Source organism: Leuconostoc pseudomesenteroides KCTC 3652 (assembly GCF_014634745.1).
Classification (GTDB): domain Bacteria; phylum Bacillota; class Bacilli; order Lactobacillales; family Lactobacillaceae; genus Leuconostoc; species Leuconostoc pseudomesenteroides.
This window is the reverse complement of sequence record NZ_BMBP01000002.1, coordinates 1-57,671: the sequence shown is the minus strand read 5'-3', so window position 1 is coordinate 57,671 and position 57,671 is coordinate 1. Positions and strand designations below refer to the sequence as shown.

57 protein-coding genes and 1 pseudogene (1 of these 58 running past the window's edge) are annotated in these 57,671 nt (G+C 35.6%); 20 read left to right on the top strand and 38 right to left on the bottom strand.

Annotation, left to right across the window (positions count from 1 at the left end):
• The 9 genes from metE to IEU65_RS02560 all read left to right on the top strand — a co-directional run.
• Positions 1 to 2,040, top strand: the 3' portion of a protein-coding gene (gene metE / locus IEU65_RS02600) for a 5-methyltetrahydropteroyltriglutamate--homocysteine S-methyltransferase (RefSeq protein ID WP_168441476.1). 252 nt of this gene lie to the left of the window's left edge; only the last 2,040 of its 2,292 coding nucleotides appear in the window; its start codon lies beyond the left edge, outside the window; it ends in the stop codon at positions 2,038 to 2,040.
• Positions 2,041 to 2,198: 158 nt separating this feature from the next.
• Positions 2,199 to 2,639: a MarR family winged helix-turn-helix transcriptional regulator gene (locus IEU65_RS02595; RefSeq protein WP_168441475.1), complete on the top strand. Its 441-nt coding sequence runs from the start codon at positions 2,199 to 2,201 to the stop codon at positions 2,637 to 2,639.
• Positions 2,629 to 3,966, top strand: a complete 1,338-nt coding sequence (locus IEU65_RS02590) for an MFS transporter (protein WP_308738171.1) — start codon at positions 2,629 to 2,631, stop codon at positions 3,964 to 3,966. The genes IEU65_RS02595 and IEU65_RS02590 overlap by 11 nt, the downstream gene beginning before the upstream one ends.
• A 343-nt stretch (positions 3,967 to 4,309) precedes the next feature.
• Positions 4,310 to 4,741 carry a universal stress protein gene (locus IEU65_RS02585; RefSeq protein WP_168441473.1) on the top strand — a complete coding sequence of 144 codons (432 nt, stop codon included), beginning with the start codon at positions 4,310 to 4,312 and terminating at the stop codon, positions 4,739 to 4,741.
• 181 nt (positions 4,742 to 4,922) lie between these two features.
• Positions 4,923 to 6,602 carry a D-lactate dehydrogenase gene (dld, locus tag IEU65_RS02580; protein WP_168441472.1) on the top strand — a complete coding sequence of 560 codons (1,680 nt, stop codon included), beginning with the start codon at positions 4,923 to 4,925 and terminating at the stop codon, positions 6,600 to 6,602.
• A 399-nt stretch (positions 6,603 to 7,001) separates the two neighbouring features.
• Positions 7,002 to 8,822 carry a pyruvate oxidase gene (gene spxB, locus IEU65_RS02575; protein WP_188352225.1) on the top strand — a complete coding sequence of 607 codons (1,821 nt, stop codon included), beginning with the start codon at positions 7,002 to 7,004 and terminating at the stop codon, positions 8,820 to 8,822.
• A gap of 151 nt (positions 8,823 to 8,973) precedes the next feature.
• Positions 8,974 to 9,381, top strand: coding sequence for a GNAT family N-acetyltransferase (locus IEU65_RS02570; protein WP_168441555.1), 408 nt, complete (start codon positions 8,974 to 8,976; stop codon positions 9,379 to 9,381).
• Between the two features lie 201 nt (positions 9,382 to 9,582).
• Positions 9,583 to 11,685, top strand: a complete 2,103-nt coding sequence (locus tag IEU65_RS02565) for an ArnT family glycosyltransferase (RefSeq protein ID WP_168441554.1) — start codon at positions 9,583 to 9,585, stop codon at positions 11,683 to 11,685.
• Between the two features lie 18 nt (positions 11,686 to 11,703).
• Complete coding sequence (locus tag IEU65_RS02560; RefSeq protein ID WP_168441553.1) at positions 11,704 to 12,696, top strand: glycosyltransferase family 2 protein; 993 nt, start codon at positions 11,704 to 11,706, stop codon at positions 12,694 to 12,696.
• 98 nt (positions 12,697 to 12,794) lie between these two features.
• On the opposite strand, the gene IEU65_RS02555 is transcribed toward IEU65_RS02560, so the two are convergent.
• Together IEU65_RS02555 and IEU65_RS02550 are read right to left on the bottom strand one after the other, a co-directional pair.
• On the bottom strand, positions 12,795 to 13,310 hold the full coding sequence (locus tag IEU65_RS02555; RefSeq protein ID WP_010295721.1) for a nucleoside 2-deoxyribosyltransferase: 516 nt from the start codon (positions 13,308 to 13,310) through the stop codon (positions 12,795 to 12,797).
• 236 nt (positions 13,311 to 13,546) lie between these two features.
• Positions 13,547 to 13,918 carry a hypothetical protein gene (locus tag IEU65_RS02550; RefSeq protein WP_010295717.1) on the bottom strand — a complete coding sequence of 124 codons (372 nt, stop codon included), beginning with the start codon at positions 13,916 to 13,918 and terminating at the stop codon, positions 13,547 to 13,549.
• 170 nt (positions 13,919 to 14,088) lie between these two features.
• On the opposite strand from IEU65_RS02550, the gene IEU65_RS02545 reads away from it, so the two are divergent.
• The 7 genes from IEU65_RS02545 (at position 14,089) to IEU65_RS02515 (ending at position 20,862) form a co-directional block, all read left to right on the top strand.
• Positions 14,089 to 15,120 carry an acyltransferase gene (locus tag IEU65_RS02545; RefSeq protein WP_010295713.1) on the top strand — a complete coding sequence of 344 codons (1,032 nt, stop codon included), beginning with the start codon at positions 14,089 to 14,091 and terminating at the stop codon, positions 15,118 to 15,120.
• A 4-nt stretch (positions 15,121 to 15,124) separates the two neighbouring features.
• Complete coding sequence (locus IEU65_RS02540; RefSeq protein WP_010295711.1) at positions 15,125 to 16,345, top strand: glycosyltransferase family 2 protein; 1,221 nt, start codon at positions 15,125 to 15,127, stop codon at positions 16,343 to 16,345.
• Positions 16,346 to 16,639: a hypothetical protein gene (locus IEU65_RS02535; protein WP_010295709.1), complete on the top strand. Its 294-nt coding sequence runs from the start codon at positions 16,346 to 16,348 to the stop codon at positions 16,637 to 16,639.
• A complete protein-coding gene (locus IEU65_RS02530) occupies positions 16,623 to 17,528 on the top strand; it encodes a polysaccharide deacetylase family protein (protein WP_031941371.1) in 906 nt (301 codons plus the stop codon). The genes IEU65_RS02535 and IEU65_RS02530 overlap by 17 nt, the downstream gene beginning before the upstream one ends.
• Positions 17,529 to 17,927: 399 nt before the next feature.
• The gene (locus tag IEU65_RS10525) at positions 17,928 to 18,005 is read left to right on the top strand and encodes a putative holin-like toxin (protein WP_210727962.1); all 78 of its coding nucleotides are present in this window, start codon (positions 17,928 to 17,930) and stop codon (positions 18,003 to 18,005) included.
• Positions 18,006 to 18,505: 500 nt separating this feature from the next.
• Positions 18,506 to 19,261 (top strand): enoyl-ACP reductase FabI, encoded by a 756-nt coding sequence (gene fabI / locus IEU65_RS02520; protein ID WP_010295705.1) that lies wholly within the window; start codon positions 18,506 to 18,508, stop codon positions 19,259 to 19,261.
• A 341-nt stretch (positions 19,262 to 19,602) separates the two neighbouring features.
• Positions 19,603 to 20,862 (top strand): IS30 family transposase, encoded by a 1,260-nt coding sequence (locus IEU65_RS02515; protein WP_168441551.1) that lies wholly within the window; start codon positions 19,603 to 19,605, stop codon positions 20,860 to 20,862.
• 635 nt (positions 20,863 to 21,497) lie between these two features.
• Here IEU65_RS02515 and IEU65_RS02510 read toward each other — a convergent pair.
• From IEU65_RS02510 to IEU65_RS02500, 3 genes are all read right to left on the bottom strand, one after another.
• Positions 21,498 to 22,676, bottom strand: coding sequence for an IS30 family transposase (locus tag IEU65_RS02510; protein WP_188352224.1), 1,179 nt, complete (start codon positions 22,674 to 22,676; stop codon positions 21,498 to 21,500).
• Positions 22,677 to 22,867: 191 nt separating this feature from the next.
• Positions 22,868 to 24,400, bottom strand: coding sequence for a ClC family H(+)/Cl(-) exchange transporter (locus tag IEU65_RS02505; protein ID WP_188352223.1), 1,533 nt, complete (start codon positions 24,398 to 24,400; stop codon positions 22,868 to 22,870).
• Between the two features lie 48 nt (positions 24,401 to 24,448).
• Positions 24,449 to 24,856, bottom strand: coding sequence for a hypothetical protein (locus tag IEU65_RS02500; protein WP_188352222.1), 408 nt, complete (start codon positions 24,854 to 24,856; stop codon positions 24,449 to 24,451).
• Between the two features lie 153 nt (positions 24,857 to 25,009).
• Here IEU65_RS02500 and IEU65_RS02495 point away from each other — a divergent pair, with 153 nt between their 5' ends.
• Both IEU65_RS02495 and IEU65_RS02490 read left to right on the top strand, forming a co-directional pair.
• Entirely contained in the window at positions 25,010 to 26,350 is a 1,341-nt protein-coding gene (locus tag IEU65_RS02495) for an FAD-dependent oxidoreductase (protein WP_188352221.1), read from the top strand.
• 48 nt (positions 26,351 to 26,398) lie between these two features.
• Positions 26,399 to 27,196, top strand: a complete 798-nt coding sequence (locus IEU65_RS02490; protein WP_059442557.1) for a LysR family transcriptional regulator — start codon at positions 26,399 to 26,401, stop codon at positions 27,194 to 27,196.
• A gap of 190 nt (positions 27,197 to 27,386) precedes the next feature.
• Here IEU65_RS02490 and IEU65_RS02485 read toward each other — a convergent pair whose 3' ends face one another.
• From IEU65_RS02485 to IEU65_RS02460, 6 genes are all read right to left on the bottom strand, one after another.
• Positions 27,387 to 27,767: a hypothetical protein gene (locus IEU65_RS02485; protein ID WP_188352220.1), complete on the bottom strand. Its 381-nt coding sequence runs from the start codon at positions 27,765 to 27,767 to the stop codon at positions 27,387 to 27,389.
• Positions 27,718 to 29,370 (bottom strand): replication initiation factor domain-containing protein, encoded by a 1,653-nt coding sequence (locus IEU65_RS02480; RefSeq protein ID WP_188352219.1) that lies wholly within the window; start codon positions 29,368 to 29,370, stop codon positions 27,718 to 27,720. The genes IEU65_RS02485 and IEU65_RS02480 overlap by 50 nt, the downstream gene beginning before the upstream one ends.
• 392 nt (positions 29,371 to 29,762) lie before the next feature.
• Positions 29,763 to 30,059 carry a hypothetical protein gene (locus IEU65_RS02475; protein WP_010002619.1) on the bottom strand — a complete coding sequence of 99 codons (297 nt, stop codon included), beginning with the start codon at positions 30,057 to 30,059 and terminating at the stop codon, positions 29,763 to 29,765.
• 278 nt (positions 30,060 to 30,337) lie between these two features.
• Positions 30,338 to 30,649, bottom strand: a complete 312-nt coding sequence (locus tag IEU65_RS02470; RefSeq protein WP_188352218.1) for a hypothetical protein — start codon at positions 30,647 to 30,649, stop codon at positions 30,338 to 30,340.
• A complete protein-coding gene (locus IEU65_RS02465) occupies positions 30,649 to 32,028 on the bottom strand; it encodes a cell division protein FtsK (protein WP_188352217.1) in 1,380 nt (459 codons plus the stop codon). The genes IEU65_RS02470 and IEU65_RS02465 overlap by 1 nt, the downstream gene beginning before the upstream one ends.
• 20 nt (positions 32,029 to 32,048) lie before the next feature.
• Positions 32,049 to 32,543 carry a PASTA domain-containing protein gene (locus tag IEU65_RS02460; protein ID WP_048702230.1) on the bottom strand — a complete coding sequence of 165 codons (495 nt, stop codon included), beginning with the start codon at positions 32,541 to 32,543 and terminating at the stop codon, positions 32,049 to 32,051.
• Positions 32,544 to 32,663: 120 nt separating this feature from the next.
• Here IEU65_RS02460 and IEU65_RS02455 point away from each other — a divergent pair, with 120 nt between their 5' ends.
• A complete protein-coding gene (locus IEU65_RS02455; RefSeq protein ID WP_242455644.1) occupies positions 32,664 to 33,104 on the top strand; it encodes a hypothetical protein in 441 nt (146 codons plus the stop codon).
• Positions 33,105 to 33,178: 74 nt separating this feature from the next.
• On the opposite strand, the gene IEU65_RS02450 is transcribed toward IEU65_RS02455, so the two are convergent.
• Genes IEU65_RS02450 through IEU65_RS02430 form a run of 5 tightly spaced genes read right to left on the bottom strand, consistent with a single transcriptional unit; the run spans position 33,179 to position 37,065 of the window.
• Positions 33,179 to 33,436 carry a hypothetical protein gene (locus IEU65_RS02450; RefSeq protein WP_010295695.1) on the bottom strand — a complete coding sequence of 86 codons (258 nt, stop codon included), beginning with the start codon at positions 33,434 to 33,436 and terminating at the stop codon, positions 33,179 to 33,181.
• Positions 33,429 to 33,773, bottom strand: a complete 345-nt coding sequence (locus IEU65_RS02445) for a hypothetical protein (protein ID WP_010295690.1) — start codon at positions 33,771 to 33,773, stop codon at positions 33,429 to 33,431. The genes IEU65_RS02450 and IEU65_RS02445 overlap by 8 nt, the downstream gene beginning before the upstream one ends.
• Positions 33,766 to 34,092 carry a hypothetical protein gene (locus IEU65_RS02440; RefSeq protein ID WP_010295688.1) on the bottom strand — a complete coding sequence of 109 codons (327 nt, stop codon included), beginning with the start codon at positions 34,090 to 34,092 and terminating at the stop codon, positions 33,766 to 33,768. Before IEU65_RS02440 ends, IEU65_RS02445 begins: the two co-directional genes overlap by 8 nt.
• Before the next feature lie 17 nt (positions 34,093 to 34,109).
• On the bottom strand, positions 34,110 to 36,614 hold the full coding sequence (locus IEU65_RS02435; protein WP_010295685.1) for an ATP-binding protein: 2,505 nt from the start codon (positions 36,612 to 36,614) through the stop codon (positions 34,110 to 34,112).
• A 7-nt stretch (positions 36,615 to 36,621) separates the two neighbouring features.
• Positions 36,622 to 37,065: a thioredoxin domain-containing protein gene (locus IEU65_RS02430; RefSeq protein WP_010295683.1), complete on the bottom strand. Its 444-nt coding sequence runs from the start codon at positions 37,063 to 37,065 to the stop codon at positions 36,622 to 36,624.
• Between the two features lie 121 nt (positions 37,066 to 37,186).
• Here IEU65_RS02430 and IEU65_RS02425 point away from each other — a divergent pair, with 121 nt between their 5' ends.
• Positions 37,187 to 37,729: an NADPH-dependent FMN reductase gene (locus IEU65_RS02425; protein WP_010295678.1), complete on the top strand. Its 543-nt coding sequence runs from the start codon at positions 37,187 to 37,189 to the stop codon at positions 37,727 to 37,729.
• A 32-nt stretch (positions 37,730 to 37,761) separates the two neighbouring features.
• On the opposite strand, the gene IEU65_RS02420 is transcribed toward IEU65_RS02425, so the two are convergent.
• The 22 genes and pseudogenes from IEU65_RS02420 to IEU65_RS10495 all read right to left on the bottom strand — a co-directional run.
• The gene (locus tag IEU65_RS02420) at positions 37,762 to 38,334 is read right to left on the bottom strand and encodes a hypothetical protein (protein WP_010295675.1); all 573 of its coding nucleotides are present in this window, start codon (positions 38,332 to 38,334) and stop codon (positions 37,762 to 37,764) included.
• Positions 38,324 to 38,848: a hypothetical protein gene (locus IEU65_RS02415; protein ID WP_168441545.1), complete on the bottom strand. Its 525-nt coding sequence runs from the start codon at positions 38,846 to 38,848 to the stop codon at positions 38,324 to 38,326. Before IEU65_RS02415 ends, IEU65_RS02420 begins: the two co-directional genes overlap by 11 nt.
• A gap of 15 nt (positions 38,849 to 38,863) precedes the next feature.
• Positions 38,864 to 40,006 carry a phage tail tip lysozyme gene (locus IEU65_RS02410; protein WP_168441544.1) on the bottom strand — a complete coding sequence of 381 codons (1,143 nt, stop codon included), beginning with the start codon at positions 40,004 to 40,006 and terminating at the stop codon, positions 38,864 to 38,866.
• Entirely contained in the window at positions 40,003 to 42,039 is a 2,037-nt protein-coding gene (locus tag IEU65_RS02405) for a CD3337/EF1877 family mobilome membrane protein (protein ID WP_031941260.1), read from the bottom strand. Before IEU65_RS02405 ends, IEU65_RS02410 begins: the two co-directional genes overlap by 4 nt.
• Before the next feature lie 54 nt (positions 42,040 to 42,093).
• Complete coding sequence (locus IEU65_RS02400; RefSeq protein ID WP_010291582.1) at positions 42,094 to 42,621, bottom strand: hypothetical protein; 528 nt, start codon at positions 42,619 to 42,621, stop codon at positions 42,094 to 42,096.
• A gap of 122 nt (positions 42,622 to 42,743) precedes the next feature.
• Complete coding sequence (locus IEU65_RS02395; protein WP_010291583.1) at positions 42,744 to 43,028, bottom strand: hypothetical protein; 285 nt, start codon at positions 43,026 to 43,028, stop codon at positions 42,744 to 42,746.
• Entirely contained in the window at positions 43,021 to 43,299 is a 279-nt protein-coding gene (locus IEU65_RS02390) for a DUF2089 family protein (protein ID WP_004906393.1), read from the bottom strand. The genes IEU65_RS02395 and IEU65_RS02390 overlap by 8 nt, the downstream gene beginning before the upstream one ends.
• A gap of 169 nt (positions 43,300 to 43,468) precedes the next feature.
• Positions 43,469 to 43,843, bottom strand: a complete 375-nt coding sequence (locus tag IEU65_RS02385; protein WP_004906402.1) for a hypothetical protein — start codon at positions 43,841 to 43,843, stop codon at positions 43,469 to 43,471.
• A gap of 5 nt (positions 43,844 to 43,848) precedes the next feature.
• Entirely contained in the window at positions 43,849 to 44,076 is a 228-nt protein-coding gene (locus tag IEU65_RS02380) for a TcpD family membrane protein (RefSeq protein WP_010291586.1), read from the bottom strand.
• Positions 44,077 to 44,087: 11 nt separating this feature from the next.
• Complete coding sequence (locus IEU65_RS02375; RefSeq protein WP_010291587.1) at positions 44,088 to 45,035, bottom strand: conjugal transfer protein; 948 nt, start codon at positions 45,033 to 45,035, stop codon at positions 44,088 to 44,090.
• A gap of 58 nt (positions 45,036 to 45,093) precedes the next feature.
• Complete coding sequence (locus IEU65_RS02370; protein ID WP_010291588.1) at positions 45,094 to 45,684, bottom strand: ATP-binding cassette domain-containing protein; 591 nt, start codon at positions 45,682 to 45,684, stop codon at positions 45,094 to 45,096.
• Between the two features lie 11 nt (positions 45,685 to 45,695).
• Positions 45,696 to 46,451: a hypothetical protein gene (locus IEU65_RS02365; protein WP_031941261.1), complete on the bottom strand. Its 756-nt coding sequence runs from the start codon at positions 46,449 to 46,451 to the stop codon at positions 45,696 to 45,698.
• A 446-nt stretch (positions 46,452 to 46,897) separates the two neighbouring features.
• Positions 46,898 to 47,740, bottom strand: a complete 843-nt coding sequence (gene uasX / locus IEU65_RS02360; RefSeq protein ID WP_010291591.1) for a serine-rich aggregation substance UasX — start codon at positions 47,738 to 47,740, stop codon at positions 46,898 to 46,900.
• Positions 47,741 to 47,828: 88 nt separating this feature from the next.
• Positions 47,829 to 49,598, bottom strand: a complete 1,770-nt coding sequence (locus IEU65_RS02355) for a KxYKxGKxW signal peptide domain-containing protein (protein ID WP_168441542.1) — start codon at positions 49,596 to 49,598, stop codon at positions 47,829 to 47,831.
• Between the two features lie 46 nt (positions 49,599 to 49,644).
• On the bottom strand, positions 49,645 to 49,857 hold the full coding sequence (locus IEU65_RS10500; protein WP_010291498.1) for a hypothetical protein: 213 nt from the start codon (positions 49,855 to 49,857) through the stop codon (positions 49,645 to 49,647).
• A gap of 235 nt (positions 49,858 to 50,092) precedes the next feature.
• Positions 50,093 to 51,691: a DUF6119 family protein gene (locus tag IEU65_RS02350; RefSeq protein WP_168441541.1), complete on the bottom strand. Its 1,599-nt coding sequence runs from the start codon at positions 51,689 to 51,691 to the stop codon at positions 50,093 to 50,095.
• Positions 51,692 to 51,930: 239 nt separating this feature from the next.
• Complete coding sequence (locus tag IEU65_RS02345; RefSeq protein ID WP_010291496.1) at positions 51,931 to 52,713, bottom strand: hypothetical protein; 783 nt, start codon at positions 52,711 to 52,713, stop codon at positions 51,931 to 51,933.
• Positions 52,714 to 52,876: 163 nt separating this feature from the next.
• Positions 52,877 to 53,719 carry a hypothetical protein gene (locus IEU65_RS02340; RefSeq protein ID WP_010291495.1) on the bottom strand — a complete coding sequence of 281 codons (843 nt, stop codon included), beginning with the start codon at positions 53,717 to 53,719 and terminating at the stop codon, positions 52,877 to 52,879.
• A 915-nt stretch (positions 53,720 to 54,634) separates the two neighbouring features.
• Positions 54,635 to 55,813: an IS30 family transposase gene (locus IEU65_RS02335; RefSeq protein WP_010291493.1), complete on the bottom strand. Its 1,179-nt coding sequence runs from the start codon at positions 55,811 to 55,813 to the stop codon at positions 54,635 to 54,637.
• Between the two features lie 245 nt (positions 55,814 to 56,058).
• Positions 56,059 to 57,027 (bottom strand): S66 family peptidase, encoded by a 969-nt coding sequence (locus IEU65_RS02330; protein ID WP_010291492.1) that lies wholly within the window; start codon positions 57,025 to 57,027, stop codon positions 56,059 to 56,061.
• Positions 57,028 to 57,162: 135 nt separating this feature from the next.
• Positions 57,163 to 57,384, bottom strand: a pseudogene (locus IEU65_RS02325) (hypothetical protein); the annotation flags it as partial.
• Between the two features lie 39 nt (positions 57,385 to 57,423).
• A partial coding sequence (locus tag IEU65_RS10495) for an integrase core domain-containing protein (RefSeq protein ID WP_188352216.1) occupies positions 57,424 to 57,671 on the bottom strand: 248 nt, incomplete at its 5' end.

Here is a 57,671-nt window from a genome sequence, read left to right as displayed (position 1 = left end):
CGTTTTGGTAGTTATGACCGTCCGCTAACGCTATCAGAATATTATGCTGTTGCTCGTGGTAATAAGGAAAATGTGGCGGCGGATATGACAAAATGGTTTAATATTAACTACCATTACACTGTTCCCGAATTTGACAATACTAAACCACGCCTTTTAGATAATCGTTGGTTACGCTATTGGCAAGAGGCAAAAGAAGAATTAAATATCAACGGTAAACCAGTTATTCTGGGGCCAGTCACGCTAATAAAGCTTGGTAAACTTAACGGTGAATATGTATCATCACCAGAAGATATCAATCGACTTTTGGATCAAATATTACCACTTTATGGTCAGGTTTTTCAAGAACTACAGGAAGCAGGTGTTCAGTGGGTTCAATTGGACGAACCGAGTTTGGTCAAAATTGACGACGATTCAGCTATTGCGCCTTATCAGCGTGTGACAGCTTATTTACACGAGATTGCACCCAAGCTAAATATTGAATTACAAACGTACTTTGATTCACTCGACACTTATCAAGCTGTGGTGGATTTGCCAGTACAGGCGATTGGTCTGGACTTTGTGCATGGCAATGACGAGAATTTAAAAAGCATTCAACAGTATGGTTTCCCTGAGAATAAGATATTAGCCGCAGGTATAGTCGATGGTCACAATATATGGACAGCTAATTTGCAAGAAAAACTTGACTTAGCGAAAACATTGCAATCTTTGGCGCCAAATTTGTGGTTACAACCCAGCAATTCTTTGCTCCACGTCCCAATCACAAAAAAATACGAAACAGCAGCAAGCGCCGCGTTATTTGGCGGTTTAGCATTTGCTGATGAAAAGCTTCAGGAATTAGTCACACTTACAAATGCTTTAAATGGCAACCAAGATGTTGATACTTTTGAGGACAACAAACGTGCTTTGAAAGTGCTAAAAGATTCAGAGGCTCGTAACAATGTCAATGTTCAAGCGGCAATAAAGAATTTATCCAAACAACGATTTGAACGTCAATCACAATATGCTATCCGTTCAAAAAAACAAGATGATATTTTAAATTTGCCGCTTTTACCCACGACAACTATTGGCTCATTTCCCCAAACTGCCGTTGTGCGGGCAAAGCGTGCCGCATGGCGTAAAAAGGAAATATCTGATTTGGAGTATCAAGACTTTGTTAAAGCAGAAACAAAACGTTGGATCGAACTACAAGAAAAACTTGGGCTAGATGTCTTGGTGCATGGTGAATTTGAACGGACCGATATGGTGGAATACTTTGGTCAAAAGTTAGCTGGCTTTTTTGCCACGCAAAACGGATGGGTGCAGTCTTATGGCTCACGAGGTGTTAGACCACCAGTTATTTATGGGGATGTTGATTATTTAGAACCAATTACGGTTGCTGAATCGACTTTTGCACAAGAACAAACAGATAAACCGGTGAAGGGCATGATTACTGCACCCTTGACCATTGTTAATTGGTCATTTGTAAGAGATGATGTGCCACGCGCGACAGTTCAGAATCAAATTGCTTTGGCGTTGAGACAGGAAGTCATTAATTTGGAAAGGGCTGGCATTAAGATTATTCAAGTCGATGAACCCGCATTACGTGAGGGATTACCGCTAAAAAAACGTCATTGGCAAGATTATTTGAATGAAGCTGTTTATTCATTTAAAATTACGACAACAGGTGTTCAAGATGAAACACAGATTCATACACACATGTGTTATTCAGACTTTGAAGATATTATCGACACAATATCAAACTTAGATGCTGATGTGATTTCGATTGAAACATCACGTTCACACGGCGAAATCATTGCTGCTTTTGAAAATGCTAAATATGACAAACAGATTGGTTTGGGTGTTTATGATATTCATTCACCAAGGATTCCCACAACGACTGAAATTGAAGAAAACATTCGACGAGGATTAAAAGTAATTGATGCGAAACAATTCTGGGTTAATCCGGACTGTGGCTTGAAGACAAGAACTGAGGAACAAACAGTCGACGCACTACGACATTTGAAAGTAGCGCGAGATGTTGTACTCGCAGAACTGAGTTAATCAATTATTATTTAGTAATGAACAATTAAAAGAAAAACCGTTTACCACACAATTCAAGGTAAACGGTTTTTAAATAACCCCAAATTATAATTTGCAAAATAATATTTCTTTTGCTATATTTAATTAGTTAGCTAACTATCTAAAAAGGAAATCTATTTATGACTGAAAATATGGGAAAACTGTTAAAAGAGGCTTATTATGCTCTGAATAATGCTCTGGATAGCGTGGCGCGGCGGTATGATTTGACTGCAGCACAAATGGCAATGATTGATTTCTTGAGATTATCATCTGGTAAAAAAACAGTTAATCAAAGAGAAATTGAGCAAGAATTTAATATCAAAAGTTCAACTGTTACGCTATTAATTGACCGTATGGTAGCCAAAAATTTTATTGTACGCCGTGAATCAGCAAAAGATAAGCGAGTAAAAGAAATTTTTTTGACGACAAAGGGATTTGATATTAGTGATGTGATTAAAACTATCATCCAAAGTCATGATAGTTATGTACTTAATGGCTATTCAGACGGGGAAAGAGATGTCATTGTGTCATTTTTAAAGCATGTATCAAAAATAAGTTGGGATGGTCATGATGATCAATAACAAAAATAAATTAAGCATTATTGCGGTTGCTATTTTAGCGGCCGGCGGTATTATGGTGGAAACCGCGATGAATGTTACTTTTCCGGAACTAACAGCAATTTTTCACACATCTTTGAATAATATTCAATGGATAACGACTGCCTATTTGTTGGCCGTAACCGTAACAATGACAATAAGCGCCTATTTAACGAAAAGATTTGGCGTGAGGTTGATGTGGATTTTGGCTAATTTGCTTTTTGTTATTGGTTCTTTATTCGCTGGTTTGGCAACTAATTTAGGTATTTTACTATTAGGAAGAGTTTTAGAAGGCATTTCCGCAGGAATTGCGATGCCTTTAATGTTCAACTTAATCCTGATGCTAATACCAAGGCATAAAATAGGTGTTTGGATGGGAATTGGATCGATGGTCATTAGTTTAGCACCCTCATTTGGACCTAGTTATGGTGGTGCTTTAATTAGCAGTTTGGGTTGGCGTTCTATTTTCATCACACTACTAATTATTCCGGTGGTGTCCTTATGCCTTGGATGGTTTACGATACCTAAAAAAACTGCGAATCATCAAACGCCGTCATTCGACCTGATTGCTTTTATCCTACTCAGCATAGCTTTAATCTCAGGTATTTTGACGATTAATCAATTTGAGAGCGGTATGATTAACCCTGTAACGCTAAGCATTACAGCTATCACACTTTTACTCTTTATTTATCGTTCTCTGAGAAGTGAAAAAACATTTTTAAACATCAGGTTATTTAAACTAAAATCTTTTACATTATTACTGATTCCTGTGACGTTATATATGTTTGCTAATTTGGGCCTTGGTTTGTTAATTCCAAACTACTTGCAGACAATTCATCATACGTCAAGTCTATTAGCAGGATTTTCGTTACTCCCTGGCACTTTAGTAGGGGCATTTTTGTCGCCATTATTTGGGTCATTATATGATAAAATTGGCCCCAAAAAATTACTTATCACGGGTAATTCTATTTTTACGCTGTCCGTATTGTTTATGTATTTCGTCACGAACAACCTGAATTTATTAATGGTTATTCTTTCCTATACTATTTTCACGATCGGTCGGAGTATGGCTTTTAGTACGGGTATGACAGCTGCAATCGCAGATGTTCAAATTAATGATCAAAACGATGCAAATGCTATTTTGCAAGCCAGCCAAATGTTTATGGGCGCTGCTGGGACCACGGTAGCTGCTTTGTTTGGTTCTTGGAAAATTGAGCAAGGCATGCGAAACTTTTTGCTCATGATAATAATGATTGCTATGATAATATTTATTATGTTTTTCCTACAGCAGAAAAAAAGTAGAACTGCGTAACTCAGAATGTCAATGATTAGTTTATTAATCATATCATTAAAACACTGGCTATGATAGTGTAAACGCTTCCATTATTATATAAATAATTGTATAATGGTGATAGAGAAAGTTAATATCAGAATTTTGTTGATAACTTTCGACTCAATTTCTAATTTAATTAACAACTTGCTCGTTGTTTGTACTGAAAGATTAATCGTCATGCTTCGTGCATAAAGTTAATTGATTGATGACAAAGATGGTACTATTTGACTGTTTTGGTTGGATCATCATCCCCGAGTGGGTTGTTTTAAATTAGTCACAACGACATGAAACCACTGCAAACCAAGGTAGAAAGGAGAAACAAATGATGAAGACAATCGTTGTTGCTACTGATGGTAGTGACGCGGCCATGCGTGCAGTAGCATATAGTGCGAGTTTAGCCAAAAAATATGGTGCAAAAGTAGAAGTAATTAGTGTCATTCAGTATTCTACTGTTGCCTATCACGACGGCAGCCAAGTTTTTTATGCATCGATGACTGACAGTTTGACTAAGTTAGCCAATGAAAATGTTGCGAAGGCAGCCGGTGTTTTGGCAGAAAGTGATGTTTTGTATGATACGCACGTTTTTAAGGGTGATGCGCGATTTATACTTGTTAATGAAGTCATGGAAAAATTCAAACCTGATTTGATTGTAATGGGTAAAACAGGTACGACTTTGTTAACTCGAATGTTTATTGGTTCGACGGCGCGCTATGTTTCAGAACGGGCAGACGCTGATGTATTGTTGGTCAAATAATTTCGTATATCAATAGGTGAGTATCAGAATTTTAAAGGTTTTGATACTTTTTTTATTTGCAAGGATACGCTTTGAAATGAGATTTAATTGTTTTATTAACCAAAATATCAAAAAAAGCGTATCATTAAAAGCGTAATGATTAAAACGTTTTTTACAAACGTTATAGAGGGGAGAAGTTAATATGGACTTAGTCGAAGAACTAGTCAGTGTTGTTGGTAAAAAAAATGTTATTACTAACAAAGCAAAATCTTTACGTTTTAGGAAAGGGTACCGCTCAGGTAAGGGCGATGCAGTTGCAGTAGTATTTCCAACCACTTTAATGGCAATGTGGCGCGTGCTTAATGTTTTGCATGACAACAATATTATCATTATTATGCAAGCAGCCAACACTAGTTTGACTGAGGGTTCCGTACCAGCCCCGGGTTATGACCGTTCTGCTGTTGTTGTGAACGGCATGAAAATTAAAGATTTACAGTTAATCAATAATGGGGAACAGGTACTTGCATTCCCCGGTACGACACTATTTCACTTAGAAAATGAATTGCGACCACTTAAACGTGAACCACATTCAGTCATTGGCTCATCTAATTTGGGCGCATCGGTCATTGGTGGTATTAACAACAATTCTGGTGGTGCTTTGATCAGAAGAGGTCCAGCTTATACAGAGCTATCATTGTATGTTTGGATTGATGAACATGACGAAATGCACTTAGTTAACCATTTAGGTATTGATTTGGGCAAAACGCCCGAAGAGATTATTACTAATTTGCAGAACCGCAATTTTGATTTGAATCAAGTACCAGCTACTGAACATCATGGTTCAATGTTCCATCATGAACAGGTTGTGCGTGACGTTGAATCTGATAAGCCTATTCGATACAATGCAAATCCTAAAGAACTGTATGAAGTATCTGGATCGTCCGGTCACGTTGCGGCATTGGCTGTCCGCTTAGATACATTCCCAATGGATAAAAAAACACAAATGTTTTACATTGGAACGAATAATCCCGATGAGTTGGAAGATATTCGTCGCCATATTATGACGACATTCAAAGAATTGCCTGTTTCTGGTGAATATATGCATAAAAATGCTTATAAATTGGCCAAGAAATATGGTAAAGACTCGCTAATCGTGATTGAGAAAATTGGAACGGGTCATTTGCCCCAGATGTTTGCGCTAAAAGCTTGGGGCGAACGCTTTTTGAAGCACATTCCGTTTTTCAAGCCTTATTTCCCAGATCGCTTGCTTCAAACATTAAGTAATTTATTTCCTAATCAAATGCCAAAACGAATAGATGATTATTACGAAAAGTACGACCATTACCTACAATTGAAAATGGCTGGTAATGGTATTGAAGAAGCGCGAGAATATCTCAAATCTTATTTTGACAAGGCAAGTGGCGACTACTTTGAAGCCGATGCCAATGAGACCAGTAAAGCGGCAACTCACCGCTACGTAACAGCTGGTGTTGCGATTCGTTATCAAGAATTAAAACAGGATAGTATTGACATTTTGCCACTAGATATCGCGTTGGCAAGTAATGATTATAAGTGGTTCGAGCATTTGCCTAAAGAGATTGAAGACAAAATAGAACACAAAATTTATTATGGTCACTTACTTGATCACGTCATGCACCAAGATTATATTCTAAAACCTGGCGTCGATGCGCATGAACTTAAAAAAGAGATGCTTAAAATTTTGGATGAGCGTCACGCTGTTTATCCAGCCGAACACAATGTTGGTCATCTATATTTGGCAGCGCCGGCCTTAATCAAGCACTATAAGAAAAATGATCCAACTAATAGTTTCAACCCAGGCGTTGGTAAACAAACAATGTCTAAATATTGGGGCGAATACTAAAATAAAAAGTTTGTTAAAAAATAACCGTTATCGTCGTTTGTCGATTCATCGGTTATTTTTTTATTAGTGACTATGCAATGTGAATGTTTTACTTTTAGCTAAAACACATTTTAGAATAATTTAGATATTTTTGGTTTGACAATCTGTTCTGTCGTGCTAGCCTATATGAACATATTTGCTTAGACAAATCATTATTAGTAAAATCTATTTAAAAAGCTAATCTGTTAAACTTTGTGAAGCTATAATCATAAAACAAGCTAAATCATTTGATACCAAAGCAATGAGCACAAGTGAATAAATCATGAAAACGCTTGATATTAATTGTAAATTCGTATATAATTTTATTTATCGAAATGAAAGCGCTTACAACACTTTCATGTTTAGGAGGAAAATAGTAGCATGTCAGATAATAAAATTTCGGCCGGATTAGCAGCCTTAAAAGTTATGTCAGGATGGGGCGTTCACACGATGTACGGTATTCCATCAGGTACTTTGAGCGGGTTGATGAATGCGATGGGCGATCCGGAAAATAAAATCAAATTTCTGCAGGTCAAACATGAAGAAGTTGGCGCTATGGCAGCTGTTATGCAATGGAAGTTCGGTGGTAAATTGGGTGTGGCCGTTGGGTCTGGCGGTCCAGGTGCAACGCATTTAATAAATGGTCTTTATGACGCGGCAATGGATAATATCCCAGTGTTGGCTATTTTAGGTTCCAAACCAGTACGTGAGTTAAATATGGATTCGTTTCAAGAATTAAATCAGAATCCAATGTATGACAATATTGCTGTTTATAATCGTCGTGTCGCAACCGCAGAACAGTTGCCACATCTTGTTGATGATGCTATTCGGACGGCAATTGCCAAACGTGGGGTAGCTGTACTAGAAGTACCGGCTGATTTTGGCTTTACCGAAATTGATGCTGATTCACTTTATTCGACGCCACTTTATTCGTCTGGCTTAACTTATAAAGAATATAAGTCCGCACCAGTTGATGAATCCGATATTACTGCTGCTGTCGACATTCTTAACCAAGCTAAGCGTCCAGTGATTTATGCTGGTATTGGTACGATGGGTCATGGGGCAGCAGTCCAAGCGCTATCTCGTAAGATGAAAGCACCAATTATTACAACAGGTAAAAACTTTGAAACATTTGATTGGGATTTTGAAGGTTTCACTGGCTCCACTTTCCGTGTTGGTTGGAAGCCAGCTAACGAAGCTATTCTTGAAGCTGATACTGTCCTGTTTGTTGGTACAAACTTCCCATTCTCCGAAGTTGAAGGCACTTTCCGGAACGTGAATAAGTTCATACAAATTGACAATAACCCAGCAATGTTGGGTAAGCGTCATCAAAATGACGTCGCTATTCTAGGAGATGCGGGTGAAGCGATTGCCGCCATTTTAGCTAAAGTATCACCCATAAACGATTCACCATGGTGGCAGGCGAACGTGGCTAACGTCAAAAATTGGCGTGACTATATGAATAAACTTGAGCAAAAAACTGAAGGTGATTTACAGGCCTATCAAGTTTATAATGCTATCAATAAATACGCAGCAGATGATGCTATTTTCTCAATTGATGTCGGTAATGTTACGCAAATGTCCGTGCGTCATTTGCATATGACAGACAAAAATATGTGGCGGACATCACCGTTGTTTGCCACAATGGGGATTGGGTTGCCAGGTGGGATTGGTGCCAAAAACACTTATCCGGACCGTCAAGTGTGGAATTTGATGGGAGACGGGGCGTTTTCAATGACCTATCCAGATGTTGTTACCAACGTGCGCTATAAGTTACCAGTCATTAACGTTGTATTTACTAATACAGAATACGGATTTATCAAAAATAAGTATGAAGACACGAATACGTATAACTTTGGCGTTGACTTCACGGATGTTGACTATGCCAAAATTGCCGAAGCACAGGGTGCTGTTGGTTTAACCGTTAGCCGAATTGAAGACATTGATCGGGTAATGAAAGAAGCACTTGATTATTACAATCAAGGCCGCGTCGTTGTGGTCGATGCAAAAATCACCAAAGATCGTCCTATTCCTGTTGAAACCCTAAAGTTAGACACTAATTTGTATAGCGAATCAGTTGTTGAGGCCTACAAGGAAAAATATGAAGCACAGGATTTAGTGCCATTCCGTGAGTACTTAGAAGCACAAGGTATGACGTCGAGATATATTAAAGACAATAACGATAATAAGTATAGTTTTTAATCTTAAAAAGTAATTTCGCCCTCGAAGTTGCTTTTTTATTTTGCCAAAGCATCATACTGTGGTAGTATGAAAAGAACAAGAGGATTAAAATGCTACTTTATCAAAAAAAGCGTCTAATTAAATGATTACTATCTTTAATTAGGAGCAAAAAATGATCAATTATCAAATCAATCAAACAATCGCAGAAAATGATTTAACCAAACTGTACAATAGTGTCGGTTGGTTTGCCTATACTAACACTCGTGTAAATCTTTTGGCTGCTGTTGCAAATTCATTAATGGTTGTCAGTGCGTGGGCATATAATCAATTAGTCGGATTAGTTCGCGTTGTGGGGGATGGAGAGACAATTATTTTTATACAAGATATTCTAGTTGACCCAAAATTTCAAAGTCAACAGGTTGGCACAGAATTAATGAATCGTGTTTTGAACATGTATCCAAATGTTAGGCAAAAAGTGTTATTGACGGAAGAGGCGCCTGATGTCAGGCATTTTTATGAAAAGTTTGGTTTTAGGTCTGCTGATCAAGGGACACTTATTGCTTTTTACAAAAATTTTTAACGTAATGCAATAGAAAAGCAACAATGATTAAAAAATCATTGTTGCTTTTTTAGTTGTAAATATATCGCATGCTGTTTAATGAGTTTTTTGTTCTATGATAATGAGATCAGACTAATGCTTTAATGTTCATTTTATTTATATTTAACTTATATCTACTGAAGCGATATTAGAATAATGATATGTCAAAAGGAGGTACGCATTTTGCGATTAAAAAAAGTAAATAAAACAGATTGGTGTTTAGTTGGTATTTTGATACTAAGTGCCTTTCTGTATGGTTGGGGTATATGGAACGCTGGTAGTGCTAATAGCTACTACACAGCAGCGATTACCTCAATGACAAAAAGTTGGTCGAATTTTTGGTACGGCGCGTTTGATCCAGCAGGATTTATTACTGTTGACAAACCACCAGTCGCATTATGGCTAATGGCTATATCAGCTAAAATATTTGGTATACACGGTTGGTCAGTTGTTTTACCAAGTGTCTTGGCGGGTATAGGATCTGTTTACTTAATGTATCAGTTATTAGCACCAAAATTTGGTTTATGGGCCGGACGAGTCGGGGCGTTAATTCTGACACTGACGCCAACGGTGGTTGCTAATAGCCGTACGAATAATATGGATGCTATACTAGTATTTTTCTTGCTTTTAGCTGTATATATTTTACAAAAAGCAGTTGCTAAGAAAAATATTTGGCTAGTCATTGTCAGTTTTGGCTTGATTGGTGTAGGCTTTAACATTAAAATGTTACAAGCTTTCATGATCTTACCAGCAATGCTTGTTTATTATTGGGTAGCAATCAAACTACCATGGAAAAAGAAAATTGCTTGGTTAGTTGTTGGTATGGCTTCCTTATCGATTTTTACAGTAGCTTACCCATTAGCAGTCGATTCGGTTGACCAATCTAGTCGGCCATATATTGGTAGCTCACAAACAAACTCATTAATGGAACTAGCGTTTGGATATAACGGGACCGAAAGATTATTAGGACAATCAACAGGAACCGGCGGTGCTTTCCCTGGTATGGGAAATACTAAAAAATCAAAAGGCACTCAAAAAAGTAACGGTACTCCGAGTGGTAAAAAGCCAAGTGGTTCAGCGCCAACTGGTAAAATGGCTGGTAAAGCGCCGACAGGAAAACCCAGTGGTGGGAAAGCCCCCACTGGTACGCCACCAAATCAATCCGCAAATAAAAATACCAAACAGACTAAAAGCAAGGCACCTAGTCAAGCAGTTAAAATGACTGGAAAGCCACAAGGTGGACAGAGTGGTGGTAACAGTGCATTTGCTATTGGATCAGCTGGACCATTTAGGCTTTTCCAATCAGATTTGGGTTCACAAATTGGTTGGTATCTGCCACTTGCAATTCTCGGACTTATTGCTGGTTGGTTTGGATTTAGAAAGCGTGGGGCTAAGTGGTACTATGTCTCTGAGGAACAATCTGAGGTTCTGCTCTGGGCAGGTTGGTTCGTTCCAGTCTATGGCTTCTTCTCAGTTGCTAGCTTCTTTCATCCATATTACACAATTATGTTGGCCCCTGCGATTGCTGCATTAACAGCAATTGGCGTGGCAGCAGTTGTGAAAATGTCTGCTCAAAGCAATAAAGAATCAATGATTGTACGAATAGTCGTTGGTGTGGCCGTATTAACAACTCTCCTACTGCAAGCGTACTATGTATGGTCGTATTACCAAATTATCAGCATTGCTATGATTATTGTAGCAATTGGCTTGTCTATTTGGTGGCTATTGCCTAGACACATCAATAGCAAAATAAAAATTATTTTATCGGCAATTAGCATTCTACTAATGGCAAGCTGGTGGTCATTAACACCAACATTGTCGCATAATTCTGCAGCAATACCAGCCGCCAGTCCGTCACTTCTAAGCCAAACTGGTGGCAGTGATATGGGTGGAGAAGTCAATAGTCAATTATTGAGTTATACCAAGAAGCACCAAGGTAATGCCAAATATTTGTTTGCCACAACTGATTCTAACTCGGCATCTGGATATATTATCAAGTCCGGTAAAGCAGTCATGGCATTAGGTGGTTATCACGGAACAGATCCAACTATGTCACTTTCTGAATTCAAAAAGCTAGTCAAGTCGGGACAACTGAAATACTTCGTGATGGGCAACAATAGTAAGACCTCGAGTGGTCAAATTAGTAAAATACTAACTTGGGTTAAAAAGAATGGTACTACGGTCACATATAGTTCTAGCACATCAAATCAAAGTTCCTCAGGACAACAAATGGGTGGTCAATCACAAAGTTCAACATTATATGATTTATCAAATATATATCAATAAGAAAGGAGCACTTTGAATATGTTATCACGATCAAAAACACCTCGTTTGGGACTTGTTTTACCAGCCTATAACGAGCAAGAAGTCTTACAAATCACTTTATCTAAACTAAAACAAATAAAATTAGATTTAGTAAGTGAAGATCTAATCAGTCATGATAGTTTTATTCTTGTTGTAGATGATGGTTCTGAAGATGGCACATGGCAAGTTATTCAGGACCAGAAACTGATAAATTCGGATTTGATTGGTGTCAAACTTTCTAGAAACTTTGGTCATCAGTCGGCTTTATTAGCAGGAATGTTTGAAGGAATCAAATTAGCGGACATTCTCATAACACTCGATGCTGATTTGCAGGACAATCCGAATGTCATTAGAGAAATGATTGTTAAATACAATGAGGGTAGTGAAATTGTATATGGTGTCAGGTCAAGTAGAGCAGATGATACTTGGTTCAAAAGAAATTCAGCATTAGCATTTTATAAAATGTGTACTTTCTTAGGCGTCGACATGATTCCTAACCATGCAGATTTTAGATTAATGAGTCAAACTGCTGTTAAAGCACTTCTAAAATTACCAGAACGAAATGTATTTTTACGTGCGATGGTACCTTTGTTAGGATTTCAAACGGACAAAGTCTTTTATGAACGTGGTAAGCGACAAGCGGGAACATCAAAATATCCATTGAAAAAAATGTTGAGTTTTGCAATTGATGGTATTACAAGTTTTAGTGTTCAGCCGATTCGATTACTATTTGGTCTAGGAATGTTTGTTACCAGTGTTGCTGGTATTGAAATTATGTACACAATATTTGAAAAAATGATTGGTAATACAGAAGCAGGTTGGTCATCTTTGATGATTTCAATTTGGCTGTTAGGTGGTATTAACTTGGTAGCTATATCTGTTATCGGCATTTATATTGGTAAAATCTTTACAGAGGTCAAACATCGACCATTATTTGAAATTGAAACCAAAACTGAATCGTCTATTAACAATTATCAACCTGACAAGTTATAAAAATTATGTGATGGTGTTGAATTAAAAAGACAGAACTATCCAAAAATGGATATTTCTGTCTTTTTTTTAAGTAAATTGCCACAAGGAGAATAAAATTTTTAAATCGTCTTACCAACATAAAAACGCTTGTTGATTTCATAGAAATCAAACGTTTCTAAATTATTATTGGCGAGATGATGGATTGCCCCTTGAGCAGGCATAAGATTGATAGGATATTGAAATGTATCACCAACTGCTAATACAACTACAGGCTTATGGCTTGCATAGGCGTAACCCATTTCCCAAATTGTTCCGGTATCTTGATCACTTGCATCGAGTAAAGCAACTACGACATCAGCATTATCAATTGCGCTAACATCATCATCAAAAGTAGCTGTTGCCCATTCTTGGTCGGGATTGAACTCGCCATTGACAATCGGATTGGAACCTTCGTATTGATGTAACAAGGGGACATGGACATGAGCCACTGTTTGATTGTGCAATAGCGCAGCATAAGCTTCTTTTAAAAGTTTTTCTTGAATCGGATTAAACCAACCAGCTGCTAAATAAATTGTTTTCCCACTGTGGGGCGCGCTATCTTTGCCTATTATTTGTAATTCATCAATGAGTGTCATGGGACTTCGTTTCCTTTTTATTTTTGTCTTTAACAAAAGCATAGCATATTATTTTATTGCTGTGACATTGAAGTTTTAATTAATATTTGAATTGACAGTTTATACAGTGTTCAGTTCATATCAATATGTAAGTTTACCTTTATTAGGGGATGTGAGATAAAAAAGTATGCAAATTTTCAAGTGAAAAATTGTGGGGAGAATTAGTTCTTTAATTGACTAGTGAATTGGTTTTGGAATTATAGATTCTCATATAACAAGTATTTGTCTATTTTAACAAAACTACTGATTAATTCATGTTCCACATCCGTTAGCGCTGTTGCTGGAAAATTTGCCACTAGAGAACAAAGGTATTGATAATTTGAACTATTCTTTTCTGAAAAGTATTTATCACCAAATTTACCTTGTATTGTGTCAAACACCTGTTGTATTTCACTCGTTTTTGTGCAACTGAAAAAATTTTTTAAATAAATAAGTTGGGATTTATTTGAATTATCAATGATTGATTTAGCCGTATTTATGGTTACAAAAAGCCATTGCTTTAACTCAATTATATGATGAGGGTGACGTTTTAATTCAATTGTTAGCTTTTCGAAGTAATCGGGTTCCATAGCTAATATTATAACTCTTTTATACTTTGAGTAATCTCAACTAGCAAACTTATACACCAAAAGATTATTATTTTTTTTATTTTGAATCAATAATATGAGAGTGTTTTTGCTACTTTTTATACCTATAATGGGAAGTATTGTTTTTGTGAGCGTAATTTTAGGAGAATAACTTGAGAAAACGGCTATATCAAATTGACGTGATTAAAGTTTTTGCCATATTTTCAGTGGTTTCTGTACATTTTTTGTTGAATTCTGGATTTTATGATATTAGTGTCACAGGATGGATACCAACAATTGATGTGTTTCTGAGGGCCATATTTATTACAGCGGTCCCGTTGTTCATTATGGCTACGGGTTTCTTGATGGGAGACAAGTTTCTTTCTAGCAGTTACATCGTTAAAATTTGGCGAACACTTTTGCTGTATGTCATTGTGTCAATAATTGATTGGATAGGGCATACCTTAATTCTTGGTAGTAAAATATCGTTCTCAGATGCATTGTATGGTATGTTAGATTTTTCAACTGATAGTTATGCGTGGTATGTAGAAATGTATATTGGCTTATACCTGCTGATACCTCTACTAAATGCCGCTTGGCATTATCAATCTAACGAACAGTATCATCTTTATATTTTGATAATTTCTGTAATCTTGTTTTTCTTACCGTCATTATTTAACGTTTTTGGAAAAATCATGCCTGATTGGTGGACCGCGGCTTATCCGATAGGATATTACTATTTTGGTGTCTACTTTAAAACATATTTTTCTAAAATTCAAAAAATACCGCTCAAACAATTATTATTCTGGTCAATAATGATATTTAGTGTTATATCTCTGATTGCTGTAAATAATAATTACGGCAAAATTTTTCAATGGACATCAGAAAATGATTATATGGGGTATCAGCCTTTTATAGTTGCAATTATACTGTTTCTCTTGTTTCTTCGTTTGCCATTTAAGCGAGAAAAACATCGGAAATATAAAATATTAACAAAAATATCTGGCATGACACTCACGATATACTTGTTTTCAGATCTCACAGACAGCATAATTTACCATGATTTCAAATTGATGGTTCCTAGTACTAATAATCGTTTGGTGTGGGGACCGTTAATTGTGATATGTTCATTTATTTCGGCCACAATATTGTCTTTTATTGTAGAAAAAATTTTGTCAAAGTTGTCCAATACTAGGAAAGCATAACATTATGATAATCGTTTCAAACATTTTACAATTCTATACGACTTACTATCCAATCATAATGACTTTAATTTGGATTTTAGGTTCTTGGATATCTGGTAACCAATTTCACACTTATGATTCAAAATATGATTCGTTGCTTAACGCAAGTGTGACAATTTTATTGCCAACCTTTAATGAAGAGCACACTGTCATTGACACATTAAAATCGCTAGTAGCATTAAATTATACGAATTATAACATTATTGTTGTTGATGATAAGAGTAACGATTTTACCGTCTCGGTTGTTAAGAAGTGGTTATTGCATAATACACCCGAAGTGCCAATTAAATTATTAGAATTACCAAATAACATGGGTAAAGCTCAAGCTTTGAATGAAGCAATGAGCTACGTTGAATCAGAATATGTGCTGGTCACAGATGCTGACGCGCTACTGAATCCGAATGCATTGCATCAAATGTTGAAAAAATTTGATAGTGATAATGTTGGAGCTGTGACAGGAAAGCCGGTAGTCCGTAATCGAACAACGATATTAGGCAGATTACAAACGTTAGAATACGTTGGCATTATAGATCGTATAAAGCGTGCACAAGATAGTTTATTTGGTGGCATAATGACCGTCGCAGGTGTTATCGCACTATATCGTAGTGAAGCATTAAGCGATGTTGGCGGATTCGATAAGACGGCCGTTACAGAAGATATTGATATGACATGGCGCTTACGTCGCAAAAAATGGCTGATACATTACACGCCTTTAGCATTAACGTACATTCTTGTACCCGAGACGTTTAGTGGCTACTTTAAACAACGCATCAGATGGTCGGTAGGTGGTCTAGAAGTTTTTTTTAAAAATGCAAAGTGGGTCTATCACAATGAAGATGTTAAACAAAAATTTTTGCTGTTTGATATGTTATTTAGCCACATTTGGGCTTGGTTAGCTTTGATTACTTTTTTTCAATATATTATCATGACCATAGGTACCCAGACTTTTTCGTTGCCAGGCGTGATTATATTAATTTACATTGCGCTATTTTCTATTATGATTTGTCAAGGCATTATTCAAGACAAAAGACATTCTCAATTGTCTCTGCACGATGTTTTTGAAATCCCATTTTATAGCACTTTTTATTGGACGACGGCGCTGATTACTGCCATTGCGTCTCAAATCATTGTATGTACTTTACACAGACGAAAAGGGTCATGGACAAGTCCAGATCGAGGTAAATAAATGAATAAAAAACTAATTATTCGACATAAACATTTTTCAGGTAACATTTTAGCAGGTATTTTAACACTCTTTGCGTGGATTATTGTCCTTACTATCGTTATTTTGGCGTTTGTCGCGCAACTTCATGTCTACTCAGATAGTTTTGTTGTTTTGAATTTATTACTTGGCATAAATACGAATGGGGTTAATCATGGTATGCAAATTATTATGGTTTGTTTAATAATTACTTCGTTTCCAGCGATAGCAGCGTTTTTAAATCAGTATCAGGTGAAAATCAATGATGAAAAGGTATAGATTAATAATTCTGTTATTTATATTGGTAATGTTATTCATTTCTTTTATGATGATATATTTCGGTGTTCAACAGGGTAATAAACAGCAACAAATTGAACGAAAAGTAGATTACAGTTATAAAAATTTCGCTAAAACTAATAGCAACGTTAAGGATGGTGTTCTAGTGTTGGCCTACCATCGAATTCTTAAGAAAAATGCTGCTGTAGAATTTGCACAAGATGTGTCCAAAAACCCTCAGTTACAGCAATATAATGTTGATCAAACAATATTTATGCATCAAATGAAATGGCTGAAATCACATCATATCAGTGTGTGGTCAATGGATGAGTTCATTAAACACAGTCATGAAAATACAATTTCTGGAAAGCATGTCGTATTGACTTTCGATGATATTGATACTACATTACCCCGAAATGCTGCGCCGACATTGTATGATTTAAGATTACCATTTACAATATTTGTGATTACCGGTAGAGTCGGTAGTAATTTGGACGGGGAACAGTTAGCTACATGGCAAGAAATATCTAAGTTGTCTAATCATCCAGAAGTGACTGTTGGATTGCACACAAATGATTTACATTATCAAGAGGATAATAAACCAATTTTATCGACATCTTCTATATCTAAAAAGTCAATCATTTCTGATTATAAAAAGTCATATAACAAGATCAAAAATCAACTCGGCATCACACCGACAGTTTTTGCCTATCCCTATGGGAGTCAGAATGTTACACTAACTCAATATATGTATAGGCATGGTATGCAGGGAATTTTTTTACTGGAACCCGGCATTGTTAGCAATGATTTACCAAACATTTTACAAGGTGTCCCTCGCTTTGTCGTCACAAATACAAATTTTGATGAGTTGCAGTCGTGGTTGAAAAAATAAGTTTTGGCTTTGTCATGTTGATTGATTATTCAAGGATGTCTAGATTGCCAAAATAGAATTACCTTTATATGCAGTATTGCTTATACTAATCAACGAATTTTTAGTACAAGCACAGCGAACATTATCCTAAATAATGTTAGACAATATTTACTGCTCAGAAATAAGCTTTACAAGAGTGTACAAAGTATTTGCAAGACTTATTTCGTTAGTCGATTTTTAAATTTTACCAGCGATTAGGATTCAGACCAATTGTAATTTTCAGGTATGATATACTTGTTACAGCAAACAAGTTAAGATGGTGGCTATCCCGAATGGAGGTGGTGCTTATGGTGTAACAGCTAGAAGCCCAGATTCTAGGAAAGGAGATGCCTAGTGTCCGTATCGGATGCGCTACAACTAATGATTAGCTTTGGGATGTTTATCCTAACACTAATTACTTTAGTTGTTGTGTTGATCAAAAACAGCACAAAAAAATGACCATTCTTAACTTTGACGAGTGAATGGTCATTAACTTGACTATAACTTAGCCACCGTCGAAACGGGTTTGCTAGGAGTCGTAGTTAGCGCTACGGCTCTTTTCTATATCTTTATTATAGCATAGCTTTTGATTTAGTCACAAACTTAATGTTTTGTTTGTATTAATTGATTCAAAAAAAATTAACGCCAGTGTTGCGAACGTTGGACTTGGCTTTAATCGACTTATAGACTATTTAGTCGTTGTCTCTGAATAAGTAAATACCAATAGTGGTTTAGTCTTAGTGGCATTTTCAAAAGCTAAACAGTACTTAGACATTAAGAAAGCAAACAGCGTACATGACAAATAATACAAATCGTTTCATGATGCTCAGAAGTCAATAAGTTGGACTATTTAGATTAGAATATTTTTTATAACCTATTCTTAAAACTTGACAATTCATTTTAAATGATGGATAGTCTATAATTATACTTGAAAAATCTCGTAAAGGAAGAAAATGGTAATGGGAATTTTAGACAACAAGAAAATAATTGTTATGGGTGTGGCAAATAAAAGTAGTCTTGCATTTGGTTGTATGCAAGCTATTCAAAATCAGGGTGGACAGGTCATTTTAACTTATCAAAATGATCGTATGAAACGTAGTTTAGATCGATTTGTAGATGAGTCTGTATTGAAAGTAGAATGTGATGTTTCTACTCCGGAAAATATACAAATCGCATTTGAAAAAATTTATCAAACGGTAGGGAAAGTAGACGGAATTGTACATGCAATTGCCTACGCTGAAAAAAATGATTTAGCTAATAAATTAACTGATTCAACACTAGAAAGTTTTTCAACTGCTCAAAATATTAGTGTATATTCCTTAATTGCGACCGCAAAGTATGGTTATGATATTATGAACGAAAATGGATCGATTGTAACACTTTCGTACATGGGATCTGAAAGAGCTATTCCAAACTATAACATGATGGGGGTAGCTAAAGCTGGGCTAGAATCAGCTGTTCGCTATTTAGCACGTGATTTGGCTGATAAAAAAATTCGAGTTAATGCCATTTCTGCAGGTGCAATTAAAACCCTAGCTGTTACTGGTGTTAAAGATCACAGTAGTTTAATTCAAATGTCAGATGAACGTTCTGTTGATGGAGTAGGTGTCACGATTGATGAGGTTGGCAACACGGCTAGTTTTTTGTTAAGTCCAATCGCAAGTGGTGTCGTTGGAGATATAATATACGTCGACAAGGGTACTCATCTTATGTAATTGTAATGAGTGGTAATAGGGTTAGTTAAAAAGACGCAAAGCATATTTTTAGTGCAATGCGTCTTTTACTATATAATCATGTTCAATATAAGTTTGTAAAAAACAATATATTACCAGAACTTGAACGTATGCGTTTAGACACACGCGGGTTCACTGAATATTATGAAGAACTAGCAGATGTTAATAATTTGCTTGATGATTTCAATTTTTTATAATTAGTCAGCTATTATGTGAAAAGGTTTACATTTTTAAATGCCCATTTAACAACTCACGCGCATAGATAAAGTATGCTAATATTATCTTATTCACATAACTAATTATAGGAGTAAGAATTAAAATATATGACCAAAAAAAAACCAACAGACCAGATAAAATATCCACGTATTCATGAAAATGATAGACATTTGATTGAACACATGTGGAATGATGAAAAACTAACGCAGTCTGAAATTGCTAGAAAACTTAATCGCTCGCAGTCGGCTATTTCTAGAGAATTAAAACAAGGCAATATCTTTGATTTTAGTAATTTAAGTAAACGTCAATTGTATAATCTTGAAATTCATTCACGTATCAAGTATTCTGCCTTACGTGGTCAATTTATCGCCACTCAAAGAAGTGTGAGACGTGGTAATGGTTCAAAATTATTGACAGATGAATTAAAAGAGCTGATTGAGCATTGGGTCAATGTTGAACATTGGACACCCGAACAAATCGCTGAAGCGCATGTATCAGATATTGAAGTCTCGGCATCAACGATTAGAAATTGGGCGAGACAGGGTAAAATCTATTTGCGCCCTTATTACCGAAAACGAGCCAACAATACAGATGCAGAAAAAGTTAAAATTAAAACGCAGTATCAAAAACAGCGTGAGATTGATAGGTTGCGTTCTCAATTAAAGTCACAGGGTATTCTAGTCCGTCATTCAATCTATGAGCGACCACCAAAGATAAATACTCGCCGACAATTCGGTCATTGGGAAATTGATTTAGTTCTTCCAGCAAAGGGTAAGAATGGCGAAATTAACGATAAAAGCGCTATTTTAACATTGGTAGAACGAAAAACACGATTTTATGTACTGGTTAAGATTGATAGTAAACAGTCATTTGATGTCATTAAAGGCTTTAGATACTTCTATAAAAATTATGGCAAATGGGTACGCACAATCACAGCCGATAATGGTATTGAGTTCATGTCATGGGACTTCTTAGAAGTTGTACAACAAGAATATAAGACAAAAATATACTACGCAACACCCTCTTCACCACAGGAAAGGGGGACAAACGAATATAAGAACCGTGAGCTACGTGTCTTTATCCCGAAGAAAACAACCTTTAGAACCATCAAGCAAAAAGATTTAGAAGTGATCGCTGATAAAATCAACCGTAAGCCGATGCGTATTGCACTGCAAGGCTCAACGCCTTATGAGCGTTTTAATAAAGAATATCGTAGTATGGAACGCTATAAAGAACGATACATCAAGCAGAAAATCAAGAAATATGAGCAGAAGTTAGCCGAAGAAATCAATGCCTTAAAAGATGTTAATTTGACAGATATAGATGATGATAAAGATGTCAAGGTTAATATTGATGATATAAGTTAAGAAACGCTTAAAAGTTAAATAGGCTCACACAAAGACTAGTGATTAGTCTTTTTTTTGTGTCATAATAACGACATACAAATCGGAATGACTATGTGAAATAGCGCTAAAAGCCACTGTTTATGGCATGTTCTAGCATTGGAAAATTTCATGTAAGAAGTGTATACTTTCTGAATAGCTATACGCTAAATTCATTTCATTTACATAACAAATTACAGAATGTGACAGACATTTTAACAAACCTTTACAGATAGAGAAATTCTATTGACATCTGCCCTTGATATCCAACTTTCGATAATATATATTATGTTAACTAACGAATGTCTGGCGGATGTCAACCCAAACACCACATGTTTAATGTTCTGGTAATCTACCAGTAACTTCTGTGTAAAATAAACGACGATTATTTTTTAAGTAAGGCACAACTTCATCAAGAATAACATGATTGTGTTTAAAAGTAAACGGACCGTCCACGCTTTTAGAACGTCTATACAAAGGCTTTTAGCAATCTAATTACTCACTATTATATCAAATGTTTCAGCCAATAAAACCGTTTCAAATATTTATATTTTAAGCACAATAAAAAAAGACACATCTAGTGTCTAAAGTTCATTATTTTTATTACCAGCTTTTACGGCTTATTTTTCATCATTTTGGCGTTCTTCAAGCATTCGCTGTTTACGTTTTTCATAAGCTCTACGATAACGTTGCATCGCTTTATATTCTTGTGCAAAGACTACCATTGGTCTTTTTCCATTCAGAGCTTGTCTAAGTGGCATCGCATTCATTTTTGAAGCCACTTCATCTAATTGTCGTTGCTTCACGTCTTTAAAAGAAGTGCCTTTAGGATACCAATCACGTAACTTACGATTTCGATTTTCATTGGATCCACGTTGCTGTGGTGATGACGGTGTCGCATAATATAACTTGATTTTTAGTTGTTTCTGGACGTACTCTAAAAAGTCCCATGAAATAAATTCAGAACCATTATCGGCTGTGATAGTCCGTACGGCTTTGCCATATCGTTCATAAAACAACTTAAAGGCATTTATCATATCATTGGACTTCTTACTACGGACTAATATTAAGGCAGTAAACCGAGTTTTGCGTTCAGTCAGTGTCATAATTGCTGTGGTATCTTGATAACGCTGATTATTCATTTTAGCTGGCAACACTAAATCAATTTCCCAATGACCAAACTGTTTACGACTTTCCACAACTTGTGAACGATCAAATATTGAATGGCGGACTAATTCTCCGTCATTTTTTAGTTGCTCACGCAAACGTGCAATTTCACGTTCCTTATCACGTTTAGTTTGCGCAACAGCTCTTTCTTTGGGTGTCCCATTTTGACGATGATATTTCTGTTTACGAATATTGATAAGGCCTTGCCGAGACCATAACCTAATAACAGATGCGGACACATCAACATCTTGCACATTACCAGCAATTTGCTCTGGCGTCCAATGCTCAACATTGACCCAGGTTTCAATGATTTCTTTTAATTCTGGTGTCAGTTTGAGACCAGTACCCATTTTACTGCGCTTTTTCAAAGCAATATATTGTCCACGCTGTGCCGAATACTTGATACGTGCGTGTATGTCCATATTCAACAGTGTTCGTCTATCTAAATGTGAGAAATCAAGCGTATTGCCACGGTGCAATTCACGTAATATTGATGACGGTGTATAGCCTAAACGTCTTGCGATATCTGCTTGTGTCATTTTCTCAATATTCCATAAATATTCTATCATGTGACGTTGGTTCTCATTCAACCGTGGTTGTCGTTTGCGTTTTTGTGTTGTTTCATCACTCATAAAACATATTTGCTCCTTAATTATGATTATTTTAGTCTAGGTATTTACCCCTTATAACAAGTTTAACATTTCACAATGTTGCTTATTATTTTATTTTTTAAAACACAATATATTAAAGTATTAAGCATAATGAAGATTTTGTTTTTGAAGTTAAATAAAAACGACTCTGGAAAATTTTTCAGAGTCGTTTTTCAATTCTTGACGTTTATTTGATTTCTTATCAGTCGTGTGTCATTTTGACTCGCTCTAATATAAATAATATCACCAGCTCGTAATACTAAATCGCCCTTTGGAATCAGTACATGTTCAGATCTCTTGACCAGTGTAATCAAACTATTGGAACCCAGTTGCAAATCTCTTATTTGTTGATCTTCTAAGATACCACCAGCAAGAACTGTCACTTCCGTGGTTGTCATGGAAGACATCGTTAGATGCACTGGTTTTCTTTTTAACAAACGTTCTAGTAAAGATTCATATATTGGTGCACCATTTAAAAGATCAACTACTAAGTAGGCTACTAAACTTACAAGTGCTAAAGGTAAAATGTGGGTCACACTCCCCACCATCTCAAAAATAAGAATAATTGCAGTAAATGGTGCTTTACCAATGCATGCGAAATAACCGGCCATACCGATCACAATAAAGTTTAAAGCATAATTTGCACTCATGAGATGTACATAGACAAATATATGAGCCATTAATGCGCCACTTAGTGCACCTAAAGTCAAAATAGGTAAAAAGATGCCTCCTGGCAGACCGGAACCATAACTAATCATTGAGAAAACAAATCGAACTAACAAAATTACGATGATCATTTTCATTGTCATAGGTGTTTCTTTCAGCGACAAAATTAAATTATTGCCCCCACCTAAAAGATTTGGCCATAAGATTCCAATTGGTATCACCAAAGTAAACGGCACCATACCGTATAAATATTTAGGGACCTTAATTTTACTGTAACAATTTAAACTGAATAGTAAAATTTTTTGATATAAAAAGCCAAATAAACCTAATATAATACCAAATACCAACAATAAGCCATATAACTGTACCGGGAAAACACTTAAGTGGCCAACAGATAAAACTGGTGTTTGGCCAAACAAAACCGTAGAGACAAAATCCGAAACGCTTGCGCCTGTCAATGCACCAACCCAGACAAAGGGAGAAATACTGTGATAGACTTCTTCCAATACAAACATAACGCCGGCTAAAGGTGCATTGAATGCAGCTGATAAACCAGCAGCGGCACCACTGGCTATAAGCCCTTTCGATTGATTATGACTAAGATGTTTATATGATGCTACACCCTGACCAATTGATGCACCCAGTTGAATTGAGGGACCTTCCCGCCCCAGCATCAAACCACTACCAATAGCCAAAATTCCTGATATAAATTTTCGCCACAATGTCGACCACCAGTTTATTTTTAGTTCACCTAATAATAGACCTTCAACCTGTGGAATGCCGGAACCGGATATATTAGGTTCTTTGTTTAACATCCATGCAACAATTAAAAAGCCTATAAAATTGGCTATCATCAAAAAAAATATTACCGTTATATTGCCATGTGAGATATCTACATACAACGCTTGCACGAATTGAAGCAATTTTTCAATTGTCCATCGAAAAACGCTAACAACTATTCCTGTTAAAAAACCTATAAGTGCGCCATATAATACTACTGACAACTTTGATGTATTGAGTCTAATTCTTTTTTTAAACATAAAATCAGTGTACAACAAAAACGAGTTTGATTCCAAGCATAAAAACTATTAATGTTTTTCGGCAAGTTGCCTTTTTGCTTGATGCAACTGTTCTTCAATCTTATTCAACCCACTTTCAGTGTTGCGATCAGTTCCCTTAATCAGCAAGTCTAAATCACGATACGCAAAGGTTAACTCAATTGATTTTGAAACCAAATCTTGTACCCTAGATGCTAATTCTTTGTTAAAAAAAAGCACATCTCCGTATGTTTGAGATTGTGCTTGTCTAATTTTAGCTTGTAATTGCATTGATACGCTTAAGGTTGTTTGAAAGTTAGGCGCACCAGCTTTGAATTGAAAGCCTAGTCTATCACTTTCTAGTGTTTGGTCTAGTTGACTATATAAGTCTCTAAACCGTTCTAACTGCTTAATATACAGTTCTAATTGTTCTGAATTTAACCATATTTTTTTTGACATATTTTTTGTCCCTTCTTTTTTTCAATCAATTACTAATAAAATTTTCTCTTCGTTAGTACTTTTAATTAATAGACCTGATAATAAAACTATATTTGATTATTAAAACAAATTTTATAGTATGTTAGACTAATAGTAATCAAAGGAGATTATACAATGTCTATTAAGACTAACATACTGATTATTGGTGGTAGTGATGCAGGAATTTCTGCAGCACTTCGCGCAAAAGAGTTGTCTCATACTGCAGATGTGACATTATTATTAGATGATAACTATCCAAACTTATCTATTTGTGGTTTTCCATATGCATTAAGTGGTGAAGTCACTAGTTGGGAAAAATTACGTCACCGTACATTGTCTGAACTTGAAACAAGCGGGATAAAAATTCATTTATCCACCAGAGCAGAAACAATACGCCCCAAAGAACAACTAGTCATGACCAACAAAGGCGTATTTCAATATGACAAGTTAATTGTTGGTACTGGAGCATTACCATCTGTTAGTCATATTACGGGTAACGAACATGCGCTTGTTTTGCATAATATGTCGGATTTTTTTCACATTGAGAAAAAAATTTTAGATACAAAACCAAGAAAAGTTGCCATTATTGGGGCAGGTTATATTGGAATTGAAGTATCTGAAGCACTGGCAAAACGTGGATTTTTTGTGACAATATTCCAACGAGGAGAAGAAATACTACCAACAATGGAGCCGGAAATGAGTCGTATCTTGCATAGAACGTTAGAAGAAAATGGCATTCAGGTCATGACAAGTTCCGAAGTTACTCAAATTCAAGCAGATAAAACGGTCATCACTAAGCATAAAGAAATATTTGAATTTGACATGGTATTACTCGTCACAGGAGTACATCCAAATAGTGGATTATTAAAAAAAGCTGGTGCGAAAATTGCAGACAATGATGCTGTCATTGTAAATGAATATATGCAAACAAACTTGACCAATATTTACGCTTCAGGAGACCTAGTGATGACAAAACATCGACTACTTGGTACGACATATTTGCCGTTGGGTACAACTTCTCACAAACAAGGACGTGTAGCTGGAGCTCACGCAGTCGGAATATCGGCCCCTTTTAAGGGTGTAGTTGGTAGTCAAGTAATTAAAGCATTTGACCAAGTTGCAGTTCGTACCGGACTATTGCCAACAGAAGCTTTAAAAGCAGGTTATGTCCCCTTCAGTACAACAAGTTTTGTTGACGATCACAAGTCGTATATTCCTGGAGCAACGAAAATAGCAATTCGAATAACTGGAGATTTCAATACTGGCAAACTATTAGGAGCACAATTAATTGGTTCTTTTGGAGCTGAAATTGCAAAGCGTTCAGATATTTTTTCAACAGCTATTTTCAATCAAATGACAGTTAGTGAAATAAGCGACCTAGATTTATCATATTCTCCACCAATTTCAGCACCATGGGATGCTGTACAACAAGCAACCCAAGCGTGGGAAAAAGCTTGGCACGCCCAAATAAATTAGTTTTAAACCAGCCCTTTTATTATATTTTCCATTTAGGAGTCTATTATTATGCTGCAATACATTCGAACTTTTATCGCAGTGTACCAAACACTTAGTTTTACTGATGCAGCAGAAAAGCTATTTATTAGCCAGCCCAGTGTATCTACTCACATCAAAAATCTAGAGCAAGAATTAAAAACTGAGCTTTTTATACGCGGTAAAAAGGCTATTGTTCAGGCGACAGAGGAAGCTGATTTGTTCTATCCTCGAGCTCAAAAAATTTTACTTGAGTGGCAACAAACCCAAGATTTTTTTAGAAACAGTGCTGAACATAATAGTCTGATAGTTGGTGCATCTCATTTTTCAGCATTAACAATACTTCCAAAAATCATTCCTGAGTTTTCAAATCTTTCAGTACGAATGACGTTTGAAATGAGAAATTCTAGTGATTTAATTTCGAAGGTCTCACAAGGTTTGTTTGACTTTGCATTCGTAGAACAACCTGTACTTGATTCGAGTTTGTCAGTTGTTCCAATTGCTATGGATAAATTGGTCTTAGCTGGCAATGGCGATTACTGGTTGCTCCGAGAACCAGGTGCCAGTACATATGAACATTTAAAAAGATACTTCACACAAAATGAATTACCACAAAAATCAATAACAATTACTAATACAGATATGATAATTGCACTCCTCAAACAAGGATTTGGGAAGACAATTATCTCCAAAAAATTAATTGACGGAACAATACCGTACACTAATCTTGACTCGACTTTTCAACGTCCAGTGAATTTAATTTATCGCGAACCAAAAAGTGAATTTCAACAAATAATTTTGAATATAATTCAGTCACTTAAATTTTCATAAGTAAAGTCATATTTCTCACATATAACCCTCTTTTACAATTATAATTCTTAATGGTTCACTATAAATTTGTTGGGTACTCATACCTCTATAAGTACGTCTAGGTGCTGGGTACTCTTTTTGTAACTTGCGCATCACATCTGCTAGCGTATTGCCTACCATGTACTCATTCTGTGAATTCCAGCCTACTGCTTTATACATTGTCATGCCCCTTTCTAAAATATTTAAATAGATACCAAACATTACTAATGAATACTGGTATTAACGGTAGTATCAATAATGACAGCATCAATATATTCATCATATTAAGCCACGATGCCATATAGTTTGCTGGAAGATGCGCAAACGTATTTGGTGCTTCACGAACTAATGAACGATTGAATGATTTATCCATAGATTGTGATAGCATCAGAACTATGAACGTAAAGCATTCTAGACCTAACCAACCTAAATATGGCTTAAACACCCATTTAACTAAACCGTCAAACCAGTTAAACCACTGACTTATTTTTGCCAAACTTTTCTCAAAATGGTAGGTTGGCTTTTTTCTCAAATTCTGCTGTTTCTTCATCATACTTTTCCTTTTCCTTATCGAAATTGATATTACCTTGATGCAAAACACTTTTTGCATTTGTAATTGCGTTGACCAAATTAGCTTCTACCAATTTTTGATGTTCTGCCGACAACTCAACACTATTGATCGCTTCAATAATTTCATGCCAGTGTCCTGTTTTCTTTAACACTGCCAGACTAGGCACAACCGACTGTAAAACCCATTTTTCAATACGTTCCACACTTTGTTTTTTAGGTTGTCTAACAAATTTCATTCGATTTCCTAAAGCTGTCAGCAAAGACCAAGCAGGCATCGGCTCAACTGTTTGCTCAATCACTTCACGCACTTTATCTGATTTTAGCTTTTGTGCATCTATCGGCTCATTAGTAAACCACAAATAGGTATACAAAATATCAAAGGTTATATCCACCAATTTCTTATCATGATTAAGCCACTCATCAAGTACATACTCTGCTTTATCCTGATGTAATTCTAATTCCACACGAGTTTTTACATCAGTGTCATAGCCTTTATTTGCTTGTTCTTTGTGTTTGTCATAAGCACGAATAACAAAAGGTGACTTACCAAAATCAACCGTCCAGCCGTCATCAACGTTGCCATGAACCGCATAAGATTTTGATTTACTCCAAAAACGTTTTTCTTGAACAGCCTTAACAAGGTCATTCATGTTTAGCAGACCCCATTTATCGTTTATCGCAATATCTAATCGAGTGAGATGTCCCCGATATAATCTTGCCTTTTCAAAGAAATCACGCCAATTCATGTTTTGCTCTAGCAAAGCTTTTTCAAATAATCGTGTGCCTTTACCAGTTAAATAAAGCGTTGTCCCAAATTTTTGATCCATAGCTTGTGTTTCTGGGTTTTTCACTGGTGCAAAGTCTTGTATGTAAATATTTTTTTCGCCAGCAAATGCCATTTCACGAGTATAAAAGTTTTGAGATGTAGGACGTTCTAAAAACAGATTTTCCTGCAATCGCAACACATCATCAATCACTTGCTTTGAAGTTAAATCTGGGAACGTTAGAGAAACCCAGTCAAATTGAACCTCAATACTTTCAGCTAATTCTGGATAGACCAACAGCAATTTATCAACAAACTTATCTGATATTTTTTGAGTTCCGTTCTCTATACCCCAAACTGTTCTCTCACTCACACCAATTTTTTTGGCTAGCTCTGATTGTGTTACTTCAAGTAGTTGTCGCATCAATATCAAATTATTGTTTGATAGTTCTGGTACGTTTAATTCTTGTGTCATATCTTTTTGTCCTTTCAATAGTTGGTATTGACCAACGTTTTTTAACTCAATTAAGTTTTCTAGTTCAGTAGAAACAGTGTTTTGTATTTTTTCATCAGACTGCCTAATTTTTGCTTTGAAACCCGATAACTCACTACCAGTAATTTCATCAATCGCAATTTTACTACCGATATTAGGTAATTGACCCAATTCAATAGCTGATACGGTTACGTTATAAGTCTCAATAATTTCATCATTCAACTTCATACCAACCATGATAAGTATTCCCAACGATAACCGTAAGCTATGTTGTGTTGTCCCTAGAAATATAGGTGTATATGCTTTTGGTTCATTGTTAATCGTTATCATGTCGGCTTTCCTTTCTCAAAATTGCGGTTTTAGTGGTTTCAACCCGCAATTTTTGTTCTTTGTTCTAAATGGCTTCATATCGGCGTTTGTTCCCCATATTGGGTTGACGCTTTCAGCGTTTTTACCGGTTTAACCCCCCTGTTAGTAACTGGGGGTTAAAGTTTTTTTGGTGACTTTATTTTTGGCGCATGTGCCAGTCGCTGACACACACTGGTCGTGTGTGCTTAACCGCGACCACGCACCCAGCCCCAATGCTACGCTAGGGCAGGGCGTGGCACTGTCTCTTCGCTGGTCGCTACGAGCCACGCCAATAATAAAGTCACTATGTACATAAAGCCCTGGTCTCTTACAGGACATTTGCTGTAAAAGACTAGAGCTTTAACAATAGTTACTTACTTGATATGTGACAATTGATCGAGCAAACCTTGAATATCTTTTGTACGATTGACACCGTGTGTTTGCAAGGACTTAGCCGTACCAAGCAAGAAACCTAAGTTCTTGCGTAGTTCAGCAAAGTAAGGTGGCAGCATTGGACTAACAGCACGTAGCTGTTCTTCATCTGCCATTGCTTTTTTAAGTTCATCACTTAGTTGAGCAAGGTGTTCAAGTCCACCTATCTTTTCAATTGCCTTCAAATCTTCAATTGATTGAGCGGACAAAGATTGAATTTTTTTAACTTCTAAAGCCATAATTTTTTACCTACTTTTTCTTTTTAAACTACAAATATTTAATTAACAGCAAAGCCAAACACAGATGCTAAGTGTTGGACTTCTGGCGTGGTATTTCATCATTCTTAACTCCTTTTTTGACTAGACCAATCAAAGTTTACATAAGACTGGCTATACAAAGTAACGGTATATCAACGTTTATAGGTACTAAAAAATAGGTCATTTTCAAAACCTTTCACAAAGTCCTTTAAACGCCTATTTCATCACGTAACTTTTTAAATTTCACAAGTAAACTTGCTTTAGACCAATTTTCTAAACTCTTTGATATACGCATCTAACTGTTCTTGTGAACTTTCAATATGCTTCATCAAATCGACAATATCCTGTGTAAAACCAAAAACATCAACATCTCTTATTTCTTCAATAAGCCGTAGTGCCTTTTCATTTTCAATTGCGCCACTCTCAACATCAATATTCTTAACGATATTTCTAATGTTAGCCATTTCGTTGGCATCAACCGAACGCAACTTATCCAGCATCAACGCCATATTTCTTGAACCATTAACTAAACTTAATCTAGTTCGCTCAAGTGCCATAATATCATCTGCCATTATTTTCCCTGACTTTCTCTTATTGCGATATTCTCACACATGTATTCATGTAAATTAAAATCTTTTGGTACTTCTGGTGCAAAAAATGATCTAACCTGACTGTCTCCAATCTTAATAAAGCCCCACCCTTTCAAATGTGATGACAAAGGACGCAATTGTTTTTCATTATCAGGGAATACCATTTTTTCAATTTCTGGTGTTGGCACTCCCATGTTAATACGCATATTCAATTGGTTTCGTACTGCCATTGGCAAAGAACCTGCATCAGGTCTCTGCATACCAATCAAAATATAAAAACCAAGTTCACGTCCCAGCATAGCTATCTCATTCAAATTAGACATTGCTGTATCATAGCTTGCTTTAATTGGGTCGTCATAAGCTAATCGATCATTCATTTCAACAAACGCACCAAACTCATCAAAGATTAAAAAGCAAGGTTCAAAACTAAATTCCTTATAAGTGCCAATGTGACCTGATGCCTTTAATTCTTCCATACGTTCTGCACGCTTCATCATTAACTGATAATACTTAATCACGGCATTGTTAATTTCAGATGCCGTACTATGAACACGTCCCTTTAATTCATCAACATATTTCAAACTAGCCAAATCAGACCGTTTTGGGTCAATAATATCGACATACTTAGTAATTTGTAACAATTGCCCGATAATCGCAAACATGGTATACGACTTGCCAGTACCAACATTACCTGATATTAAAGCATTGTAGAAAGTATCATACTTCCAATCAATACCTTTTGAAATTTGCAATAACCCTTTTTTAGGTTTCAATTCTTTTAACTGTCGTCTAAATTTAATTGGGTCAAAAGCAAAGGTACTAACCATTTTATTCTTACTAAATTCAGTTGTTTGTCTATCAGCAAGTAATGCTGTTTCAACAACATTATCAAACTCATTTTTAGAAAAACTTTCCATATATTTCCGACCGTCTACTGGCTCTTGTAAAATAAGTTGACCTATTTTGTGTAGTACCTTTAATTTCAATTTTGGAAAATAAGCTATAAATGTCCCATTCTCATCACTAGCGGTATCAAAGAACCCTTTAGAGACAATCAACAAGCTTATCATCTGGCGCAATTCAACTGTTTTCAGGTACTTTGAAAAAAAGTCGGAATGTTCTGGTGCATAATTCTTGTAAAACCAAAACACACCCCAACCAAACAAAACAGTCAACACAATACTTAAAACAATAGGCGACAAATACCACCAACTATATTGTTCTTGCATCAGCGATTGAAAAATATTCAAATACCAAGAACCAAAGCAAACTGTGACTAAAGACCAAACAAAAAGCAAAGTCCTTTTAAATAAAGTCTTTGCTAAATACTGATCACTGTATTTAATTGTTTTATATTTCATATACTAACCTCTTCTTATACTTAATCATTATCCTTTTTGTCTTTTTTTAAGTGTAATTTTTTTCCAATATTAGCAGAAACACTTGAAGTGGTTTCTAAAACATTATGAATTTGATCCTGTGTCTTTTGCTTTTTTAATGCTTTTTTACTTTCTGCTTCTTGAGCCAAAAGTTGACTATCAATAAGTGTTTGTTCATCGATGTAATACAATTTCACAAAAGTGTTTGGAGCCACAGAGGTATTTCCCTTTGGTTCCATTTTTACAATAGTATTTGGCAATGCATCAGCATAATGTAAATCTGCCTTCACCGGTACTTCAGAGTGATTAAAGTTATACTTATCTATTACCGCTGTTGCTTTTTCAACATCTAATAATTTTACATCGGGTATTTTAAGATAGTCTTTCCTTTTCTCTAATTGATCATTAACGATTTTAGTTCCTTGCTCCAATACATCTGGTGCTACTGCTCCAAGTGCCATTTTGCCAATCGTACCAAACAATTTTGCTTTTCCCATTTTTATATCTCCTAATCAATCCAATTGTTTTAATTATACATTAAGCCTTGCAAAAACTGTTCAAAAAAAACATGGGCTATGGTGAAAGAATTGGCTTTCATGAACTATAAGGAGCATAAAATGCGCAAAAGAGTTTTCATCATCAGTTTTATTGGCATATTCGTAGTTGTAGCGGGAATAATAGGTATCATCGTTTCTGACAATTCACATAAAATTCCATTTTATAATTCATCTACAAACCACATCATATTATCTGATAAGATAAATAAATTATCAGGTAATCAACAAAAAGAAGAAATGTTTACACTAGCCAGAAATGCTTTGAAAAATGAGACGGACAAAAACCAAAGCATTGACTGGAGCAATTTTGATGATGACAGTTTGTATGTTGAAAAATTAAAAAGACCACATGTTTACCTGCTAGGATATACGATTCAATCTCGAAAACCTTTGATTTTGAATATTAGATATAATCTAGTAGTTAAAATAGGCGTCAACAACAGCCGTGCCAAAAGTGATGAAATACAAGTCACAAGCATGGACATGTCGATTACAAAATAGATATGAAAAATAACACCATAAAATTGTGGTTGTTATTTTTTTCATTGATAAACTTTCTGTTTATTAGCTATTAATTAAATATCATGTTCCAATCTTTGCATCTCATCATTGATAACATTACTATACATTTGATGCGAAAACTCATTTCTAAATTGTTCTAACTTTTCAGGACTGCCCTTAATCTCATTTAAGGTAAGACTGTGCTGGTCTGGATAAGGACTATCACTTGCATAATTTTGCCAAGTAATTTTTCCATGAACATTGATAATCGCTTGAGCTAACAGCAACACATTTTTTCGTGTCATGCGATATTTTTTAAAAACACTAGACATCAATTGACCCCCGACTATTCAAGTAATCTCTTAATTCAGCATAAGTATCGTTATATTCCAAATAAACACTAAACACACCCATACTGTCATAATAATAACCTGACTTAACAACCTGTCTCACTCTACCAACAAAGTCTTCCAGTGAAGCATCATGAAAAATCAAAAGATCTCGCAATTCTTTATCAACACCAGATGCCACTAATTCTAAATACTTATTATGAAAATACTGATAAGCTTTTTCTGCTCTGTGTAGAACTTCTCTGGTTACATCTTGTCCTTCTTGATAACCCAAAGACATAGGCTGTAAATCTGCCATTGTAAAATCAACTTTAGTCATCAAATTTTCCCCTATTCTTAACATCAAACCGCACGACATCTCGCTTTTTATCCAAAATCACTGTGATTGTATAATCACTCGCTTCAATATTCAAAGTAACTTGCTTTTTATCAAAAGCCGTCACTGTGTTTCCAGTAATCACACCAGTTGTTTCTTGAATATCTTTTGACAAATCACTAGCTTGTGGCATGGTAATTGCCAAGTCTTTTGTCTTATAAATATCTTGTGCCAACTGATCTAATTTCTTCAATTCGGCATCATGTTTAAAATACACATATAAAATGCCAACCCCAACAATCACTAAAAATACAATATTCATTATTATTTCCTACTTTCTTATCCATACTTAGCTTCAAGCTCTGCACCAGCATTCTTATCAACTGTCTTAAAGGCTTTCGTCCATTCTTCAAATAGCGAATGAATAACCACCTTACCAACACGACCATAAATATCTCTAAACACACATTGACCTTTTTTTAAGTCTCTTAACATATCCATATTTGATTTATTGACTGGCAAACCAAAGTGTCGCAATATGTTTTCACGTTCACTATCATCAGCGCTATCAAAGGCAAATATTTGTCCGTATTGACCATTACTCTTTTCATCATTGACATCACCAACTCTTTGAGTAGAGTAAATCAACATATTGTTTTCAGAACGACCCAAACGCTTGATGCCGTCCAAGACTTTACGACCAGCAGGCGAAGCGTTAAATATCCACGCTTCATCAATAATTTCAGCACTAAACCGTTTCGTGTCTTCACGTCCAAACTTCTCTAAATACTTACCTAATGCCAACATAATTGATACCGAATATTTTTGCGTTTCAGTATAACTACGTACTTCTTGTTCAGCATGTGGCAAGTCTAAACCAGTCACTTCTAAAATTGTCCGTTGATTATTAAATTCGATACTATCCGTTTGTCCGTCACTAAAAGCAAGTTTTAACATACTATCAGGAATAACACTCTCATAATAATTCGCTAACTGTTGTGACTTCTCATTGCCAGCTTTTAGAATTTCAATAATCGCCATTGTACCAATTTGTTCGCCAGCTAAGCGTTGGTTACAGACTTGTTTAATCGCATTTGTTAGAGCCGTATCAAGTTCCATATCTTGTGAGATTGAGCGAACCTGTACCAACATTTCTTTAACTAACGTCAAGACACTAGGTATTTCATCAACTGTACTCTGACTATTCAACGTGAGCATTGGGTCAAGGACACCACGATTATCACTATCATTGGCATTCAAAGTCACATAATGAAACGAGTTCATGAGCTTAGTGAAAAACGGGTTATCATTATTTTCAAGTGATGCTTTAAACCAACGTCTCACTTCTTGTTTTGGGTCAACATAGAGTAGCTTCACATCAAACATTGCAAGGTAATTCAAAAGAATTTTAACTAAAAAAGACTTTCCTTGTCCTGTATCGCCAGTGATCGCTATATGGGGACTATCGGTTTTTGCTCCAGCAATACCTTTGTTAGCAATCACTGGGTTGATTAACAACAATGTTCTTGAAGATGCCACCGCACTATCAATAGTAAAATAACGGTTGGTATCTAAGACACGTCCGATATAAAAACCTGTTCGAGAACCGAGTTCATGACTAGTGCCAAACATCAACTGGGCAAGTGCTGGCGCATTCGTAAATTGTCGCCAACGTTTAAATACCCCTAAATTAGTCGCTGGTAAATTTTGATATAACAATAACTCTTGATTAAAGCTAGGTTGAAAGACCTCTATGTCACGATTAACAGTTGATAACCTTGTCTTCACTTCACGTATTTTTGTTTTGAGACCCTCAACATTATCATCACGAACCACTAATACAAGTAACCACTGCATAAAGGCATCTTTACTATCCATAACATCAGCCAAATCTTGTGCTAAAGCATAATTAGTACGAGAACGCTTTGAACTATCGTCATCACTAAGTAACGCATCTTCTAGTTCATCTTTATACTTCCCTTTTGAACTTCTGGTCTCTTGCTTCATTCCCTTGAAACCGTCACGTTGTGGAAAGTTGATTTTAAAATGAACTTCAACAGGGAATTTAAACGATTGTAATTCAGGAATAAGCGCTAAATTGTCTAATCTATCAGGCAAATTCAAAACCAAGTGGCTAATGTAGTCTGTTTCTTCCTGTGTTTCACGCTTCACAATGCCCAATTTTGCTAAGTCAAAAGCAGTATCACGCATATTCGAGAAATCTTTTATGCCCTGATGATGATACGTTGACCCCAACATATTGATTAACTTTTCTTCGGACATCTTAGTGGCGTCTAACGGTCGCAAAATACCAAGTACATCATCATTCATGGTTTGATAGCGTTCAAAGAATTTGTCATCAAACTTGACCTGATAACGCATGGTTTCTGCTAAACGTCTTAAAATAAGGTCGGTCGCAAACTGAAATTTGTCTTTTAAGTCGTCGCCAACACTGGTATTTTTCAACTTAACCCCAACATAAAATTCATCACGAATAGCTGGTTTAAATTCACTTTCCAAAATATCGACTTCTTCTTGACCCATATAGTATTGCGCCACATCTGATATATCTTTCGCCCAATCAGGACTAGTGCCTTGAATACGCCCTGCCAAATCCATATCAACTGGAATCAACTTCAAATCAACATCATCATATTTTTGTAACCGCTCAAACACGTCAACAAAGGTTTCTTTAAAATTGTTTTTGTCTTGTGCATTGGCGACATTGATTTGAAAAGGTTTCAACTGATAATAAGCCCACACATCACCAATTGTTGTCAGTAGTAAATTATCTTGATACTGCACAACTGGGTTTTCGTACTTTACATTGACATTCTTTGCCATACCTATCCTACCTTTCTGAAAATTCGTTAATGACTTGTACATCAGTTGAAACGACCCGAATATCTGGGTTATTTGGTTTCATAAATGTTGGTGTTTCTTGAATTGAAAAATCACTAATGTAATGCTTGTTATTAGGGTTTTGAACATTGATTGTTTGAATTTGCTTGTCAGCGTTTTTAAAATTCAAAACATTGTGCCAAAAGATTTTAGGATAGACCTTTCGACAATGTGAACACGTTGAACTGTAAAACATCACTGCTTCATTATTCTTATTGATATGATCCACAGCATTATTTTGAAAATTCATTGATGCGTATGGAATAAATAAAAAACCAGCCACTAGTAACACAATGACTGGTAATACTTTATTGACAATAATTAAAATTGGTTTGGGTAATTGCTTCTTATTTTCTTTTTTAGTGTCATTACCGCCTTTGATATAATGTTTCACTTGTTGTTCTCCTTGTTTAATTTTTCATAGACAACTAATGTCTTTTCATTCAAAAGTACTTGTCAAATCATAAGAAATGAGTTACACTTACTTTTAGTAAATAGAAAGAGGTCTTTTAATCATGACTAAGTTTGGTATTATTGTTGGTTCAATTCGTAAGAATTCATATTCAAAAGGTGTCGCTGACGCTTTAGTTGCTGGTTTGCCAGCTGATGCAGAAGTAACTTATTTAAATATCAGTGAGTTACCATTGTACAATCAAGATTTAGATGAAAATTCTCCTGAATCTTATGTGAAGTTCCGTGAGACAGTTGCGGCTCAAGATGCTTTCATCTTCGTTACACCAGAACATAATCGTAGCATTCCGGCTGCATTGAAAAACGCATTGGACATTGCTTCACGTCCTTGGGGACAAAGTGTTTGGGGTGGTAAGCCTGCATTGGTTGCTTCACAATCAGTTAGTGGTATTGCTGGTGTGTTGGCTCATCACATTTTACGTCAATCTCTTGTTTTCCTTGACATGCCAACAATGCAACAACCAGAGTTATATATCGGTAACGTTGCTAACCTAGCAGATGAGAATGGCCAGATTACCAATGAAGATACAAAAAAGTTCTTGGCTGATAGTGCAAAGCAATTTGTAACTTTCGCTGAAAAGTTTTAATTAAAAAGCTAGCCTTTATGGACTAGCTTTTTCTAATGGATTGAAATTTGATTGATCTTAATTGACGTTAATTTTTGACTTTTAATATCGAACCAGCCATGTATTAGGACTGTTTGATTGATTGCTTTTTGCGCTGTACCACTCGTTTTGACAACGACAGTTGCTAGGCTTTCAATTGTTTGGTTATCTAAATCACTGGTATAGCCTGTGGCTGTCTGATATTGACTGGTTAGCCCTAAATTATCAATTCGTGACCCACCTGTGGCATCAAGTCCGCTATCAAATAATTGATTTTTTTGGTCATTAGATAGACTTAAAATATCTGATACTTGATTAAATCGCTTATCATAATCTGATTGACTACTAAACGTATAATAAGCCTTTGCAAATTCTAGTAGCTTGCTTTTAGCTGTCGCATCATTTGCATTGTAGGTCGTTTGCAAGTTATCATTTTGTGTCGTGACATGCTTTTGTGTTTTAGCCACTTGCGACACTTCCTTTCTAACATCTGCTATTTGTGACCGTTTATGATTTGTGATTGACATTGTGATGCCAAGACCAACCAAAAGCAAACCCATAATGCTAAGTAAGATTTTATTTTTCATTATCGAATGCTCCTTTTAAGGTTAGCCGTGACATATCAGTGACTTGCTTTGCATCAGCATCATAAGTGACTGTATAAGCCACACTTTGCGCATCACTCTTAGCAATAACCAAGTATTCTAAATCAGACCCCCAAGCATTTTTTAACCCTACAAGTGGTACATCATAATGTGCCTTGTCACTAAATGTCACACTAGGCGCAAAAGTTTGCGTGAGTTCGTTAATCACTTTTTGTGAAGCCAACCCTTTCAAACTATCAGGATAAGTTGAAGTCGGTTGGTTACTAAATATTTTGACAAACTTAGTGACTTGATTAGTGCTATCACTCACTGTTGATTGTTGTAATTGTGGACTAGATACGATTGTTTCTGATTTTTTATGACTTAATTTTGCTTGCTTTAAATCAGCTTTAGCTTGTACAAATTGCTTATCTAAGTTTGGTATTTGATTGAATTGTGTCACAAGAATACCAGCTAAAACCAGACTAGCAAAAATGATTAAACGGCTATTTTTCATACTAACTCCTTTCGATTATTTACCTTGAATAAAGGTCACACCTTGACCAGCCGTTAATTCACGGAAACTCACTGTACCAGTCCCTGATGCCACAACATTACATTCACTAACTAAGAAATGTTTACCGTCATCACTGATCGCTTCAACTACGGCGACGTGTCCGTAAGTCGGGTCGGCACCGTCTGCGCCTTGTGAGAAACTAACCGCCCACCCAACATGTGGCTGACTATCAGTTTTGTAACCTTTTGCTTTAGCGTTCTTACCCCAATCAGCGCCATTACCTAAACCATTTTCTACTGGTGTGCCTAATTCTTGCATACGGTTATAGGTATACCAAGTACATTGTCCGAATGGATAAGTATTTGATGATGAAGTAGCGGTAAAGTTCGTGTCCTTGATTTTGCTTTTATAAGCACTAGGAATTTCTTTAACTGGCGCACCACTAGTTCCCATACCTTGTGCCACATTAGTTGAGCAACCACTGGAATTATTAGTTGTGTTATCAGTATTTTGAGTTGTTTCTGCACCAGTTGTGGCAGTATCAACGGCTGTATCTGATGAACCATTGGAAAACTTAGCATACCAAGAACGAGCATAGCTTTGTCTTGTAGCTGTTGTCCCAGCGCCACCACGTTCCCAACTAGCTCTTAAAAATTCTGTGGCATCATCAATGTTAGTCATTTTCAGACCTTTCTTTAATAAGTCAGAGTTTGTGCCATCATGATTAAGCGCAAAATCATACTGCACGCTTGCATCAGTCCACGGCTTATTTTTTGACTTAGCATAATTGATTAACTCAACACGCCTCGAATTGTCCCATTGATTAAGACCAAAAGCGTAACCACTTACTTTAGGGTTCATTGCTTGACTTTCACTGTAAGGCGCATTTGATTGTATCACGCTAGAATTAAAGCCACTCTCATGTTGTGTATTGCCTAAATATCCAGCAATACCAGCTTCGGTCACACCTGATATCTTTTTAAGGTTGTCATGCAAAGACTTAGCAACCGCTTCTTTATCAGCACTAGTTGTGATATTGGCATCACTTGTCGTTGATTGACACTGATCACTGTTACCAGCAAACATACCAATAATGACAATAATTAAAAAAACAAGGGATAGAATAGCTATTAAATAGCCTTTCAGAAGTCTTTTCATCGCAACTCCTTATCTAAATCTTGTTTATTTTGTTTACGCTGTTCATTATCTGCTTGTAAGCGTTGATTAAAATGTGTGGTATCATCTTTTGACTTCAATACCTTTGAACGTGCCTCACGTCTTGTCTGTGCCTCTTTAGAACCAGTTTCATAACTTTTACTTGAAGGACGACCTTTTGGCTCTGTGGCGCTGTCAGGTGTATCAGGTACTTGTTTTAATTCCTTTGACCGTTGATAACGTGGCAAAGTCACTTCATCAGCGATTGCCCTATGCGTCCCTGTATTATCAGGCACACCATCATCTTTTGTCTGCGAAGTATCTGATGTATCTTGGTTTGGCATTGCATTCTTCAAACGACTAGCACGGTCTTTTTTGACTTGTGCTTGATGTTTTGCCATATCTTTTGAAAGGTAGTCTTTACGAGCTTGCTTACGCTTTGCTTGTTCTTCCTGTTCAATTTCATCACGCAGTGCATCATCATCAAACTCATCACTATGCTTGTCTTTATAGTTGTCTTTCATGTCTTTACCACGTTTGATGCCATTACGAGCACCTTGATACATGCGATTAGCACTGTCACGCATTTCGCCTGCTGTACCCAATGCCTTACGCCCTGCTCTTGTCATACTAATTTTGTTCATAGCATTGTTGGCAACACTTGAACCAGTAATCGTTTGTACTAACCAACTTTTGTTTTTCCAAAGTAGAATCATCAAAACAATATAAACAATTGAGTTCAACATTGAACTAGCACTATCAACTGGTGGCACTACTGTATCAGTAACATTGCCAACCCAAGTAATAAACATGATGCCAAATAGTAGCCCGACCTTAGCAAAGAGTAACCCAAGCGCACCCATTGCCGTTTTCAAAGCACTATTCGCAAATTTTGGAAGAAGTGAAATCATAATTGTAAAAGGCGCTAAATAATACAGTAAAATAGCCCCTAATTGAACTAATAGATTAGCCAAACCAACCATTAGTAAAGGTATACCATAGGCAACCGACATCACTGGAGACATAAATGCGATTGCGACTTGATACCATTCTTGTCCGCCTTTCTTCTTAATATAAACATTTTTACCAGCAAATTCTGAAAGCGTCGTATCGTCAACATTACCGCCGATTAAACGATAAGGGTTGCCCATTTTATCGTTGTTTTTTTCTGCATCTGACATAGTGGCAACACCATAATTTCCCAACAAAAATGGTCGTTCAACGGCTTTTGTAAAATATGCGTATCTTAGAGTACGTTGAAAATCATCGCCAGTTGAGGTATAACCGCTATCATCAATATCACTTGTCGCCACAAACACGGCTGTTTGCGCATTAGAAGTCAACGTATTGATTGTTCTTAACACTGTGCTACCACCACTAACCCAAGCCGAACCGATAACCGCAATAACAATTATTGTGAGAATTGATTTTAAACCGCCACCACTTTTAATACTTTTAGCAAACGTCCAAACTAGTCCAGCCCCAAAGGCTAGGTACAACAAACTTTTTATTGCATCACTTTGCCAAGCTTTTTGTGAGTATTGCCCCACACTACCCAAAACATCATTAATTCCATCAGTAATATTCGTTAAATCAAACATCGTTGATAACCCCTTATCAAATAATGGATAAACAATATTTAAGTTAATAGCTGTGAACAGATCAGTTACAATATGTGCCGCACCAGAAGAAACATCTGTTAATGAACTATCTTGATGATAAAACTTATAGTTTTGCAAAATATGACTGTTTACCCAGTCCATTTTTCTCTTTTCTAAATTACTTTTAATCAAGTCGTCTGAATAGTCACTTGCGGAAGATGTGTCACCAGATTTTTTTTCCGCATCATTGGTTACTTCCTCAACAGCTTTTTCGGCTTGCTTTGAAGCATCATCAATTGCCTTAGTAGTATCATCAGACATCACGGAACTACTCGAATTACTAGTATCATCTGCGAATACTTGCGTTTGTGCAAAACCTAGAACAAACAAAAAAGAAGCCAAAATAATTAGCTTCCGACAAAATTTTATTAACATGTGCTTTCCTTTCAAAATAAAAAGTGCTTGCTGTATTTGCAAACACTAAAAAAATTATTGAACAGTATTATTTGTCCATGTATAGACCAATGGCATATTATCATAATAAAGCCTACCGATATGACCCTCTATTTGCTTTTTAGTAGATAAATCATAAGCTATTATCACGGTTGGCTCATTATTCTGATAGCCATTCTCGTACAACTTTTCAACAATCACATTTTTACTTTTATTAAAATAAAGTTCAAATTTGGCATAATTGCCACTATCTTTATCCATATCATCGTCAAAATTATTTAAACCTACATTAGAAAGTGCTTCATCAATACTTGACTTAGCAACAATACCGTCATTTGAGTATTTAACAGTGTAATCTTTACCCTCAACATATTTGCTAGTAGATGAACTCGATGCGCTTGACACACTACTGCTGGTCTTTGTCGGAGCGGTCACAATAGTTGTTGTGCTCCGATTGCGCAAAGTATGAATATAAAAACTCATAATTATGATGACTATGAGTAAGCCTGCAATGACTAGATACAATACATTCTTTTTCTCAATTTTTTTTGGTTTTTCAGACATATCTATTCTCTCATATCGTGTTGTTAATATATCCATTCTATCACACCAACCTTTCCATTTTGATTTGCAACAAAAAAAGCCTGCCAATACAAGACATGCCGTTTTTGATACTTATTATTAAATTAACTCAAATCTTTGGCTTTCATTTTATCCAACTCTTTTTGAGTTTTCTTTTTTCTACTTTCGATACTTTCTATCCAAATACTATTAATGATTGCTTCGCCGACGATTAAAACTGTAAATAACCCTAAAATGTTATGACCATTTTTGTAAATCATTAACCAAATCATAAAAATAAAATAGGCTATACCTGGTAAAGCACCAAACCATTTTGGAAGGAAACGATCCAGTAAATACAAACCACCAGCTACTAAACAGCCATAAAAAACACCCATAAATTCACTCATCTTTTTCCTCCTGATAATCTGCAAGAATCTTTTTGGCTAAATTTAATGGCAATTCATCATTAATCACCATTTCCATTATTTTAGTTTCAAACGAACTTTTGCCCTGTTGTTCAATTAAATCAATATGTTGAATAATTTTATTCAATCGGACACGTACCGTTGGATAACTAACCTGATATATTTTGGCTAATTCTTTTAAGGAACCTGAAGCCTTGACTAATTGTTTAACGAACTCTTGATCTTCACGTTCTAGTTTTAAAAACCAATCCATAAGCAAGCCTTTCTTTAACATTGTTTATTATATATTAACATTGTTAAACATTTAATGCAATTTATTTTAAATATATTTTTGTTACCTACTGGAACTGCCCCAGCACTGTCCTATCTTTCAATTGACGATAACATGATAAAAACATGCTTTCACACATGCTTTTTAAAGACTATAGAATTTGATACCGTTTATTATTACTGTTCAAATGTTTATCCTGATACAACTGTTTCTTTTGAAACCAATAACGCCAATAATGTGTTAAAGCATATTTTAGCGTTGTTTCAAATGGTAAATCATCAACTTTGAGTAGCTTGTCTAATTGATAAACGCCAACTAAAGTACCAACCAATAAAGCAAACCCCCATGTTAAAGCTCCATTGTTCACAGTATAAAGTTTGAACACAAAAATAATCACGGCATCGATCACTGTTGTGATTGCCAAAACTCCAGCAATTCGAGTATCAATAAAAACTGGTAACTTGAAATCGCCATAAATCGTTTTGAACTTAGCCGAATTCGTGTAAACTCGTCTGTAATTGTACATACACTTTAACCCCCTAGCCCTTGAATATAATTCAAAACTGTATTCATCAAACCAGAAAAGGCATTTAATGTATTGGCTGGTCCGTTGACGAAGAAATAAACCAAAGCGCCAATCAAAATCGCTACCCACATTTGTTTGGTTTCGCTTTTACCGTAATGAGCAATTGCTCGCCCACCAGAGATAATCACAACCGCACCAAGCAACACAGGCTTCAAAGCGTTATAAATATCCATAATACTCCTTTCTATGCTTGTACAAATTTAGTCACAAAATAGGTTGATGATTGCTTTTTCAAATCTAACCTAATCGTCTGTACTTGCATAATGTTTGTACCATGTACTTGAACTGTCATTGTCGCTGTCACAACTGGCTTTTCACTTGTGCCTGTTACTTTGATACTACTATCCTCTAACGTCAAAAGATCAACAGCCCCATTTAACCCTACAGGGTCAGACATTAACATTGACATATCTTTAGTTGAAGATGATACATATTTTTGTGCAAATTGTTTGGTAAATTTAACGACTTTTGCCGTGACTTCACTATCGTTAATTGTCTTACCAGTTTTATCAAATCTTGCAGTCCCTATGTGTCCAACACTATCAATCGTGTTAGCCACATAAGGAAAACCTATCACGGTTAGTTTTTCATTTTCCTGCGCATACGGTACATTAACCGTCATATCACTGTGTTTGCCGTCCGCTTCAACCACTAAGCTATACTGTGCTGTTTTGACACTATCCACAGTGAAGATGCCATTTAATTTAGCACTATCTAACTTCATTTTGGAATTACCTAAATTGTTAGGTAGTGTGATATTACTTGCCAAATATTGCCTTAATTTTTGGGAACGACTATCAGCATTACTATCTGATGATGAATAATAAAGTGTCAAGAAATTGGCAAGATATTGTCCGACAACAGGATTGTAACTGGTTGTACCAGCACTGGCTTTATCCAATTTTTTGCTCAAAGTTGTGACCGTTGCACGCAACGTTTTATTCTTTTGAGCAATTGCATTAGCAAGTACCAATACATAACTAAAGTAAATAAAAAGCCCTATGAAAAATAATAGAACTATCTTACGTACCTTACCTAAATTCATTGTATGAGCTTTAGGTATTCTAACTGCTTTTTCCTTTTGCTTTTTTTCATACTCAAAATTCACTTTGAGTTTTGGGAGACCACGCATTTCACACCCCCTTTCGTAAATTCATCAATAAAAAAACATGTTGCCATGTTTCAAAAAATTACAACGTTATCAAATTAAGATCAAATTGTTTTAATTGATCAGAATGGTGAGAAGTCATAATGACAATTTTGTGTTCATTGATAACGAGATCATTGATCATACTCAAGATAACAGGCGCATTAGTTTCATCAACGCCACTTGTTGGTTCATCAAAAATGTAAACCTCTTTATCTAATAAACACTGCCCGTAGGTTAAAACAATTTGTCGCTCACCACCAGATAATTGTCCCATTCTAGTGTCCCAAATTGGGTCCAATAAATTTTTCCTCACCGTTTGCGCATTTTCATACATTTTTGTTTTTGCTTTGTCGGTCAGTGTAGTATAAAATTCAACGGTTTGTGCAACAGTCAAAGTCGGAAAAAAATGAACTTGTTGTAGTTGATAGGCGATTTTTTTGTAAGAAGGAATTCCTACTTTTTCACCAACAGCTCCTTTGGGCCCTACTCCAGCTACAAAGTCTAATAACGTACTTTTACCAGCTCCATTAGCACCCATAACAATATTCATTTTACTTGTTGAAAAAGAGACATCTAAATTAGTCGAAAGCTGACGATTACCAAATGTCACAGAATAATTTTTAATTTCCATGGTTTTGCTCCTTACACTCTATCTGCAATCGCATTTACAGAGAATTTGGAGATAGAATAAATGCCGATGATTGCATAGCAAACACTGACAATAGCCATTTGAATCCAAATTCCAGCACTAACTACCCCAATATTAAACATCATGTTTTGTATTTGTATTGACATTTCAGTCACAAAACTCAACGGATTAAACAGATTAAACAGACCAGTAAATGAATAAGATGTTGGCACTGATATGATAAAAAATAATCCAAATAATATTATGCCAAGAAGTATGTTAACGGATTCAATCTTAATTCTGAATATGAATAAAATACTACCTACTAGCGTCACTGGTAAGGCTGATAACAGTGCAACAGCTACTCCTGCCAAAAGCAACTTAAAACTGACTTGATGTATGATTATCATCACCACAACATTAAATACACTAATCTCTAAACAAATTATGGCTAATTGAACGAGAAATATTGCAGTAACAACTTTTATTTTAGACCCTACCACAAACAACATTTGTTTATAAAACCCTTGTTCTCGTTGAACAATTAAGGACACAACAACATTGTTGAGTATAGTCACAAATATGATGTAAGCCCAAAAATTTCCAAGTGCTTCAGCTGTGGTAGTATTAAAATGATTTGTGGCAGAAGAGAGATTTACATTCTTATAAATAAAGTAAATAATCGGAAGTAACAAATTATACACAAAGGCAAACTTATTACTCATTATATTAATCATATAGACTTTACATAAAGCCATTATATCTCTCATCATATTCTCCTTAATATGTCATAACATAGTTATTATATACTATCTTGAAATATTTAGGTAGTTTAGTCTGGAATGAATCTATTTTTATGTTTAATAATGAAATTTTTTAACTAAATTGATCGGCATTTTTTTGTTTCTTTGTGACTCAAAATGCACTTTGAGTTTTGGGAGACCATGCATGTTTCACCCCCTTCCTTTGTTGTGCTATACTAATAAATTGTCAGGTAGAGATTTTAATTTACATAAAATAACTATGTGTTTTCTAAATTAAAAACATTCACTCTACCTAACCAAGTCACTGGTAACAGTGGCTTATTTAAATTCAATGTCATTATGTGCTATACTAACTGTTGGTTAGGGGCATTACATAAAAGTAAGCAAAATTAAAGTTATCAATATTCAACCTAACCATTGAAGTCACTGGCAACAGTGGCTTTTTTGTTGTCTTATAGATGCTTACGCTTGTAAATCAAACCACCCAAAGCAACTAAACCAGACGTTGCCAATGCTAAGATACCACTACCACCCATTGATGATTTTTCTATCGCATGTGTTTTGGGCAAGGCTTTGTCAATTGCTTTATCCAAGTTTTCTTTTGCTTGCTTAACTTTGGCATTCGAAGCATCTTTGCCATTGTCTGCGAGTGCTTGATTATAGGCTTTCACAGCATTTGATACATCAGCATCACTAGCGACTTGCGTTGGTACGTTGACAACATTACCATTGTTATCAGGTGTTACAGGCACAACATGAGAGGTGCTACCATTATCCGATGAACTTGAACCGCCATTATTATTGCTTGATGAAGAACCACCATTATCACTCGATGAAGAACTACCACCGTTATCTGATGAGCTTGAACCACCACCATTATCCGATGAATTAGAACTACCGCCATTATCAGTGTTTGTACCGTCATCATTTGATGAAGAACCATCGCCATTATCAGTATTTGTACCGTCATCGTTAGATGAAGAGCCACCGCCATTATCCGTATTCGTGCCATCATCATTTGGTGCAGAACCACCACCATTATCTGTGTTCGTGCCGTCATCATTTGGCACATCACCATTGTCAACTGTTGTGCCGTCATCTACGGTTGAACTGGCATCACTCGTTGTGACATCTGTGGCATTTAAAACTACTGCTTTAACAGTAGGTAATGTGGTTTGTACTGATTGCGCTTTACTAGTATCAGTTGTTGGCACAGTATCAGCGTTGACCGCTTGATGACCTAATGCTAACGCACCAAGCACTGAACCTGCGATTAAAAGTTGTTTTTGCAACATATTTATTGTCTCCTAACAATTTTATTGATTGGGCTTCACACCCCATTTGGTTATATTATGTGATAACGTCACGAGATCAATTTTTAGATTAGTTTTGCTTTTTACCTTTTTTAGAGATACCAAAAGCCAAACCAAGACTAGCTAAACCAGCCAATGCACTCAACAATACGCCACTTTGATTTTCATTAGCGTGTGTCGTTGGCAAAATGCTTGCCGTTTCAACTGTTTTTGGTGTTGCAGGTGTTGCCGTCTTTTCAACCTTAGGTGTCTTCTTGATGTTGTAATAATGCACATCAACTTTTTGTACCTGTGGCTTACCAGCCGTTGGCATGTCTGCTACAGTAATATTATGAACACTTACCTTTGGGGCAACTGGTGCCGTTGGCTCTTGTTCATAGTCAGGTGATTTTGGTGCGACATTAGTATTTTTAATCTGCCAATCAACTTGACCATGAGTATTCCATATCCAGTTATCATCAACTGTTAGGAATTGGATAGCCGAACTTGTCGCATTAGGTGCCAAAGTAAACGTCTTGTTAATTGCAGTCGTTGAGTTGATGTTCTTAGTAAAAGTAGTATTGCCGTCATGATAAACAGAGAATAATTCCTTACCATTCAAATCATAAACGTGAAAGTTAATGTTTTGATTAACAGCCGAGTTTTGATAATAGTTCGTATAGGTGTATGAGTACAACTCAATTGATGAAACGGTGATTGTTTCTGAACCGTCACCATTGGCAACGACTTTCCAATTAACCTTACCTTTCAAAACACCATGACCAATCACATGCACACCGTCATTCATATCATGTTCGAGTGTAAATTCGCCTGTCTTTTGATTAACAGTAGAAGTCATAAAGGTTTTGTATTGACCGCTTGAAGCGTCCGTTTGTGTCTTAGCACTCATACTAATTTCGGTATTAACAGCCTTTTCAAACTCGGCAACAGCCTTATCATAGGCTGCTTTTTTATCAGCATTTGCCTTATCAACGGCTGCCTTTTTGGCTTGATAATCAGCGAATTGTTTTTGATATTCAGCCGTCAAGTTAGCCAAAGTTTGTGCATCTTGATTTTGAGTTGCCACACCATATGCGATTGCTTCATTGTACAAGTCAATGTTATAAGCCATTGCGTCTAACAAATCTTGTCCTTCAAGTCCTTTCAACGATTTGTATTCTGGAGCAGTCTTTGACACTTCAACACTGACATCAATTCCTGCCTGTTTGGCATTGTCAACTTCTTTATCTAAATCAGCAGTTGACTTGTCGATATCAGCTTTCCCTTTTGTTGTGGCATCTTTCTGGTCGCTAGTTGCCTTATCATAGGCTTGATCATTTGCTTGTTGCTTTGCCGTGGCATCTTTAACCGCTTGGTCTTGCTTATTCAAATCAGATAAGACTTCATTTGTTTTTGATGAAGCGTTGTCATCATTGATAGTGACATCAGTTGTTTTACCAGTTGTCACATCAACGCCAGCCTTTGAAGCTGTGTCCGCATCATTCTTAACTGTATCTTGTGCCTTATCGACCGCATCTTTTGCTTGGTCTTGTGACACACTAGTACCAGCCGTTGTTGGCACTGTGCTTTTTTCAGCAGTTGAAGAAACAGTCGCAGATTTAGTGGCATCATCAGTTGTCGCTTTGTCCGTAGCCGTATCAGTTGATGAAGCAGTCAATTGCACTTGCTTGTCATCTTGCTTAGTATCAGTGGTTTTCACTGCTTGTGTGTCAGCGTTTGAAACGGTATCAGCGCTTACTTGCGTGGTATTAGCACTCACAGCAACGCCAGCCACTGCCACAGCACTAATTACCCACAACTTACCTGACTTGTACAACTTATATATTTTTGAATTTTCCATGATGTTTAAATAAAAAAGCGCTATTCTTTAGCGCTTATCCTTTCTCTCAAATATTCTTTTGTAATTGATTGATTAAATGTAAACCTCTAAAGGTTCTTTGAACGATAATAAATAAAAAGGTCACGACACTAGCAATTATCATAGCGACATCTAGTGATTGACCCAAACTCATAACGAGCAAAAATATAGGGAACATAGACCCAACATAAACGAGCCAAACCCCAAACATAAAGCTAAAATAAATCATTTTCTGTGCCATTGTAACAACCAAAAAAGACCGATTGTTTAACCAGTCTTTGATCTTTCTATTAAATTCTGATAAGAATTATTTTTTTTCGAATATGCGCGTTCTATTGCTTATTGTAAATAATAACCCACTTTTTGCACATCCAGCAAGCTCTAATTCTAGTTTTTATAATACTAGTTTTTAGAAATACAGAGTAATTCTGAAAGAATTGTTTGTTTATAAATAACCCATATGGACATTATAATCTTCATTGCCCATCAATCCAAGCCAGTTGAACCTGAAAATCCATGTTTTTAATATTTCTAATGACCTCAACAAAACTAATCATAGAGAAAAAAGGTAAATCATGATTCTTTTTAATGATTCCAAAAACTATTTTAATGTCATTTTTCCGAGTCGTATCATTTAGCCAATGTGATCCGAAACCTTTTTTTGCAACAAACTTTCTCATATCTATATTAGCAGATATGAGACTAGCCGCTACCTGCCCTTGCAAAAATAGATGACTTAAATTTGCAGAAGATGTGCCTTTTTTAATATAAATAAATTCTAAATTTTCAGTCACTAGATCAGCAGGCTCAACACCAGAAGGGGCAAAAGTAGGGTCTCTAAACAAATCTGGATGAATTTCTCTACATGGAAAATTATTACGATTGAGAGAAATGTTAAGCATTCCATTATAATTTTCTTCAGATTCACCATTCTTTGTAGGGATAAATGGTAGACAGGAAATTACCACGTTGTCAAATTCATCTTTGATATCTTTAAAGAAGTTAGATGAAACCAAAAACCAAGTGCCATTAAATAATAAATACCTCTCATTTTGGAAAACTAAATCGCCAATTAATGATTTGACTATTTTAACACTCATCAAAACTTGATTGACGTTAACATTAATTAAACTATCTCTATGAAATTTATCTACTAACTGCTTCGAAGTGTATGCTTTTTTTCCTATCGCATCTTTGTAAGCTGTAGCCAAGTCACCTTGTATAATTTCATCATTTTTTTGAATACCAGTAATTTTGTAATCAGCGTCCTCCGTCAAATATGGCCATGCAATTGCAAAATCATTTCCTTCTAGTACAGAATTAGCAAATTCTAAAAACAAAGTATTTTTTAAAGTAGCATCCTTAACTTCGCTAAAACGCGTGGACCATTCAGCTTGCGGTAGATTTTTATTTTCATAAGCTTCAACATAAAAATCTAAATCACCTGCAATCTCATCGAGACTCATGAATCTAGTCACTTTTAGCGAATCATTATTACCAACTAATTCAATTTCGGTTGAGCCGTTTTTGATTGTACCACGAATACTTCTTGGAAATTCCGAGCGACTCCCTAAAATAGACCTTGTTCCATTAATTTTCGCTCCTACTATTTGCCTACTAGACTGCAAAATAACATCACTTATTTCCGTAGTATCAACAGCACGCATTTTATCGTCTTTAATCGTTTTAGCTGCAACCACTTTCCCGAAATCATTAACAACCGTTTTTCTGTCAATGATAGAGTCGCCATAGCCAATTGAAATGCTGGCAAACCGATGGGTATGTGAATTTTTTAGCCTAAAAATGATTAATGCTTTTGAATAAACGTTATCAGATGCTTGGGCAACATTTTTAGACAATGTTGCAAGTAATCCCTTCCATTCTGGAGTATTAGGTTGGGCAGGAGATAAAAAAATTTTCCCTGTACCGTATTTTGAGTCAATATTTGTTTTAGTGTATTGAGCCCATTCAGGAGAAGATAGTATGTCCGGTTTAATAATATCGGTATATTTGGTAACATCTTTGTGTATTCTAATTGTGAATGTATATTTTATTTTTTTTGATGAAGATGGCATATTTCTCTCCAATATCTTATAAATATAATGTAAATGTATTATAACACTATAGTTATATAATGGGTATTAAATGTGATTTCTTCTCATTATATTTACTTCTGATCCCGTATCTAGAGTTTTAATAATATAATATAAAATAAATTAAAATATATAAATAAAGAAATAATTGAAAAAACGCTTATAATAACTTCACACCATTCTTGGCCGATATTGAAAAGTTTTATTGTAATATGAAATTACTAATCTTTTGCTGTGCTCGCCTTGCTATTAATCGTCTTGTTTTGTGAAGATGTTGGCTTTTCTTGTGTCCTTTCCTCGACCACTACCAATGTGTCAGCATACACTGTCCAATCAGTGGCATCATTACCAGCAAATGCAAACTTCAAACCTTGTGGCACTAACTTGTCACCCGGCTTCAAACCAGCTTGCAAGCGTTCACTTTCTGCTGAGTCAACCAAAATACGGACAATGTTATCATCATTGCCAACATCTCCTGACTTGCTTTGTTGGATAAAGTTGAATTGATAATTAGAAATCATCGGCTCATCGTAATCATCACGTACCACTTCGCCACGATTGTCAGTTTTATAATTAGGTGTAACCCTAAACAAGACTAAATCATGACTATCAAAGGCATCAGCACTACGAACACGACCGTGAACTGTTTTGTCTTTACCTGATACGAATACGGCATCATAATCTTCTTCTGGTAAAGTGTCTGTTGCTGTGTCAGACATAGGCAACAAAGTACCTGTCTTAGTGGCAACACGAGCACCATTTCTTTGGTTACTGCGAGCAGTACCAGCAATAATTTTTGCATCGATCAATTTTAGCGGTGTACCAAAAGCTATACTAAAATCAAAGCCAGCCTGTGGTGTGACGTTTTCAGTATTCAATGTGTTATTCACATTCAACATTGCCACTGCCACATCAGCATTAGCACCAACTAAGTTTCGCCCAGCAAATGTGAGCTTTCCGATACTTTTTCCTTGTAGTGATAAACTACCAAACTTATTAACCATAATATAAATTCTCTACTTTCTTAATTCATAATAAAAAGCAAAAACAGATATTTTCTGTTTTTGCTTCACAACTTAAACTTAACTACATCATTTGAAATTATATACTTATAAAATGTAATGATACAAAGTAATATTTTAACCATTCTTGCCTTGTTCTGGAAACTTAATCTGATTTTGTGTCTGTAGGTCGATGTATTGATTTATAGCTAGACGTATGATTATTCAACGGATTTACTACCATATTTAAATTCTGCGGAATAGTAGCGTTTACTAGAGACGCTATGTTTTTCATATCGTTAAATTGAGGTTGCATAGCAATATTCAAATCTTTGAAAGCATTTCTATACGCGTCAATTTGTGGTTGAATAATCCGACTGACATCTTGCATACTGCCTAATGCACCAGCCAGAGAGCTTTGATAGATTTTGAGGCTTTCCTGTAAGTCAACAAAATTTTCTGGTTGACTTGTACTTTTTAAAACAATCATTTTCTTTATATGGCTTACAGCTTTCAAAACCTTATCATAAGCAGAATTATTCATCAGTCGAAAATGAGCAGCTTTATTTCTAAACTCGTAAACTGTATCTAACTGTGTACCCACCATTGACAGTTCGACATACTTGTCATCGACTTTTTCAATCACAAAATGTTTAATTACATCCCAAACTGTTTGTTCATGTTTCAGTCGAGAAATTTGTTCCTTATACGAATTCAAATTATCTAAATCATTTTCCATTTGGGAAAAAATGTCAGCAGACCTTATGTCATAAAAGTTCTTTTCTAGTATGTTGAGCAAATCACCAAAATCAAGCGAATTAATACTTAATGAATCATCATTATTTTTCTTTTCATGGGATACGCCAATAAGAATTTTCTGCATTGCAATGATACTAATAAATTCTTCATCGGCTGAAAGTGCAGAAATTGCTTTTCGCAATAAAACTTCGACTGAATACGTTTCAGTCAAAATTTTCAAACACAAATCTAGATCAGGTTCTTCTTCCATAACAACAGCTCTCTTAATTTTTGATTTCTACTTTTTCAGTATAACTCAAATTCAGATGATATTCTAATCACTTGGCACGCTATTCAACAATACATATTGACTATATCTCTGTACACGTATAGTCTCTCACACTTTTGTTGTTTTCACGACTGCAGAACCTTTGGTGTAACATACTTGCCACAGTATGCACACATCGCATCGGTACTGAGATTTTTTTTAACGGAGTAACAAGTTACATTGATTCTCGTAACTATCCTAGACTGTTCTCTCTACACTCTTTTAGAGGCTCCGAGTTAGCTTACAAAAAGCCAACCATGATTGCTATAATTTACAAAATACTTTACAATTATCTTATTGAAGATTAGTTACGTAAATTTGATTTTTGAATAAGGTTGTCGAGACATTATTTTATAGTAATCATTTTTTATATCTAGTTTTCAAAGTACATAATCGACTAGCCACTGGCTGGTCTTTTTTTTGTGCTTATTTGTATTTTTTAGTCTTTCTTAATAAATTAAGCCTTTTTGACAAAAATATAAGCACAAGGTATGTTACAGAAGTATTTCAACTCCTATATCAAACCTTATGCTTATTATTCTACAGACTCCGGTCAAGTTGAAAACCACATGTTTAATATATTGGTAAACTACTGGTAACATGTATGTAAAACTAACGAAGATTATTTTTAAATCAGAGCACAACTTTTTCTAGAATATCATGATTTGGTTTAAAAGTAAATTGAACCTCCACGCTTTTTGAACGTTTATACAAAGGCTTTTAGCAATTGAATTACTCACTATTATATCAAATATTTCAACCGATTAAACCGTTTTCAAATAGTTTTATTTTAAGCACAACAAAAAAAGACACATCTAGTGTCTAAAGTTCATTATTTTTATTAACAGTTTTTATGGCTTATTTTTCATCATTTTGACGTTCTTCAAGCATTCGCTGTTTACGCTTTTCATAAGCTCTGCGGTAACGTTGCATGGCTTTATATTCCTGTTCAAAGACTACCATAGGTCTTTTGCCGTCCAATGCCTGTCTTAATGGCATGGCATTCATTTTTGAAGCTACTTCATCTAATTGTCGTTGTTTAACATCTTTAAATGAAGTTCCTTTAGGATACCAATCACGTAGCTTACGATTTCGATTTTCATTGGAACCACGTTGTTGTGGTGATGACGGTGTGGCATAGTATAGCTTGATTTTAAGCTCTTTTTGAACATATTCTAAAAAGTCCCATGAGATAAATTCAGAACCGTTGTCTGCTGTTATAGTACGCACAGCTTTACCATAACGTTCATAAAACAGTTTAAATGCACCAATCATATCAACAGATTTCTTACTGCGGACTAATACTAAGGCAGTAAACCGAGTTTTACGTTCAGTAAACGTCATAATGGCAGTTGTATCTTGATAGCGTTGATTATTCATTTCGGCTGGTAAAACCAAATCAATTTCCCAATGACCAAACTGTTTACGACTTTCCACAACCTGTGAGCGATCAAATATTGAATGACGGACTAATTCTCCGTCATTTTTTAATTGTTCACGGAGCCTAGCTATTTCACGTTCTTTAGCACGTCTGGTTTGTGCAACAGCTCTTTCTTTTGGTGTACCATTTTGTCGATGATACTTATGTTTGCGAATATCAATTAAACCTTTTCTAGCCCACAATCTAATCACTGATGCCGACACATCAACATCTTGTACATTACCAGCGATTTGTTCAGGTGTCCAATGTTCAACATTAACCCATGTTTCAATGATTTCTTTTAATTCAGGTGTCAATCTTGAACCTGTACCCATTTTACTACGATGTTTTAACGCAAGATATTGGCCACGCTGTGCTGAATACTTGATACGTGCGTGTATATCCATATTCAACAATGTACGTCTGTCTAAATTTGAAAAATCTAGCGTGTTACCACGATGTAACTCACGTAGTATTGATGACGGTGTATAGCCTAAACGTCTTGCTATATCTGCTTGCGTCATTTTCTCAATGTTCCACAAGTATTCAATCATATGACGTTGATTTTCATTTATATGTGGTTGGCGCTTTCGTTTTTTTGGTGTTTCATCATTCATAACACATACATACTCCTTTGTTTTGATTAGTAAAGTTGGGCATTAATCCCCTATAACAAGTTTACCATTTCACAATATTGCTTATTATTTTATTTTTTAACGTACTGAAAAGCACAATAATAAGCACTAAATTATATATTCGATTATTGAAACTAATAAATAGCTTTCCATAAAAAAAGCACAGTACCTTACCTGTGCTTTTTTATATTCATTATCAAGTACCAAAAAAGTGTTCTTTAAAGAATCTAATTTTCTTGCACAATAACCTCAATTTTGCTACTGTTAGTCGCATTCACTTTGATACTTTGTCCCAATGGAACTGTAAAAATTGGTTGAGTATGCCCAAAATCTAAATCATATATGACTGGTATCTTCTTTAAAATTGAAAATTTATCTAAAACTGAATGCAGTTTCTCTTCATTCATTGCATTGACAGTAGGAAATCTTCCTATTACGAGTGCTTTTATATCGGTATGTACTTGTAAGATTTGAGCCAACTCCCGTGAAAATTCTAGTGGTTCTCCACCCTCTGCTTGCTCGATGAAAACAATAGGATCTTCTGTTTCCGGAAAAAATGGCGTTCCTGCTTGTAAACAATATGTCTGAATGTTTCCTCCAGTTGATATACCAGTAGCTTCTCCTGAATTATACGCTTTCCATTTGTTAACCAAAGGATGTCGTGGTAAAGTAGTGTCAAACCACAAATCACTAGTCCAAACATCACTAGGCTCTAATTTAAAAGAGTCATTTAAAGATGCCTTTAACCATTCTGTCGTTTGATATTCTTGCAATTCATCCATTTTGAATGAAGAATAGCATGGACCATAATATGTAATTTGATGTGTCATGGCGCGAATTGCATTATGCAAACTGGTGGTGTCAGAATATCCAAAAAACATTTTAGGATTTGAGCGAACAATGTCCCAATCAATATGTGTTAATAATTCATTAGAATTAAAACCACCAATAGTGGTCATAATTGCCTTAACATTTTTGTCACTGAATGCATCATGGAAATCTGAAACTCTTGATGCTATGCTACTGGAGAAAAATTCATCATTTTCAAGAATGTGTTTTCCAAAGGTTACTTTAAATCCTAAATTTTCTAATCTCTGTTTGGCAATTAAATTTTCCTCAAAGCCACCAACACGTTCCATTGAGGAACTTGGGGATATAATTCTAATTTCGTCACCTTTTTTGAGTTTTAATTGCATAAAAAGCCGAACCTCCTAAATAATTCACTTAAATTAGTTTAATCTCATTTAATACAAACTGATATTTAACATACAAACAATAATATATCATATTTATATATTTTGCAATGTGACATCAGTAACAAAAAACTGATTTTAAAAATTTTTTTCTCTCAATTGTCGTTTAGCTTGATACAACTGTTCTTCAATTTTGTTTAACCCGCTTTCAGTATTGCGATCAGTTCCCTTTATCAGCAAATCTAAATCTCGATACGCAAAAGTTAGCTCAATTGATTTTGAAACTAAATCTTGTACCCTAGATGCTAATTCTTTGTTAAAAAAAAGCACATCTCCGTATGTTTGAGATTGTGCTTGTTGCTCAGAAGTCAATAAGTTGGACTATTTTTATTCAGTTACTTAGGCAACATTTGAGATACGATTGCGATTATAAAAATTGATATACCAACCAATGGCTGCTTGGACTTGCGTTAATGTTTTGTATGCCTTCAAATACACTTCTTCACGTTTCAATATTGAATGAAATGCTTCCATACGGCCATTATCGTATGGATGTCCTTTGAGTGAATATGAATGTTTCAAGCCATAATTTTGACATTTAATATTAAATTCAGCACTCGTGTATTGTGACCCCATATCTGAATGAA

Excerpts from the sequence above, each read along its gene's own strand:
- IEU65_RS02595 (WP_168441475.1), top strand. The coding sequence starts at position 2,199 with ATGACTGAAAATATGGGAAAACTGTTAAAAGAGGCTTATTATGCTCTG.
- IEU65_RS02590 (WP_308738171.1), top strand. The coding sequence starts at position 2,629 with ATGATCAATAACAAAAATAAATTAAGCATTATTGCGGTTGCTATTTTA.
- IEU65_RS02585 (WP_168441473.1), top strand. The coding sequence starts at position 4,310 with ATGATGAAGACAATCGTTGTTGCTACTGATGGTAGTGACGCGGCCATG.
- dld (WP_168441472.1), top strand. The coding sequence starts at position 4,923 with ATGGACTTAGTCGAAGAACTAGTCAGTGTTGTTGGTAAAAAAAATGTT.
- spxB (WP_188352225.1), top strand. The coding sequence starts at position 7,002 with ATGTCAGATAATAAAATTTCGGCCGGATTAGCAGCCTTAAAAGTTATG.
- IEU65_RS02570 (WP_168441555.1), top strand. The coding sequence starts at position 8,974 with ATGATCAATTATCAAATCAATCAAACAATCGCAGAAAATGATTTAACC.
- IEU65_RS02560 (WP_168441553.1), top strand. The coding sequence starts at position 11,704 with ATGTTATCACGATCAAAAACACCTCGTTTGGGACTTGTTTTACCAGCC.
- IEU65_RS02555 (WP_010295721.1), bottom strand. The coding sequence starts at position 13,310 with ATGACACTCATTGATGAATTACAAATAATAGGCAAAGATAGCGCGCCC.
- IEU65_RS02550 (WP_010295717.1), bottom strand. The coding sequence starts at position 13,918 with ATGGAACCCGATTACTTCGAAAAGCTAACAATTGAATTAAAACGTCAC.
- IEU65_RS02540 (WP_010295711.1), top strand. The coding sequence starts at position 15,125 with ATGATAATCGTTTCAAACATTTTACAATTCTATACGACTTACTATCCA.
- IEU65_RS02535 (WP_010295709.1), top strand. The coding sequence starts at position 16,346 with ATGAATAAAAAACTAATTATTCGACATAAACATTTTTCAGGTAACATT.
- IEU65_RS02530 (WP_031941371.1), top strand. The coding sequence starts at position 16,623 with ATGATGAAAAGGTATAGATTAATAATTCTGTTATTTATATTGGTAATG.
- IEU65_RS10525 (WP_210727962.1), top strand. The coding sequence starts at position 17,928 with ATGATTAGCTTTGGGATGTTTATCCTAACACTAATTACTTTAGTTGTT.
- fabI (WP_010295705.1), top strand. The coding sequence starts at position 18,506 with ATGGGAATTTTAGACAACAAGAAAATAATTGTTATGGGTGTGGCAAAT.
- IEU65_RS02515 (WP_168441551.1), top strand. The coding sequence starts at position 19,603 with ATGACCAAAAAAAAACCAACAGACCAGATAAAATATCCACGTATTCAT.
- IEU65_RS02510 (WP_188352224.1), bottom strand. The coding sequence starts at position 22,676 with ATGAGTGATGAAACAACACAAAAACGCAAACGACAACCACGGTTGAAT.
- IEU65_RS02505 (WP_188352223.1), bottom strand. The coding sequence starts at position 24,400 with ATGTTTAAAAAAAGAATTAGACTCAATACATCAAAGTTGTCAGTAGTA.
- IEU65_RS02500 (WP_188352222.1), bottom strand. The coding sequence starts at position 24,856 with ATGTCAAAAAAAATATGGTTAAATTCAGAACAATTAGAACTGTATATT.
- IEU65_RS02495 (WP_188352221.1), top strand. The coding sequence starts at position 25,010 with ATGTCTATTAAGACTAACATACTGATTATTGGTGGTAGTGATGCAGGA.
- IEU65_RS02490 (WP_059442557.1), top strand. The coding sequence starts at position 26,399 with ATGCTGCAATACATTCGAACTTTTATCGCAGTGTACCAAACACTTAGT.
- IEU65_RS02485 (WP_188352220.1), bottom strand. The coding sequence starts at position 27,767 with ATGATGAAGAAACAGCAGAATTTGAGAAAAAAGCCAACCTACCATTTT.
- IEU65_RS02480 (WP_188352219.1), bottom strand. The coding sequence starts at position 29,370 with ATGATAACGATTAACAATGAACCAAAAGCATATACACCTATATTTCTA.
- IEU65_RS02475 (WP_010002619.1), bottom strand. The coding sequence starts at position 30,059 with ATGGCTTTAGAAGTTAAAAAAATTCAATCTTTGTCCGCTCAATCAATT.
- IEU65_RS02470 (WP_188352218.1), bottom strand. The coding sequence starts at position 30,649 with ATGGCAGATGATATTATGGCACTTGAGCGAACTAGATTAAGTTTAGTT.
- IEU65_RS02465 (WP_188352217.1), bottom strand. The coding sequence starts at position 32,028 with ATGAAATATAAAACAATTAAATACAGTGATCAGTATTTAGCAAAGACT.
- IEU65_RS02460 (WP_048702230.1), bottom strand. The coding sequence starts at position 32,543 with ATGGGAAAAGCAAAATTGTTTGGTACGATTGGCAAAATGGCACTTGGA.
- IEU65_RS02455 (WP_242455644.1), top strand. The coding sequence starts at position 32,664 with ATGCGCAAAAGAGTTTTCATCATCAGTTTTATTGGCATATTCGTAGTT.
- IEU65_RS02450 (WP_010295695.1), bottom strand. The coding sequence starts at position 33,436 with ATGTCTAGTGTTTTTAAAAAATATCGCATGACACGAAAAAATGTGTTG.
- IEU65_RS02445 (WP_010295690.1), bottom strand. The coding sequence starts at position 33,773 with ATGACTAAAGTTGATTTTACAATGGCAGATTTACAGCCTATGTCTTTG.
- IEU65_RS02440 (WP_010295688.1), bottom strand. The coding sequence starts at position 34,092 with ATGAATATTGTATTTTTAGTGATTGTTGGGGTTGGCATTTTATATGTG.
- IEU65_RS02435 (WP_010295685.1), bottom strand. The coding sequence starts at position 36,614 with ATGGCAAAGAATGTCAATGTAAAGTACGAAAACCCAGTTGTGCAGTAT.
- IEU65_RS02425 (WP_010295678.1), top strand. The coding sequence starts at position 37,187 with ATGACTAAGTTTGGTATTATTGTTGGTTCAATTCGTAAGAATTCATAT.
- IEU65_RS02420 (WP_010295675.1), bottom strand. The coding sequence starts at position 38,334 with ATGAAAAATAAAATCTTACTTAGCATTATGGGTTTGCTTTTGGTTGGT.
- IEU65_RS02415 (WP_168441545.1), bottom strand. The coding sequence starts at position 38,848 with ATGAAAAATAGCCGTTTAATCATTTTTGCTAGTCTGGTTTTAGCTGGT.
- IEU65_RS02410 (WP_168441544.1), bottom strand. The coding sequence starts at position 40,006 with ATGAAAAGACTTCTGAAAGGCTATTTAATAGCTATTCTATCCCTTGTT.
- IEU65_RS02405 (WP_031941260.1), bottom strand. The coding sequence starts at position 42,039 with ATGTTAATAAAATTTTGTCGGAAGCTAATTATTTTGGCTTCTTTTTTG.
- IEU65_RS02400 (WP_010291582.1), bottom strand. The coding sequence starts at position 42,621 with ATGTCTGAAAAACCAAAAAAAATTGAGAAAAAGAATGTATTGTATCTA.
- IEU65_RS02395 (WP_010291583.1), bottom strand. The coding sequence starts at position 43,028 with ATGAGTGAATTTATGGGTGTTTTTTATGGCTGTTTAGTAGCTGGTGGT.
- IEU65_RS02390 (WP_004906393.1), bottom strand. The coding sequence starts at position 43,299 with ATGGATTGGTTTTTAAAACTAGAACGTGAAGATCAAGAGTTCGTTAAA.
- IEU65_RS02385 (WP_004906402.1), bottom strand. The coding sequence starts at position 43,843 with ATGTACAATTACAGACGAGTTTACACGAATTCGGCTAAGTTCAAAACG.
- IEU65_RS02380 (WP_010291586.1), bottom strand. The coding sequence starts at position 44,076 with ATGGATATTTATAACGCTTTGAAGCCTGTGTTGCTTGGTGCGGTTGTG.
- IEU65_RS02375 (WP_010291587.1), bottom strand. The coding sequence starts at position 45,035 with ATGCGTGGTCTCCCAAAACTCAAAGTGAATTTTGAGTATGAAAAAAAG.
- IEU65_RS02370 (WP_010291588.1), bottom strand. The coding sequence starts at position 45,684 with ATGGAAATTAAAAATTATTCTGTGACATTTGGTAATCGTCAGCTTTCG.
- IEU65_RS02365 (WP_031941261.1), bottom strand. The coding sequence starts at position 46,451 with ATGAGAGATATAATGGCTTTATGTAAAGTCTATATGATTAATATAATG.
- uasX (WP_010291591.1), bottom strand. The coding sequence starts at position 47,740 with ATGTTGCAAAAACAACTTTTAATCGCAGGTTCAGTGCTTGGTGCGTTA.
- IEU65_RS02355 (WP_168441542.1), bottom strand. The coding sequence starts at position 49,598 with ATGGAAAATTCAAAAATATATAAGTTGTACAAGTCAGGTAAGTTGTGG.
- IEU65_RS10500 (WP_010291498.1), bottom strand. The coding sequence starts at position 49,857 with ATGGCACAGAAAATGATTTATTTTAGCTTTATGTTTGGGGTTTGGCTC.
- IEU65_RS02350 (WP_168441541.1), bottom strand. The coding sequence starts at position 51,691 with ATGCCATCTTCATCAAAAAAAATAAAATATACATTCACAATTAGAATA.
- IEU65_RS02345 (WP_010291496.1), bottom strand. The coding sequence starts at position 52,713 with ATGGTTAATAAGTTTGGTAGTTTATCACTACAAGGAAAAAGTATCGGA.
- IEU65_RS02340 (WP_010291495.1), bottom strand. The coding sequence starts at position 53,719 with ATGGAAGAAGAACCTGATCTAGATTTGTGTTTGAAAATTTTGACTGAA.
- IEU65_RS02335 (WP_010291493.1), bottom strand. The coding sequence starts at position 55,813 with ATGAATGATGAAACACCAAAAAAACGAAAGCGCCAACCACATATAAAT.
- IEU65_RS02330 (WP_010291492.1), bottom strand. The coding sequence starts at position 57,027 with ATGCAATTAAAACTCAAAAAAGGTGACGAAATTAGAATTATATCCCCA.